The sequence below is a fragment of the Mycobacterium sp. pUA109 genome (assembly GCF_041287095.1).
In the GTDB taxonomy this organism is placed as follows: domain Bacteria; phylum Actinomycetota; class Actinomycetes; order Mycobacteriales; family Mycobacteriaceae; genus Mycobacterium.
This window is the reverse complement of sequence record NZ_JBGGKS010000003.1, coordinates 114,001-171,671: the sequence shown is the minus strand read 5'-3', so window position 1 is coordinate 171,671 and position 57,671 is coordinate 114,001. Positions and strand designations below refer to the sequence as shown.

Sequence of the window (57,671 nt, the reverse complement as noted above, 5' to 3'; positions counted from 1 at the left end):
AAAGGCACCGATGCATCGTCGCTTGTCAGAGTAATGAAACGTGTTCTAGCCTGGCCGCATGGGTAATCCTGTGATCGTCGAAGCCACCCGCAGCCCGATCGGCAAGCGTAACGGGTGGTTATCCGGCCTGCATGCCACCGAAGTGCTGGGCGCGGTGCAGAAAGCACTGGTCGAGAAGGCCGGCATCAACGCCGGGGACGTCGAGCAGATCATCGGCGGGTGCGTGACCCAGTACGGCGAGCAGTCCAACAACATCAGCCGGGTGGCCTGGCTGACCGCGGGCCTGCCCGAGCACGTCGGGGCCACCACCGTGGACTGCCAGTGCGGCAGCGGGCAGCAGGCCAACCACTTGGTCGCCGGGCTGATCGCGATCGGCGCGATCGACGTCGGGATCGCCTGCGGAATCGAGGCAATGAGCCGGGTGGGGCTGGGCGCCAACGCCGGCCCGGACCGGGCGGCGATCCGCGCCGCCTCCTGGGACATCGACATGCCCAACCAGTTCGAGGCCGCCGAGCGGATCGCCAAGCGGCGCGGCATCACCCGCGCCGACATCGACCAGTTCGGCTTGGCGTCGCAGCTCAAGGCCAAGCGGGCCTGGGAGGAAGGCCGGTTCGACCGGGAAATCTCCCCGATCACCGCGCCGGTGCTGGACGAGAACAAGCAGCCCACCGCCGAGCTGGCCCCGGTGAGCCGCGACCAGGGTCTGCGGGACACCACTTTGGAGGGTCTGGCGTCGCTGAACCCGGTCCTGGAGGGCGGCATTCACACCGCCGGCACCTCGTCGCAGATCTCCGACGGCGCCGCCGCCGTGCTGTGGATGGACGAGGACAAAGCCAAGGCCCTGGGGCTTAAGCCGCGGGCCCGGATCGTCAGCCAGGCCAACGTCGGCGCCGAACCGTACTACCACCTGGACGGGCCGGTGCAGTCGACGGCCAAGGTGCTGGAGAAGGCCGGCATGAAGATCGGCGACATCGACCTGGTGGAAATCAACGAGGCGTTCGCGTCGGTGGTGCTGTCCTGGGCGCGGGTGCACAACCCGGACATGGACCGGGTCAACGTCAACGGCGGCGCGATCGCGCTGGGGCATCCGGTGGGCTGCACCGGCAGCCGGCTGATCACCACCGCGCTGCACGAACTGGAGCGCGCCGACAAGTCCACCGCGCTGATCACCATGTGCGCCGGCGGGGCGCTGTCCACCGGCACCATCATCGAGCGGATCTAATGGCGTCGGACGCCGAACGGATCGCGGCCGCGCAGGCCTACATCGACGCGCTGGTCAGCCACCAGGCCGATGACGTGCCGTTCGCACCGGACTGCGTCCGCATCGAGATGGGGCTCAAGACCGGCTTCTCCGGAAACCACCTGCGCCGCAGCCTGAACCGCGGCCCCCAGTTCCGGTTGATCGCGGCGGCCACGGCGCCGGAGGTCAGCGTCGACGGCGACGAGGTGCGCACCGTCTACAACATCATCACCAAGCCGTCGCTGGCCGGGCGGCGGGTGGGGGCGCACGTGGACGAGACGTTCGTGATCCCGGCCGAAGATGGCAAGATCCACCACATCCGGGCGCAGATCCGGCCGTTCATTACACGTTAAGGATCATCGATGGCCACTCCCCCGCGCGCGCTCAACTCCGCTGGCACCGGCGTTTTCATCAAGTGGATGTCCCGGGTCAACACGTTGGCGTACAAGGTGTCCGGCGGCAAGCTGGGCGGCACCTTCCTGCAGGGGGCGCCGGTGGCGCTGCTGACCACCATCGGCCGCAAATCCGGGCAGCCGCGGGTGAGCCCGTTGCTGTATCTGCGCGACGGTGACCGGGTGGTGCTGGTGGCCTCCCAAGGCGGGCGGGCCAACAACCCCATGTGGTATCTGAACCTCAAGGCCAACCCGAAGGTGTCGGTGCAGATAAAAAAAGAGGTGCTGGCACTGACCGCCCGCGACGCCACCGAGGCCGAACGCGACCAGTACTGGCCGCGGCTGGTGGAGATGTACTCCTCGTTCGACGACTACCAGTCCTGGACCGACCGGGTGATCCCGGTGGTGATCTGCGAGCCGTAGCCGAACGTTTCTGATACGTTCACACCCCCGCCACCCGGCGGGGTGAAGCCCAGGGCTACGTTTCCAGTGGTTATCGCCGCGGCGTAGGCGGTTGCCCCGCTGCTCGCCGTCGCGCATATCCAAGGGAGAGATCGATGCTCCTGGAGTTCTGGGAGAACTTCCGCCACAACCTGTTCAAACCGCTCCTACTGTTTTTCTATCTCGGGTTCTTGGTCCCGATCCTCAAGGTGGAGTTCGAGTTCCCCTATGTGATCTATCAGGGGCTGACGCTGTACCTGCTGCTGGCGATCGGTTGGCACGGCGGCGAGGAACTCGCCACCGTCGACCCGTCCAGCATCGGCAGCGTCGCCGGGTTCATCGTGTTGGGTTTCGTGCTGAACTTCGTGATCGGCCTGCTCGCCTACCAGCTGCTGACCCGGCTGACCTCGATGCGGCGCATCGATAGGGCGACGGTTGCCGGCTACTACGGGTCGGACTCGGCGGGCACCTTCGCCACCTGCGTGGGTGTGTTGGCGACGGTGGGGATGACGTTCGACGGTTACATGCCGGTCATGCTCGCCGTCATGGAGACGCCCGGCTGCCTGGTCGCGCTGTATCTGGTGGCGCGGCTGCGGCACCGGGGCATGGACGCCTCGGGGTTCATGCCCGACGAGGCCGGCTACCGCGCAGCGGCGCGGACCGGGCCCGGCGCGGCCACCCAACCGGGCGTCGGAGGGCACCTCGAGGCCGAATCCGAGCCGGGGACCGACCTGGAGAACCCGGACCCTGCCGCCGGCGGCAAGCCGCGCCTGGCCACCGGGAAGCTCATGCGGGAGGTGCTACTCAACCCGGGCCTGTATCTGCTGTTCGGCGGCATCGCCATCGGTTTCATCGGAGGGTTGCAGGGCGAGAAGGTGATCCACGACGACGACAACGTTTTCGTGGCGGCCTTCCAGGGCGTGCTCTGCCTGTTCCTGCTCGAAATGGGCATGACGGCCTCCCGACACCTGAAGGATCTCAAGACGGCCGGCCGCGGTTTCATCGCCTTCGGGCTCCTGGCACCCAACCTGTTCGCGACGCTGGGGATCGTGGTCGCCCACACCTATGCGCACCTCACCCATACCCACTTCCAGCCGGGCAGCTACATCCTGTTCGCGGTGCTGTGCGGCGCGGCGTCCTACATCGCCGTGCCCGCGGTGCAGCGGCTGGCCATCCCCGAAGCCAGCCCGACCCTGCCGCTGGCCGCATCACTGGGTTTGACGTTTTCCTACAACGTCACGATCGGGATCCCGGTCTACATCGAGGTGGCGCGCGCCGTCACCGAACGGTTCCCGATCACCTGAAACGCCGAACGTGCGCCCACGGCGAGAAATTCGCGAAAATCTCGCCACCAGCGCACGTTCGGCGGTAAGAGGCTTCGGCGCCAAGGGCTCAGGCGCCGTAGACCGGGACCGCGGGCCGCGCCTTGGCCAGCAGATCGGTCACGACCGGGCCCAGCTCGGCGGGATCCCAGCGGGCACCCTTGTCGATCTGCGGGCCGTGCGCCCAGCCCTCGGCGACCCGAATCTTGCCGCCCTCCACCTCGAACACCTTGCCGGTGACCTCGCGGGACGCGGCGCTGCCCAGCCACACCACCAGCGGTGACACGTTTTCCGGCGCCATGGCGTCGAAGGCGTCGTCCTGGGTGGCCATCATCTCGGCGAACACCGTCTCGGTCATCCGGGTGCGCGCCGACGGGGCGATCGCGTTGACCGTCACCCCGTAGCGGCCCAGCTCGGCGGCGGCGACCAGGGTCAGCCCGGCGATGCCGGCCTTGGCGGCGCTATAGTTGCCCTGCCCGACGCTGCCCTGCAGACCGGCACCGGAGCTGGTGTTAATGATCCGGGCGTCAACGGTTTTGCCTTCCTTGGCCAGCCCCCGCCAATACGACGCGGCGTGCCGCATGGTGGCGAAGTGGCCCTTGAGGTGCACGGCGATGACGGCGTCGAACTCGGCCTCGCTGGTGTTGGCCAGCATCCGGTCCCGCACGATGCCGGCGTTGTTGACCAGCACGTCCAGCCCGCCGAACTTCTCGACCGCGGTCTGGATCAGCGCGGCCGCCTCGTCCCAGTCGGCGACGTTGGAGCCGTTGGCCACCGCTTCCCCGCCGGCCGCGACGATCTCGTCGACCACACCCTGCGCGGCGCTGCCGCCGCCGGCGGGCGAGCCGTCCAGGCCGACGCCGATGTCGTTGACCACCACCCGGGCGCCTTCGGCGGCAAACGCCAGCGCGTGCGCCCGCCCGATGCCGCCGCCCGCTCCGGTGACGATGACCACCCGGCCGTCGAGAAGTCCCATGCCCTGTTCTCCTTAGCTATTTGTTGGCGCTGGATGCTTCCAAATACGGTGGCGGCTCCCCGCCGCCGTGCACTTCGAGGCTGGCTCCGCTGATGTAGGACGCCACCTCGGACGTCAAAAACGCGGTCGCCCAACCGACATCGGCGGGCGTGGCCAGCCGGCCCAGCGGCACGGTGGCGGCCACCGCGGCGATCGATTCGGCGTCGCCGTAGAACAGCTCGGACTGTTCGGTCTCGACCATGCCGACCACGATGGTGTTCACCCGCACCTTGGGCGCCCATTCCACCGCCAGGGTGGCGGTCAGGTTCTCCACCCCGGCCTTGGCCGCGCCGTAGGCGGCCGTGCCCGGGGTGGGCCGGCGGCCGCTGACGCTGCAGATGTTGATGATCGCGCCGCCGCCCGGCTGGGTCTGCATGGCCGCGTTGGCGTGCTGGGACACCTGCAGCGGGCCGAGCAGGTTCAGCTCGATGATCTTGCGGCTGAAGTTGGCCGACGCCTCGGCGGCCGGCACGTACGGGGAGCCGCCGGCGTTGTTCACCACCGCGTCCAGCCGGCCATGCCGGGCCACCACGGCCTCGATCAGCGCCTTGACCGAGTCGTCGTCGCGCACATCGCAGGCATGGAACTCATACGGTGAACCCTCCACCGGGCGCCGCGCGCAGGTCACCACCGTCGCGCCCTGCGCGGCGAACACCGCGCTGATCCCGGCGCCGACGCCGCGGACGCCCCCGGTCACCAGGACCACTTTGCCGGCCAAGCCGAGGTTGATCGCGTCCGTCACTGTGCTAGCGTACCAAGCAAGTGCTTGCTCAGGTAAATGCGGCCAGGAAGTGACAGATAACCCCATGCCAATCACGTCCACCACCAGCGAACCGGGCATCGTCGCGGTCACCGTCGACTTCCCCCCGGTCAACGCCATCCCCTCGCGCGGTTGGTTCGACCTCGCCGAGATCATCACCGCCGCCGGCCACGATCCGACCACCCACGTGGTGATCCTGCGGGCCGAGGGCCGCGGCTTCAACGCCGGCGTCGACATCAAGGAGATGCAGCGCACCCAGGGGTTCACCGCCCTGATCGACGCCAACCGCGGCTGCTTCGCGGCGTTCCGCGCGGTCTACGAATGCGCGGTGCCGGTGGTGGCCGCGGTCAACGGCTTCTGCGTCGGCGGCGGCATCGGCCTGGTCGGCAACGCCGACGTCATCGTGGCCTCCGACGACGCCACCTTCGGGCTGCCCGAGGTGGAGCGCGGCGCGCTGGGGGCGGCCACCCACCTGTCCCGGCTGGTGCCCCAGCACCTGATGCGCCGACTGTTCTTCACCGCCGCCACCGTCGACGCCGCCACCTTGCACCACTTCGGCTCGGTGCACGAGGTGGTGCCGCGCGCCGAGCTGGACGAGGCCGCGCTGCGGGTGGCCCGCGACATCGCCGCCAAGGACACCCGGGTGATCCGGGCGGCCAAGGAGGCGCTGAACCTGATCGACGTGCAGAAGGTCAACGCCAGTTACCGCATGGAGCAAGGCTTTACCTTCGAACTCAATCTGGCCGGGGTGGCCGACGAGCACCGCGACGCGTTCGCCGGCACTGACAAGGGGAAGAAGCCATGAGCGACAAGCGGACAACGCTTGACGAAGCCGTCGGGCAGCTCGAAGACGGCATGACCATCGGCATCGGCGGCTGGGGGTCGCGGCGCAAACCGATGGCGTTCGTGCGGGCCCTGCTGCGCACCGACGTCAAGGACCTCACCGTGGTGACCTACGGCGGCCCGGACCTGGGGCTGCTATGTTCGGCCGGCAAGGTGGCCAAGGTCTACTACGGCTTCGTGTCGCTGGATTCCCCGCCGTTCTACGACCCGTGGTTCGCCAAAAAGCGCACCAGCGGCGAGATCGTGGCCCGCGAGATGGACGAGGGCATGCTGCGCTGCGGGCTGCAGGCCGCCGCCCAGCGGCTGCCGTTCCTGCCGATTCGGGCCGGGCTGGGCAGCTCGGTGCCCGACTTCTTCGACGGCGAGCTGCACACCGTCACCAGCCCCTACCCGGCGCCCGGCGGCGGCCACGAGACGTTGATCGCCATGCCGGCGCTGCGCCTGGACGCCGCCTTCGTCCACCTGAACCTCGGTGACGCCCAAGGCAACGCCGCCTACACCGGCGTCGACCCCTACTTCGACGACCTGTTCTTGATGGCCGCCGAGCGGCGCTACCTGTCGGTGGAGCGGGTGGTGGCCACCGAGGAGCTGGTCAAAGCGGTGCCGCACCAGGCCCTGCTGGTCAACCGGATGATGGTCGACGCGGTGGTGGAAGCCCCCAACGGTGCGCATTTCACCACGGCGGCACCCGATTACGGCCGCGACGAGAAATTTCAGCGGCACTACGCCGAGGCCGCCAAGTCCGAGGACACCTGGGCGCAGTTCGTGGCGACCTACCTGTCCGGCAGTGAAGACGACTACCAAGCAGCGGTACGGAAGTTCGGGGAGGACGCATGACGGATTCGCCCACTCGCGCCGAGGTGTGCGCGGTCGCCTGCGCCGAGTTGTTCCGCGACGCCGGCGAGATCATGGTCAGCCCGATGACCACCGTCGTCTCGATCGGTGCCCGCCTGGCCCGGTTGACGTTCTCCCCCGACATCCTGCTGACCGACGGTGAGGCGCTGCTGCTGGCCGACACCCCCGCGCTGGGCGCGTCGGGCGCCATCGAGGGGTGGATGCCGTTCGGCCGGGTCTTCGAAACCCTGGCCTGGGGACGCCGGCACGTGGTGATGGGCGCCAACCAGGTCGACCGTTACGGCAACCAGAACATCTCGGCATTCGGGGCGCTGCAGCAGCCGAGCCGGCAGATGTTCGGGGTGCGCGGCGCCCCCGGCAACACCATCAACCACGCCACCAGCTACTTCGTCGGCAACCACTCGACGCGGGTGTTCTGTGAGGCCGTCGACGTGGTCTCCGGGATCGGCTACGACAAGGTGGCGGCGGACAATCCGGCATTCCGGTTCGTCGACGTGCACCGGGTGGTGTCCAACCTGGGCGTGTTCGACTTCGGCGGCCCCAACCGGGAGATGCGGGCGGTGTCGCTGCACCCGGGGGTGTCCGCCGCGGAGGTGGCCGAGGCCACCTCGTTCGAGGTGCACGGGCTGGCCGACGCCGCGCCGACCCGGCTGCCCAGCGCAGAGGAACTGCGGCTGATCCGCGAGGTGATCGACCCGAAAGCGCTGCGCGACAAAGAGGTGCGCTCATGATCGTTCCGCCTCCTCCTCATCGCTCCGCTCTGCATCGTCGGCGGTGGCTGTGACCCGGTTACGCACCCCGCTGACCGAGTTGGTCGGCATCGACCATCCGGTGGTGCAGACCGGCATGGGGTGGGTGGCCGGCGCCCGGTTGGTGTCGGCGACCGCCAACGCCGGCGGGCTGGGCATTTTGGCGTCGGCCACCATGACCCTCGACGAGCTGGCCACCGCGATCGGCAAGGTGAAATCCGCCACCGACAAACCCTTCGGGGTCAACATCCGCGCCGACGCCACCGACGCCGGCGACCGGGTCGAGTTGATGATCCGCGAGGGCGTGAAGGTGGCGTCGTTCGCGCTGGCGCCCAAGCCGGAACTGATCGCGCGGCTCAAAGACGCCGGCGCGGTGGTGATCCCGTCGGTGGGCGCGGCCAAACACGCCCGCAAGGTGGCGTCCTGGGGCGCCGACGCGGTGATCGTGCAGGGCGGCGAGGGCGGCGGGCACACCGGCCCGGTGGCCACCACGCTGCTGTTGCCGTCGGTGCTGGACGCGGTCGCCGACACCGGCATGCCGGTGATCGCGGCCGGCGGTTTCTTCGACGGCCGCGGCCTGGCCGCCGCGTTATCGTACGGGGCGGCTGGCGTCGCGATGGGGACCCGGTTCCTGTTGACCTCGGACTCGACGGTGCCCGACGCGGTCAAACAGCGCTACCTGCAGGCCGGCCTCGACGGCACCGTGGTGTCCACCCGGGTCGACGGCATGCCGCACCGGGTGCTGCGCACCGAGCTGGTGGAGAAGCTGGAAAGCGGCTCGCGGGCACGCGGTTTCACCGCTGCGATCCGGAACGCCGCCAAGTTCAAGAAGATGTCCCAGATGACCTGGCCGACGATGGTCCGCGACGGGTTGGCGATGCGGCACGGCAAGGAACTCACCTGGTCGCAGGTGCTGATGGCGGCCAACACCCCGATGCTGCTCAAGGCCGGCCTGGTCGAGGGCAACACCGAGGCCGGGGTGCTGGCCTCCGGGCAGGTTGCCGGCATCCTGCAGGATCTGCCGTCGTGCGCGCAGCTGATCGAGGGCATCGTGCGCGAGGCGATCGAGCACCTGCAGTCCGCGGCGGCGCTGATCACGTGACGCCGAGTGGGAATCTCACGACGCGACGCGCCGGCGCCGGGTCGTAGATTCCCCACTCGCGACCCGGCCAGCCCAGCCGGCGGCATACATCGCATCCTCCACTCGGCCGACGAAGGTGGCCTGCCGATAGCGCAGCAGTTCGGCGCTGACCCGGATGATCACCCAGCCCAATGCGGCCAGCGCCACCTGCCGGTCGATGTCGCGCTGCCGCTGCTTCGGGTCGGTCCAGTGCTGCGGCCCGTCGTACTCGATGCCGACCCGAAGGTCCCGGTACCCGATGTCGACCCGAGCCACGAACTCGCCGTACTCGTCGTACACCATGATCTGGGTCTCCGGCTTGGGCAGCCCGGCGTCGATCAGGACCAGCCGGGTGCGGGTCTCCTGCGGGGATTCCGCACCGCCGTCGACGAGCGGCAGCACCTGGCGGAGCCGGGTGAGGCCCCGTGCCCCGGGATGTGCGGCAATGACGACCTCGACTTCGGCGATCCCGACTCCGGTCGCATTGGCCAGCGCATCAAGTCGCTGCAGGCCGGCCAGCCGCGACCGGGTTCGCCGGCCGATGTCGAAGGCGGTGCGCGCCGGGTCGGTGACCGCAATCCCGTCGACGCTCGTCATCTCGCCGGGCTTCAGAGTGTCGCGGTGCACGACGACCTTCGGCGGCGCCTTGTGGTTGTCGTGCACTAGCTCCGCGGGCAGGGCCGCCTCCACCCACTTCGCGCCCAGCAGCGCCGCCGCCGAGTTGCCGGCGACGACTGCCCTGCGCCGCGACCACAGCCAGGCCGCCGCCGCTCGCTGCCGCGCGGTCAGTTCGATGCCCCATGGCGCGTAGACGCCCGGATAGACCGGTTCGTACAGCGTGCGCATAGCCCGCTCGGGGATCGCGTTGTCGGCCAACGCCTCGGCGCCCAGGAACGGCCAGGCCAATTCGTGCACAGCCGAAGCGTGCCCCAGTGCGCCGAATACTGCCTACGCCTGTCCACAGGCCCGCCGAGTGGGAATCTGACGACGCGACACGCGGTGGCGGCGTCGCCAGATTCCCACTCGGCGCGGCGGTCAGCCGCGACAGGTCAGGTTTCCACGACCATTAGGGTGTGCCCGGTCGGGTCGCGGAACCAGAACATCGGCGGGACCGGCTCACCCATGCGCGACACCTGCGCGTCGACGTCGACGCCGAGCTCCTTCATCGCCGCGTGGGTGGCGTCGATGTCGCTGGTGGTCAACGTGATTCCGGTGACGGCGGGCTGCACCGGCCCGCCCTGCGGCGGCGGCGGCGCCAGCGCGATCCCGGTCGTGCCCTCGGGCGGGTACACCTCGATCCAGCGGTAGCCGCCGCCGAACGGCTGATCGGTGCGCTTCTCGAAGCCGAGCGATTCGTAGAACGCGACCGCCTTGTCCTGCTCGGGGGTCGGCACGCACACCAGGCTGATCGTGGTCAGGCCGGTCGTCGGGGTGGTCATCGGATACCTCCTGGGATGGGTTCGGGGTGCTCGGCACCGTAGGCACGGGCGATATCTTGTGAACTCGCCCAGCGGCTGTAGGTCGGGTACTGCGGCCAGCCGTCCGGCGAGTCCTGCCACACCTCTTGGCGCCCGTAGGGCAGGACGTCGATCAGCGCGAACATGTGACTGAGCTGTTCGGCCCCGCGCCGATTGCTGTGCCAGGTGCGATACACCTGATCGTTGTGGCGCAGAAAGACATTCAGCGCGAACTGCCCGCCCGCCGGGGCGCCGACGTCGGCGCCGAACGGGCTGTTCGCGGTGGAATACCAGGTCATCTGATTCCCGACGCGGCGCTTGTATTCCAGTGCCTCGTCGATGGGGCCCTGGGTGACGACGACGAATCGGGCGTCGTAGTTGTCCAGGAACTCCAGCCGGGTGAACTGTGCGGTGAACCCGGTGCAGCCCGGGCATTGCCACTGCTCGCCCGGGAACCACATGTGGTGGTACACGATGAGCTGGGACTTGCCCGCGAACACGTCGACCAACCGCACCGGGCCGGTCTCACCGTCCAGCACATAGTCTCCCATGGCCACCATCGGCAGTCGGCGTCGCTGCGCGGCGATCGCGTCGAGTTCGCGGGTGGCCGCCTTCTCCCGGACCCGCAGCGCATCCAATTCCCGCTGCCAGGTGTCCCGATCCACGATCGGCGGCAATGCTGGGGCCGTCATGATGTCCCTCCTGGTGTTCACGCTGTCAACATTTGATAATGTGGACACCGTACACTTTCTCCCGAGGGAGTCAAGAGGTGACCGACACCAAGACCTATCACCACGGGGACCTGCGCACCGCCCTGATCGACGCCGGCCTGGAACTCACCCGCGTGGGCGGGCCGGACGCGCTGACCATCCGGGAAGCGACCCGGCGGGCCGGGGTGTCCCCCAACGCCGCATACCGTCACTTCACCGACCGGGAAGCGCTGGTGGCCGCCGTCGCGGTCGCCATCCAGCATCGGATGGCGGCGCGGATGCAGGGTGCGACGCGTCGACGCGGCTCGGCGGCGGCAAACGCCCGCGACCGGTTGCGCGCGGTCGGTCTGGGCTACATCAAGTTCGCACTCGACGAGCCGGGCTGGTTCAGCGTGGCGTTTTTCGGTGCCGGACTGGCCGCGACCCCCGACGAGCCCGCCGGCGCGCCGCCGTACCGCGCGTTGGTCGAGGCGCTCGACGCGATGGGGGATGCGGGGGTGCTGACCGCCCGACAGCGCGACGGCGCCGAGTGGCCCTGCTGGTCGGCGGTGCACGGCTTCGCCGAACTGGTGCTGCACGGACCGCTGCGCGGCGCGCGTCGTCGCGAGGTGGAGTCGCTGGCTCAGCGCACGGTCGACGACATCATTGCCGGGCTGTCCCGCTGAACGCACACGCCGATCAGCTGAGCACCGCCGCACCGAACCACTCGCACAGCAGCAGCGCCACCTCCACGTCGAGCCGGTCGTCGCTGATCGGCCGGCCGCGGCGTTCCACCGCACGCTGCACCCGGTACTTCACCGAGTTGTGGTGCAGGTGCAGTTCCTCGGCCGCGGCGGTGTAGCTGGAGCCGTTGCGCAGGAACACCCGCAGCGTTTCGCGCAGCCGTTCATCGCCGTCGGTGGCGGCGGCCAACGGCCCCAACACCTCCGCCACCAACGCCGACGCGGCCGCGACGTTGCGGCCCAGCAGCGCCGCCACCGCCAAACCGGGGTCGCTGGCGGTGGTCATCCGCCGGGCGGCGGACCCGGCGGCGATCGCCACGGTCCGGGCGTCCTGAGCCTGCTGATGCGAACGGCGGAACCCCGCCACCCCCGGCAGCGGATTACCCGCCGCGACCCAGGGCGCATCGGTGGATTTCTCGAGGGCGGCCCGCAGCCGCGTCAGCGCGGTCGGCGCAGCGTTGCCCGACAGCGGAATCCAGCCCCAGCCGGTGACCCGATCGACCGGGACAAACAGCGAAAGATCGCGGGCACCAAGCGTTTCGCCGAGCTTCTGCACGAAACGTTCCAGCGACACCGGCTCGCCGCGCTCGTAGGATTCCGGACACCAGATCACCACCGCCAGGTGATGGCGTTGCAGCGGGTAGCGCAGCGCGGTCGTCATCGCGTCGGCGTCGATGTCGCCGCCGGCCAGCAGCTCACGCACCTGCAGGACCCGCATATTGTTGCGGTTCGCCAACCACCGGTCCCGCTCATCTTGATAGCTGGCCACCACCTGCTGGGAGATCTGGTCGACGTATTCGAACGACACACCTTCCATCAGGTCGTAGACCGCCAACCCCAGCGCCGGGTCCAACTCCGCGGCACGGATCTCGTCGATGACGATGCGCAGCGTCGCCCGGTGCCCCAGCCGGTAGGCGCGCGTCAACGCGTTGACCGACACCTCGCGCTGCGCCAGGCGCCGGGCGTACTCCAGCGCCGGGGTCGGCGGCTCGAGGTGCTTGACCGGAATGCCATGGCGAATCGAGGAGAAGAACGCCTCGACGCTGGCGGCCGCGGTGTCGGCCAGTAGCTGCAGCAGCTGCGCATCACCGCGCAGTTCGGAGATTTCGGTGACCACCAACTGCTGGATGTCGGCGGTGATGTCGCCGAGCTTGTCGTAGAGGCGGCCGACGACCGTCGCCGCGGCCTCGGCAACCACCGCGTCGTCCGCACCGCCGGTGTCCCCCATGAGCAGACCGTAGTTTGGGACCCGCGGTTTTGTCCCCGAAAAGAGCGCGCGGCTACAGGCGCTCGATGATGGTGACGTTGGCGGTGCCGCCGCCCTCGCACATGGTCTGCAGGCCGTAGCGCCCGCCGGTGCGCTCCAACGTGTTGAGCATGGTGGCGAACAGCTTGGCCCCGGTGGCCCCCAGCGGGTGCCCCAGCGCGATGGCACCGCCGCTGGGGTTGACCGTGGCCGGGTCGGCCTTGATCTCCTTGAGCCAGGCCATCACGACCGGGGCGAAGGCTTCGTTGATCTCGACGGTGTCGATGTCGTCGATGGACAGCCCGGTCTTGTCCAGCGCGTACCGGGTCGCCGGGATCGGGCCGGTCAGCATGAACACCGGGTCGGCGCCGCGGGCGCTGATGTGGTGGATGCGGGCCCGCGGGGTGAGCTTGTGCTCGGCGACCGCCCGCTCGGAGGCCAGCAGCACCGCCGACGCGCCGTCGGAGATCTGGCTGGCCATGGCGGCGGTCAGCCGGCCGCCGTCGATCAGCGTCTTGAGCCCGGCCATCTTCTCCAGCGAGGACTCGCGCGGGCCCTCGTCGACCCGGAACGGCCCGGATTCAGTGTCCACGGTGATGATTTCGTTGTCGAAGTGGCCCGCCCGGATCGCCGCGAACGCGCGCTCGTGGCTGGTCAGCGCGTAGCGCTCCATCTCTTCGCGGGACAGGTTCCATTTCTCCGCGATCAGCTCCGAGCCACGGAACTGCGAGATCTCCTGGTCGCCGTAGCGATGCAGCCACTGCTGGGACTCGTTGGTCGGCGAGGTGAAGCCGAACTGCTCGCCGACCGTCATCGCCGACGAGATCGGGACCTGGCTCATGTTCTGCATGCCGCCGGCCACAATCAGGTCCGCGGTGCCGGACATGATCGCCTGCGCACCGAAGGAGATCGCCTGTTGGCTGGAGCCGCACTGCCGGTCCACGGTGACGCCGGGGACGTCTTCGGGGTAGCCGGCGGCCAGCCAGGACAGCCGGGCGATGTTGCCGGCCTGCCCGCCGATGGCGTCCACGCAGCCGGCGATCACGTCGTCCACGGCGGCCGGGTCGACGTCGACCCGGTCCAGCAGTCCGCGCCACGCCAGGGCGCCCAGGTCGACCGGGTGCACCCCGGCCAGCGACCCGCCCCGTTTGCCGACCGCGGTGCGCACCGCGTCGATGACGTAGGCCTGCGAGATTTCCGCCATGTCAGACTCCTTTGTTTCCGGCCGCCGGGGCGGTGATGCCGCCCAGGACGATGTCGAGATACTGGCGGCCGACCTGTTCGGCGCTCAGCGGCCCGCCGGGCTGATACCAGCGCACCGACACCCAGGTGGTGTCGCGGATGAAGCGGTAGACCAGATCGACGTCGAGGTCGGGCCGAAAACAGCCCTCGGCGACGCCTTGGCGCAGCACCTCAACCCACATCTTGCGCTGTTCTTTATTGCGCTCGTCGACGTAGCCGAACCGCGGCTGCAGCGACAACCGCTTGGCCTCGTCCTGGTAGATCACCACCTGCGCGTGCCGGTGCTCGATCGCCTCAAACGACGCCATGAACAGGCCCTTGAGCCGCTCCAGCGGGTTGGGCTGGCTGGCCACGATCTCCTGGTAGCGGGTGAACAGCCAGTCCAGGAAGCCGCGCAGCACCTCGTCGACCATTTCCTCCTTGGAGGAGAAGTGGTGATACAGGCTGCCCGACAAAATGCCGGCGCTGTCGGCGATATCGCGCACCGTGGTGGCACGCAAACCGCGTTCGGCGAACATCTCGGCGGCCAGCTCCAGCAGTTCGTCGCGCCGGCTGTTCGCGTGACTGGCCTCTCGGTCCACCCCGCCAGAGTATCAACCAAGCGCTTGCTCGGGCTAGGGCAGGGTGGTGTTCGGCGAGTCGTTGGGGGAAGCGGACTACAGCGCGCCGTAGCTGGCGGTGACCCAGCGCAGCGGGTCGGCGCAGCGGAACGGGGCGATGCCGCGCGGGTTGAGCCGATTGCCGACCGGCGGCTGGCCCAGCGCGGACACCACGAAATACCGGTACGGCAGCAGCACCCCCGACGACGGGTTCTCCACCGCCGCCACGATCGAGCCGCCGTGCAGGCGCAGCAGCAGGCTGCGCACCTCCTCGTGCAGCAGCCGTCCGTCCATCTCGTCGTACTGGCGCGCCGAGGAGCTGTCCCGCATGAACGCCGCCCCCGGATTGGACATCACGTGGCTCCACGCCGACCCCTCGACCTCGGTCAGCACCCGCAACGCGTCGAACTTCGACAGGATCACCGCCAGCCGGGGCCGGCCCGCCCCCACCGCCAGCAGCAGGTTGCTCAACACCGAGCGCGGGTCCCCGCCGCTCCACGACTGCGGCGGCAGCAGATCGTGCAGCTGGTCGCGGATCACCTGCACCCGCAGCGGGTCGAACATGAAAAACACCGCGTCGGCCTGGCCGAAGAACCGGAAGTGGGTGGCGTGCAGGTTGCCCGACTCCAGGTCCTCCCCGGCCACATCGCGCAGCACCACGTAGCGGCGGATGCCCTGCCAGGCGCCGATGGAAAAGACCAGTGGCTCACGCTGATACGACGCCTGGGTGTGCGCCGCCGGGGTCGGCGGAATCAGCCCGCGCTGCACGAACAACGGCCGCTCATAGTTGTTGCTGTAGGCGGTCGCGGTGGCCGGGGTCGCCGGCTCCATCGACACCCCCAGCTGCTCGCACAGCAGCTCGAGCTGTTTGATCAGCACCGCGATGTACAGGCTTTTGCCGGTGGCCCGGGCCCCGGCCATCGCGATGCAGATGGCCTGGCCCTGCCGCCACCCGTTGGGCAGCATGAAATGGCACACCGGGCAGATCTCCACCACCGGCGCGTTCAGCGCCCGCCCGGCGTACTCGGCGGCCGGCGGCATCGGTCCGGCATAGCCGGGCGGGCGGTTGATCACGTGGATTGGCCCGCTTTGCACCTCGGCGCCGAAGTACGCCGAGCCGACCGAATCGCGGTAGCGCGGCGCGGATACTTGCGGCGGCACGGTCCAGGCCGAGGTGTTGTCGTCGAGGATCGAGAAGCATCTCGGGCATTTAGTTATCAGCGCCGCTCCTCCTCATCACTTCGTTGTGCATCGTCACCGGCGCGTAGTTATCAACGCCGGGCCCTCATTTCAGCACCGGCAGCAGTGCGGCGGCCAGTTCGTCGACCAGCGCCGGGTTGGCGGCCAGGTGCCGTTCGGCGGGGGTGCCCGCCGGGGGCGGACCCAGCACCGGGCCCGCGGCCCGCAGCCGCTGGTCGGCCGAGATCCGCAGCGCCGGAAACGGCTGCTGGGTCAACAGTTTCACCGAATCGGTGAGCACCAGGGTGCGCTCGGTGGGCGGCAGCTGGGACCACCGCGCCCCGGCCGACCACCGCACCGGCGCCCGCGTCACCGCCTGAGCCAGGTCGGCGACCGGGGCCTGCACCGGGGTGCAGCGCGCCCCCACCAGGGTCGCCGTCACCTGCTGGACGCCCACCACGTCGGCGACCCCCACCACCACATCGACCGCGGCGCCCACGCTTCCGTCGCCAAACGCCCACCGCATCGACGCCGAGGTGTCCACCGCAATCGACAAAGCACCGCCGCGGGACTGGCGCCGGTTGCCGGTGGCGCGGCGCGCCGCGGTGCGGGCCATACTGGCCAGCGGGCTCAGCGGCACATCGGCCACCGCGCGCACCATCACCTCCACGCGCGGACCCCGCGGCCGCAGCATGGCGAGTTCGATCGCGCCGGCACCGGACACGTTGACCGGATCGAACCCCACCTGCACCGGGTCGACCTCCCCCGGAGAATCCGGCCCGATCGCCAGGTGCACGACGTTGTCGTGCCCGAAGGTGGCCGCCCCCACCGGTTCCACCCCGACGGTCACCGTCTCGGTGAACGCCGGCACGATCACGGTGTGCGCGTCGACCCGCACCACATTCTGCGCGGGGGACGCCTCCACGTAGAGGGCGGCGCCGCTGACCGATCCGCTGATCGTGATCGACACCGGCTGGTTGGGGATCTCCACGCTGGGGGTGCGGGACCCGAGTAGATAAAAGGGCATCATCGGCTCCGATGCGTCCGGGAGGTGCGCACGCCGTTGGCGTCGACCTGCCATTCCGATAACAGCTTGGTCGCGGTCTTACGCAGCCGCCGCAGGTCGCCGTCGGAGCCGGCCCCGGTCAGCTGCGCCATCTTGTCCACCACCCCATCCAGGCCGGCGGCCTCGCGCAGCGCGGCCTGCCGGGCGGCCAACGGCTGCAGCACCCGGTGGGTCCCGGACGCGCCGTCGGAGGTCACCAGCGCGGCGGCGATCAGCGCGTCGACGTCGACCGCCCCCGAGGACACCAACGACTCCAGGTGATAACTCATTTCGGCGGCCAGGTTCGGGTCGGTGAGCAGCGCGGCGCACGCTTCGGGTTCGCCCGCACCGGTCACCACACCCAGCGCGGCGAGCACCACGAAGCGGACCGCGAAATCGTGGTGCACGCCGGTCGGGCCCAGCTCCGCGAGCAACGCATCCCAGTAGGGGGTGTAGGCCCGGTAGTGGGACTGCAGGTAGCCGGTGGTGATCCATTCGCCGGGTTCATAGACCCGGACCGCGGCGCAGGCCACCGCGGTGTCGTCGGTGTTGGCGCCCAGCACCCGGTCGGCCAGCGCGCGCAGCTCAGCCGAGTCGGCGGCACCGACCAGCGTGTCCGCGGACGGCCGCGCCGGCAGCGGCCCGTCGCCGGTGGCGACCAGCAGCTCGGCGGGATCCCAAGGGCCGCTGCCGAAGACGTACTCGCATTGCGGCAGCGGGACGTCATGCATCCGCAACCACCACAGCGCCAGGTAGCGGTCCTGCGGCTGGGGCGCACCGGACTCGGCGGCCAGCAACCCGCGCACCGCGGCCGCGGTCCACACCGGGTCCCCCGGGTGGGCCCTGCTCAGCTGGTCGGCGCTGGGCGCGCCGACGTCCTCGGCCAGCCACCCCAGCAGCGGCGGGTCCAGCCGGCGGTGTTGGCTGCCGTCATAGGTCAGGATCGCGGCGGCCACCAGCAGCCGGGTGTCGCGGCTGATCCGGCCGTGCAGGTCGGCGATCAGCCACCGCCCGTGCCCGGGATCCAGCAGCGCGGGAACGATCTTCTGCTCGACGGGCTGGGCGACGGCGTCGCCCAACCCCACCCCGGCCAGCAGGTCGACCGTCCGCAGCAGCAGCGCGGGATCGCGTGCGTCGACATCGCTCAACACCGCAGCGACATCGGCGGCGACGTCGTCAGGCACGGCGCCGGGTGAAAAGCGTTGCACCGGAGTCGGGATGGGCCCGGGCTGGGAAAGCCACTGATCATCGCGGATGGCGCGGGACAGATAGACCGCGCGCGCGGCATCGCTCACCAGGGCAGCGGAGTTCGTCAAACTGTCAACCGCCCGCCACGCGTCGGCGGTGGTGGCGCCGACCAGGCGCTGGGTTTCACTGTCCACGATGCGGGCCACCGCCGGATCGGCGGCGCAGCCGCGGGTGGCGTGGGCGGCGACGGTCAGCCGCGCTTCCGGCACGGCGTCGCCCCACTGGTCGCGGTTGAGCACCGCGATCGCCATCGGCAGCGCCGGGGCCAGCCCGACATCGTCGACCCGGGCGGCGAATTCGTCGATGTCGGTCAACAGCTGCGCGGCGGACTCCGGTTCGATCAGCGCCACCTGCGCCATCGCCGACCAAGCGGTGACGGCGATGTCTTGCCCGCCGCCGGTGCGGTGGTGCTGCCCGCCCAGCTCCCCCAGCGACAGGGTCTCGGTTTCGTCGATGACCAGCACCCCGTGCGGGACGTGCCCCAGATCGGTGCGGGGCATCGCGATCAGGTGCAGACCGGCCCGCAGCGAATGCTCCAGGTCGGTGCTGCGGTCAAAGGTGGAAAAGTTGAGCCGCCGGGCGGTGCCCGGGGACATCAGAAAGCTCACCGCGCCGATCCATTGCGCGGCGGTGTCGATGGAGTCCACCCCGAGCACCACCGGCGGCCCCCCGTCGAACGCCGCGGCGACCCCGTCCAGCAGGCCGCAGAGCGTGCTGAGCCGCCAGGTGGTGGTGTCGCAAGCGAATTCGACCACGCTGTGCGCGGTGACCGCGCCCCCGGGCGCCGGGACGTCGTCGGGCAACACCGCGTCGCGGACGGCCTGCCCGCCGTAGGGGGTCAGCCAGCCCGCCGAGCGCCACAGTTCGATCGGGCGGGACCCGGCGCGGGACGCATTCCGGTCCAGCAGCACGTGCGCGAAGATGTTGCCCGGCCGCCCGGTGCTGTCCAGTCCGGCGGGAACGGTGTGCCAGCAGGCGGCGGCGTCATCGTCGATCCGCCGGTACGCCAGCCGGCGCGGCAACGCCTTGACCTGGTCGGGCGTCGGGTAGGCCGGCAGCGGCTGCACCGGTTCCAGCGCGGTGTGGATGCCGGAGACCAGCAGGTGGGATTCGTCGGGGGTGATGTCGCCGGCGGTCTGCTTGACCTGCCATCCGCCGGCGGTCCCCACGGTGTCGAACGAGGTGTAGCTGAGCTGTCCGTACCGGGTCGTCATCGCGGCGCCAGCCCGGGCGTCAGGCGCAGCGCGTCCACCGGCGGGTCCAACAACGCCAGCAGCCGCAACCGCTCCGGCGGCAGGTTGGCGAACAGCCGGATCCAGCCCTGCATGCCGCGCACGTCGCCGGCCCAGACCTCGCTGCCCATGGTGGTGATCGCCGACCACTGAAACTCCTTGGAGCGCCCGGAGATCGGCCGCCCGCTGGGGTCGACCCGGAACATGTCGACCGCCGACCCGTCGTTGACGCTGAGCGGGATCCGATCGGGGTTGTGCACCAACACGAACGGCGGCGAACCGGTGGCGTCGGCGTCCGCGCGGGCCCGCACCGCGGCGGTCAGCGGCATGCCGGTCGGGTCCCGCAGGATCCGGACGTCGTACCAGATTCGCAGCAGGCCACGGTATTCGATCGAGGCTGGCGCGCCGAGCACCCGCCTTCCACCGGTGAACGCCACCGGCACCAGGTGCAGCGAGCAGCCCCGGTTGGGGAGTTCGCCGACGAACTGTTTGCCGCCGTACTTCTCGTACTCGCCCTGCGCGATCTCGTAGCTGCGCCCGGTCAGGCCCCGACTCGGGTCGTGGCCCTTGGGCGCGATGTACACCAGCACCGCCGCCGCGCCGTCCGGCCAGTCGAAGGTGAGGACCTGCTTATTGCAGTACTCGGCCAGTGCGATGTCGGTGATCTGCCCGGTGCGCACCGCCGACACCGGCTTGCCGAGCCGGGCGCGACCGTCCAACACGGTCACCGGGGTGAAGTAGGCCCGGTTCCAGTCCCCGGGCCACGGCACCCCCGCCATCACCGACTTACGCACCCCCTGCGGGTCGACGCGGTCGGCGATGGGATGGGTCAGCCGCAGATCGCGGTTCAACCCGACCTGGTCCAGCACGGATTCGTCGAGTTCGGTGGCCTGCGCGTCCGCGCTGGGCGGATCCAGGCTGCGGAACACCAGCACCTGCCCGAACCGCGGCGTCGTCCACTCCAGGTCGAATTCCACGCCGTCGCGCTGGTTGCGCATGGTCAGCTGCAGGTCGGTGACCGGTTCCCGTACCGCCGAGACGGCCACCTCGGTGTGCACCGCCGCCGACAGCTGGACCACGCCGTCGACCTCGACCTCGCAACGCATCCGGTACAGGTAGCGGCGGCCGCGTTCGGCGTCCGGGTCGACGAAACCGGTCAGGTTGGGTCCGGCGGCCGCGATACGGAACGCCGGGCCGTCGCGGTCGGCGAGCTCGACCGGGACCCGGTAGACGTGCACCGCGGTCACCCCCGGCGGCGCGTTCCACTGGCCGATGACCCGCCCGGAGTCCTCCCGGATCTCGAAGTCGCGCAGCGTGCCCACCACCGCGCCGGCGGCGTGCAGGATCGGCTGCGCGGCCAGCGCCGCGATCATCGACGCGCCGGCGTTGACCCACACCTGCAGGTGGCGCACCGCGCCGAGCAGCGGACGGTCGTCGGTCGCCGAGGTCGCGGCGGTGGCGGTGACCAGATCGGCTTTGTCGGGCGAATATCCGCGGCCGCCTTCGGTGCTGACCAGGCGGTAGATGACGGTGCGGGGGGCGGGACCGCGCCCGCCGAACCGCGGCCACGACACTTCCAGGCCGCCGTGCTGCGGGTCGTCGCCGGCCCGGCGCAACGACACCGGGGCGACCGGGTGCGGGGCGGCGGGGGTGCCGACCTTGTAGGGCGCGAAGCCGGTTTGCGGCACCACGGCGGCGGCCTTCTTCACCAGCATGGTGGGTTCGTCGGCGTCGCTGGGTGCGGCGTCGGCGGCGGGGGCGGCCGGGACCGGGCCGCTGGCCTCGTCGGGGTCGTTGGCCTGCGCGCCGGGCGGGCCCGCCTTGGCGGCGGGTTTGTGGTGGCGGCCACCGGGTTTGGCCGCGTCCCGCAGCACCCGGGCCATCTCCTCGGCGTGCTCGGCCACCGCGCCGGGCAGCATCGCCCGGATCTGCTCGACCTCAGTGCGCCCGGATCGCAGCACCAGCCGGATGTGGGCCTCCTTAAACGAGGCCGCCGAGACCGCACCGCTGTCGATCAGCTCTTCGCGCCACTCCAGCAGCGCCGCCAAGCGGGGATCGTCGTCGACCGGTCGCGCGTCGGTCACTAGAACACCAGCGATCCGGATTCGGGGGGCGTGTCGTCGTCGACGGCGCCGGGCAGGCGGATCTTCGTGGTCGCCTCGAACTGCACGGAATCCTCACCCGGGGCGAACATCGCAAAATCGTAGGTGGGCAGGCCATCCCCGACCTGCACCACCACCGCCCGGTAGTCCAGGCCGCGCCGGTCCACCGCGGCGTCGTCGATGGCCACCATGGACCGGCCGGCGGTGACCGCGGTGTCGGTGAACAGCGACGCGTGGAACGGGGCGGCCGGCCCGGTGCGCTTCTGCAGCATCCCGCCGTTGAACTGGTCCGGGGACACCCGCTGCCCGGTCGCCGGGATCAGCACACCGCCGGTCAACGCCTCGGCCACCCCGCTGGCGGGATCATCGAACATCGCCTGGACCTGCGCCCACAGCGCGTTGGCGCCTTCGGAGCGCACCGCCCCGGCGGCGACGGCCTTCGACCAGCCGTCCAGCGGCGAACCCGAACCGGCACCGGGCATCCGGAACAACGTCACCGGCTCGTCGCGGAGCTGGCGGCCGGCCGACTCCAGCATCCGCTCCCACGGACCCGACAGCCACCCGATGCCGTACAGCCGCTGCTCCAAGGTGCGCGCGGTCGATTCGGCGTCTTGTCCCGACGGCGCGGCCACCCCGATCTGCATGGCCCGGGGCAGCCCGTCGGTCAGATGCAGCCGCGCCGGCCGGGCCGGCGCCACCGGACCGAACGGGGTGCGCAGCACCTCGCCGAGTACCCGATTCCAGGCCAGCAGCTGACCGTAGGCGGCCGACAACCGGCTGACATCCTGCAGCGCGGCACGCAGATTGTGGTGCATCGCTTCCAGTTCGGACATCTGCGACTTGCGCAGGTTCAGTTCGGCGAACAGGTGGCGTTGCCCGATGATGAACAGGATCAGGGCCGCGATGAAGTAGATGGCGATCACCACGGCGCTGACGATCAGCGCGAACGGCCACTCGGCCCAGCCGATTGCGGCGATGATCAACAGCAGCAGCACCGCCGCGAACACGGTCCAGCCGGCGGTGAGGGTGATGGTGGAGATCACCCGCTGGCGCCGGCGCAGCGTCTCGTCCACCGCGTCGCGGTTCGCGGTCTGTTGAATCCGCTGCACCAACCCGCTGACCTCGCCGCGGGCCCGGCCCAGGAAGTCGGCCAGCACCGAACCCACTTGGGCGGCGTAGCTGCGGCCGGCCCGGCCCTCCCACTCGGTCAGGTCGGAGAAGGCGCGGCGCGCCTCGACACCGGCGGCCGGGTCGGCGAAGGTGCGTTCCAGCCGGCCCTTGAGGTCCGCGGTGCCCAACACGTCGCCGCCGGCGACCGCCGGGATGCCGATGACGGCGGCCAGCGAGGCCGGGATCGCGGTGAACGCGTCGGCCGCGCTGGGCACCACGTCGGCGCTGTCGTGGACGACGCCGACCGCGACGCCGACGCTGACCGGGTCGATCCCGGCGGTGCGCCGCCCGCCGTCGGCCAACGTCAAAGCGGCGTTGACGTAGTCGACCCACAGCGAGGTGAGATCGGCTTGCACCAGGTGCGCGGCCCCGGGCTGTTCACCCAGCGCGCTGCTCATCTGGTCGGCGCCGCGGCCGATGTCTTGCCAACTGCCCAGTTCGCCGCCGGCCACCACCGCGTACGCCGAATTCGACCCGCCGAACACGGTGTGCTGCACCGTGGTTGCCAGCACCGACTGCACCCCGCCCAGCATCCCGGACAGCCACGCCGACGGCGCGTTGCGCAGCGCGGCCCACAGGAAGGACAGAAACGTCTTCAGCGCGTCGCCGATCGCGATCTGTTCGGTCTCTTTGCTGCCGATCTCCACCCGGCCGCTGCGCAGCACGTCGCGATGTTTGGTCCACAACGCCCGCGACACCGCCTGCGCGGCCAGCGGCACGTCCTGGATGTAGACCACCGGGGTCTGGCCGCTGCGCGGCAACGGCAGCCGGCCGGCGGCGCTGAACAACTGCAGCCGCAGCTGATCCTCCACCCCGGCGGCGTCGAGTTGCCGGTAGAAGGCGCGCACCGCGCGCAGCGTCTGACCGGGCAGGATCGCCAGATCGTCGAACACCGATCGGTCGATCCCGGTCCACAGCCCGGCGACCGCCGCCACCACCGGGGCGACGTATTGGGCCACGTCCAGCGGTTCGGTCAGCTGCTCCAACACCACCGACCCCAGCCCGGGCCCGGCGGAATCCTCCGGGGCGATGAGCAGGTTGTGCCAGCCCTCCAGCACCAACGCCGGGTCGTAGCCGTGCGGGCCGGCCGAGCCGCGGGTGAACAGCAAGCGCAACAAGGTGATCGGCGCGCCGACGGCGCTGGCGCGGACCACCTGCTCGAGCAGTTGCTCGACGGCGCGGGGAACCCGGCGGTCGGCCGCCGCGTCGGCGGGGACCAAGACCGCGACCCGCAGCCGCTCGTAGCGGTGGCCGGTCAGTACCTGCTGCAGCACCACCGCCGACGCCCGCCCGTCGGCGACCAGGGTCGCCGGGACCGAAGTCTTTCCGACGTCGGCGGCGTCGACCCACACGAACGGGGCGACCAGCCCGACCGCGGCGTAGTCGATGAGCAGCGCGCCGATGTCGTCGGCCTCCCCGCGGGGGGCGAGAACGACGGTCAGCGCGGCGGGGCCGGGGCGCTCGGTCATCGTCAGAACGTCCCCCCTTCCGGGATCACGATCTCTTCGGGACCCGCGGCAGGCAGGTCGCTCAGCGTCGAACCCTGCTGCGCCGCAGGCTGTTTGATCTGCTCCTCGGCTTCCCGGACCAGCCCGATGAGCTGCCCGGTGGCCCAGTACACGTCGGGGGCGAGGTCACGGAAGATCGGTGTCTTGCCGGCCTTGGCGCGGGTCGCGATCGTGGTGTAGTGCCCGTTTTCGGCCGCGCCGGGGCTGCCGGCCGGCAGATACTGGGCGGCCAGGTCGCGCACCGTGGTCAACCAGCGGACGGTCGCCTCGGCCCGCTCGGCCGGGGTGGTCGCCGCGGCGACCTCGGGCACCCGGGACACCAGTTGCCCGGTGCCGCCGCGCAGAAACTCGGCCAGCCGGCCGGCCGCGGACAGTTGCACGATCCCGCTGGCCGGGTCTTGCGAGTTCGCGTCGTACAGCTCCCGCAGCACCCGGTAGGGCCGCAGCGACCGCATCACCGGCGGTTCCTGCGACTGCGCGATCGCCAGCAGGATGGCCTCCAGCACCGCCGGTAACCAGTCGTAGGACGCGGTGAACTGGGACGGCGGGGTCAGCAGCGGGTTCGGGAAGTCCAGCCACTGCTGGTTGTCGCCGTCGTAGATCCGCACCGGCTCGCTGTACGGCGACGCGGGGATCTGGATGCGTCCGGTCACCTGGCCCAGGAACCAGCCGGCCGTCATCGCGCGGCGCTCGGCGTCCCCCATCGGCAGCGACGCCTGCAGCGGCCGGGTGCGCCGCAGCCGCCAAAACGCGGTGCGGCCGGGGCCGGCCGTCGACGTCCACTGCTGGGCGGCGGGTTTGAGCACCGAATCGAACGCCAACGGCGAATAGTTCGGGTACGACCCGAAAATGTCGACGCGGGTGACGGAGTCCTCGTCGGACAGCGACCGGGAGAAGTTGTCCTTGGTGGCCTGATCGATGCGGGGGTTGGCGCGCAACACCTCGGCCAGCGCGTCGGCGACCGGTTGGCCCAAAAACGGCACGTCGGAGAATTTGTACCGGTACTCCAGTTGCTGGCCCGGATGCACCACCTGCAGCGACTGGTCGTTGACGCTGGCCAGCGGCCGAGCCAGCGACAGCGCCTCGTTGAACTTGGTGACGATGTCGCGGCGACGCGCCGCCAGCTCGGATTCCGCGGCGCCGGCGCCCTGGATGAAGTCGCGCAGCGACACCTTGCAGAACTCGGAGAACGCCTCGCCGGGACGCGCCACGTACAGCCGGGCCCGGTCCAGCAGCTCGGCGGGCCGGGTGTGGATGTCGTAGCGGGCCAGCGACGGCACCAGCGAGTTCTGCGTCTCCGGGTCGACGCCGAACGCCCGGGTCACCCAGTTCGCGGTGCGCTCCAGCAGTCCGCCCGGCGCCGCGACCCCGCCGGTGGTCTGCCATTGCCCCGAGATCACCCGTGCGGTGCTCTCGGCGACCGCGGCGTAAAACGGCGGCGACCCGTGACCGCTGGCCAGCGCCTTGGGCAGGTCGAGTTCGTAACGTGCCTTGAACGCCGTCGAGTTGATCAGCAGCACTTCGTTGTTCGCTTCGGCGAACCGGCTGGGCACCAGTTCGTCGGCATCCGACGGCCAGGCCGCGTACTGGTCGGTGGCCAGCCGGGCCAGCCCGACGTCGGCCGGCGGCTCCGAGCGGGCGTTCTCCAGCACCACCTGGGCTTCGCCCAGCGCCGCGGACAGCGGCGCCAGCAGTTCGGCGCCGATGACCTTCAGCACGTCGGCGATCTTGGCGGATGCGCTGGCGTACACCGCGCGGCGCAGGTTGCCGTGGAACCCGTCCAGCGCGGTGTGCAACACCTGGTCGGCGTTGGTCATCACGCCCCGCAGCGAGGCCAGCGTGGTTTCCACGTTCGGCGCCAGCGCCACCACGTCGGCGGGGCCCATCGCGCCCAGATCGTCCATGGCCGTGGCGAGTTCGTCGTCGATGTAGCGGCGCAGCAGGTCCACCACGCCGCGGGCGTAGGGCAGGCTGAAATTGGCGATGGAGTAGGTGACCGCGGTGTCGATGCGGTCGGCGAATTCCCGGTGCCAGCCGAAGGCCAGCGCGTAGCCGGCGTCGTGCACCGCCTGGGTCAGCGGGCCGCGGCGGTTGGCGACCGCCTGCCGGAAGATCGGCACCCACTGTTCGGCCGTCATCCCCTGCGGGCTGGGCAGGTAGCCGCGCAGCTGGCGTTCGATGAGCATGCCGGTGGTGGCGGCCACCGAGCGAGCCGGCAGCGCCATGTTGGTGATCCAGCCGCCCAGCAGCTGGATGCGGTTGCCCTCGTCGCCCGAGGTGGGCGGCAGGCCCAGGCCGTTGCAGATGGCCGGCCACTGGCTGTCCAGCAGCGAGTCCAGCTGCTCGGTGGCCGACGCGGGGTTGCCCGGCTGCAGGTGGCCGAACAGCAGCTTGTCCGCGCAGCTGCGGGCCAGTCGCTGGGCGGCGTATTCGGCGTAGCGGTCGCGGCCCATGGACAGGCTGGAGAACCCGTAGGTGCCCCACGGCAACGGATCCCACACCTCGTTGCCCCAGCCGAGCAGGTCGCGGTCACCGGCCGGGGAGGCGGTGTTGCCCAGGTCGTAGGAGACGAACTGGTCGCTGGCCTTGCCGCTCATCATCAGCCCGGCCAGCCCGCGGCCCAACCCGCGGTAGACCGCGTTTTGCGAGCCGTCCCCGAACAGGGTGCGGTCGGCGCCGACGTACCGGCCGACCGGGAACACCCGGGCGAACGGGATCGGCTCGCCCTCCCCCTGCTGCTGGCCCAGCGCCCGCAGGATCCGCACGTCGTGTTCCCGGGCCGCACCGGACTGGCTGGCCACGATCTCCCCGAGCATCGCCAACGCGTTGGCGCGCACCCCGATTCGGGCGCTTTCGGGCAGCGAATCGAAGATGTCGGGGGTCACCATGAACACCCCCATCAGCTTGGGGTCCAGGCCCGACACCAGCGTCAGCAGCCGGCAGATGTCCAGTGCCATCGACGCGCCGGCGCCGCCGGCCATCGACGACACCACCAACACCAGCGGCGGCTCGTTGGGGTCGAAGCGGCCCATGCCGGGCACCTGCAGCTGCGCCATTTCCGAGATCGCCTCGACCCGGAACAGCTGATCCCAGGCGTTCTGCAGCCGTTGGCGGATCTCGCCGGCCTTGCTCAACGTGATCATCCGGCCGATCGCGCGGTACTGCCCGGCGCCCGCCGAAATCGGGTTGGTCACCCCCTCGGGTTGCCGCGGCGCCCAGGTGGCGATGGTGTCCAGCGCGGATCCGGCCGCCAACCGCTGGGCCAGCGCCCCGTCGAGGGTGGCGTAGCTGCTGCCCTGCGGCCCGCTGCCGATGTAGCTGCCGCCCTGCGCGGGCACATTGGCCAACCCGTCGGGTCCGGTCTCGGCGCCGCTGGGCACGTCGATGTGCACGAACTGCCACCCCGCCGGCAGCGCCGAGACGCCGGCGGTGTGCAGCTCCGAGCGCAGTTGATCCATCATGTACGCCAGCGTGGCGCCCCCGGATCCGCCGCAGCCGACCACCAAGAACCGGCGCATCAGGCTCCTCCTCCAAATGGGTCAAACGGTTGGTCGCGGCCCGGCCGCTGGTCGTCGGGGCGCGGTGGGTAGTCGGGCCCGGGCATCGTCTGGGCCTGCTGGGTGTTCGCGTACGGGTCGATGCTGCCCCGCGGTGTCGGCTGCGGCGGTGTCGGCGCGATCCCGGTTTGCCCGTACGGGTCGACGCCGGCCGACGGCGCCGGCGAACGCGGCGCCCCGGTCAGACCCGTTTGGGCGTACGGGTCGACGCTCGGCGGCGCCGGCCCCCGGCCGGCGCCGGCGAACGGGTCCGTCGGGCCCGCCGCTCCGGCGGCCGCGAACGGGTCGGCGCCCGGTGGCCCCGCGGCGGCGGCGCCGAACGGGGACGGCGGCGGACCGCCACCGGTCACCAGGTTGGCTGAGGCCGCGCGCTGCCGCAGCCCGCTGAGCAGGTCGGGGAGCCGACGTTCGATGTCCTCGTACAGTTTCTGGCGCTCCGGAACGTCGGACTGGCCGCGCACCATCAGCAGCACCTCGGCGCGGTTTTCCGCACCGCCGGGATTGTGCAGCAGCACCCATTTGCCGTGCACCGCCAGCGGCAGCACCGCGTGCACGCCGCTGGCGTCGGTGGCCGGGATGTCGGAGCCGGCGCTCAGGTAGCCGGGGGCGGTCACCTTGACGTGCGCGGTGCCGAACGGGCTGCGGCCGTTGACCGTCGAGAACTGCACGCCGTGCACGGTGAGCTGGCGCGCGCCGCCGGCCAGGCCGGGAACCGGGGTGACCAGGTCGGTGTCGGCCATCGCGAACGGTTCGCCGTTGCGCCGCACCGCACCGGAATCGACCTCGACCGGGATCCGCTCGGCCAGCATCGGCACCCCGGGGATCTTGCCGGTGTACCACTTGGCGGCGTACAGCAACGCCAACGGGATGCCCGGGCCCAGCAGCAGCGCCGCGATGAACACCAGCACGAAGTTGGTGGTGCTCAGCGGTTTGGTCATCGACGCGGAGAATGTGACGTCGACGGTCTGGGCGTCGTCGGGTTTGTCTTGCGGCGCAATGTGAACCGGCACGCTGCCGTTGAGGCCGCCGTGACCGTCGCGCTCGGTGTGCAGCGTGACCGGCAGGCTGGCCTTCTGGTCCTTGTCGACCTTGAGGCAGTTGCCCGGGCCCGACGACGACGACGTCACGCTGACGGTGCCGATCCCTTCCGGTCCGGCCACCACCTTGCTCGCTTCCCCGTCGGCGATCCACACACAGCCCGGGCCGGTGACCTCCAACTGCGCCGTGGTCCCCTTGGTGCCCTGCACATCCCCGAAGTCGATGTGCTGGCCGGGCACCGGCAGGCCGACCTTGGGCAGGATCTGCATCGGCGAATCCACCTGTTGCGGCGACAGTTTGGTGCCCGGCGCGATCTGCGCGCCCTGCGGGTCGACGGCGGGCGCGGTGGTGATCACCAACGACATCCGCAGCGTGGCCGCGCCGGGCTTCACCTTGGTGAGGTCCACGTCGATGGGGTTGCCGATCGCGGTCTTGGGCACCGAGGTCAACACCTCGACCGGCGCCCCGCCGTCGACCGCCAACGACGCCGACATCATCGCGTCGCCGGCCAGGGTGGCCGGGTCGATCGGGGTGCCGGCGCCGTCGACCAGCCCGAACTTCACGCCCTTCATCACCTGGCCGGCGCGCCACGGCGAATCGGGGTCGGCCTGCAGCGCCGGGAAGATGTCGGTGGAGATGTGAATGTTGACCCGCGACACCGCGTCGCCGTGTTGGCCGGTGGTGTCGACGTAGACGATCGCCCACTGCCCCGGCCAGGCCGGACTGTCCGCGCTTTGAATCGACACGGTCTGCGCCGAATCCGACTGCCATTCGAACTGCACCGGCATCCCGTCGAGGGTGGCCTGCTTTTTGCCCTCTTCCTTGGGCAGCTGCAGTTGCTGACCGGACGGGGCGATCAGATACGGCACGATGCCGGGCACGCCGCCCGAGCCGAGGATGTTGACCGCCTTGACCGAGCGGTCCAGCACGAAGTTGTGCCGTGCCTCCTGGCACACCTGGCCCTGCTGACAGACCGGTTTGGTGTCGTCGATGTGCGGGTCGGGGTTCAGCGCGTCGAACGCGAACAGCATCTGGTCGATGTTGGACACCGGGTAGAAGTCGCCGGGTTTCGGGGTTTTGATGCTGCCGCAGCTCTTCCCGTTCAACCCGGTTCCGGTGGCGATCGCCGACATCACGTCGAAGTCGGCGTTCGAGGCCGCCTGGTCGCCCAGTCCGACGCCCAGCATCACGATGCCGTCGGAGCGCAGCTGGTCGGCCACCCCGCCGTCGCGACAAATGCCCTCGGTGGCACGGTTGATCATTTCGTCGACGCCGGCTTGGGTGCCCAGGTCGACGTCGGGGGCGTATGGCTTGGAACCGGCCCGCGGCGAGTAGTCGATCTTGCCGTCGGAGAACCACGAGATCGCTTGGCACCGGTTGGGGTCGCCTTGGGCGTGCGACGCCAGCGTCTGCCGCGCTCCGTCCAGCGCCAGCCAGTAGTCGGTGTCCAGCCCGTCGTTGCGGCGGGCCAGGGTGTCCAGGTTGTTTTTGACCGAATCCGCGGTCCCTTCCGACAGCGGGGCCCAGTCCGCTTGCACCGCGTAGCTGTCGGAGAAACCGGCGATGGCCACGTCGAGCTTGGAGTGGCTGCGGTCGGCGTACCGGCCCAGGGTGTCGACCAGATACTTGGCCGCCTGCACCCGGGCCGCCTGCGCGTCGGTGCTTTTCAGGCTGCCCGACTCATCCACCAGGATCAGCAGGTCGCCCGCCTTCTGCGAGGCCAGGCAGGCGCCGAAGCGGTCGGCGCCGGCGGTGTCGCCCTCCGCGTGCGCGGTTCCGGTGGCCCAGCCGGTGAACGCGAAGCCGAACGCCAGCATCGCGGCGGCCACCAACCGCAGCACCGCACCGCACCGAACCAGCCGTGAACCCATCGTTATGCCCCTACTGCCTGCCGGCCCATAAGGCGATCTGCCAGGCGCCGATGCCGATCCCTACCGCGCACGCGGCCAGCACCACCCAGTAGGCGGTGGATAGCCAGGTCGGCGCCGAGTACACCGAGCTGAGCCGGCGCCGGGTGTCGGCGGCGTTGAACCAGGCCAGCACGCCGATCGCGGCGGGCCCGGCCAGCAGCCAGCCGGCGAAGGCCAACACCACCGCGGATCCGGTCACCGTGGCCACCACGCCAAAGATGATGCCCACCAACGCGACCGCCAGCGCCGCCGCCACCAACTGCAGCGGCGGGCCCGCCACCGCGAGCGACCCCATCGTGGCGCTCCGCGCCGGCCCGCCGAAGGCCTCGGCCGCGGCCGGCGCCGGGGGCTGACCGGCGAACGGGTCAAAGCCGCCGGCCGGTGGCATGGTCGGCGGCGGCGCGCCCATCGGCGGGGGTGCACCCAGCGGCGGCGCCACCCCGGGCGGCGGACCCGGCGGCGGGCCCGGCGGTCGGCCACCGAAGTCACTGAAGTCGAACGGATTGGACGGCGGCATATCAGGCCCCCGCCACCGCACCCGGCCGAACACGCAGCTCGGCCGGTGTAACGACGGTGTTGGTGCTATCCATCAATGCTCCCAGGCTGTGGCAGGTGGTCTCAGTGTTTCATGGGCGGAAGGCGTTCACTGGCCGTACTTCGTCATGCACGCGAATATGGTTTCGTCGCCGTTGTACAGGACCGATTTCGTGGTGGCCGGGCACTGATCCTGGTTCGGCACCACTTGCAGGACCTGATAAACGCCGTCACCGGCCTGGCAGGACGCCCGATAGATCGTCACGTTGGTGGCGCCGGGTTTGTTCGGATCGGTGCCGCCCTCCTGGATCTCGATGCAGTCGCCGGCGTGCAGCTCCTCCACGGTGGTGGTCGGGCGCCCCGACGGCGGCGGGGCGGGCGTGCTGGGCCGGGTCCGCGGGGCGCTCGGGGTGGGCCGGGGGGACTTGGGGGTGGGCAGGGCGCGGGTGCCGGCCTTGGACGTCGGGGTGCTCGTCGACGTCGATCCGCCGCCGTCACTCGGCGCCACCACCAGCCACACCACCAGGGCCAGGACCCCGAACACGATGAATAGGTAGGACAGCACGATGCCCAGGACCGCGCGGCTGCGGCCGGGTTGGGGCCGACGCTTGATCTGGGACAGCGCCAGGTGGCCCAGCACCGCCCCGGCGGGCGCGAAGACGAACGCGAACACCACCGACAGCGTCGCCAGCGTGTTGACCGGGCCGCTGGGCGGGCCGGGTGGATTCGGCGGGGGTAGGCCGTAACCCGGGGGCTGCGCACCGTAGCCGGGCGCCGGCTGGCCGTACGCCGCCGGCGGTGGGCCATAGCCCGGCTGGCCGTAGCCGGATGGCGGCGCGCCATAGGCGGGCCGCGGTTGCCCGTACCCGGGTTGGGGTGCACCGTAGCCGCCGTAGCCGGGCGGCTTGGAGCCGTAGGGGTTGGAGCCGTAGGGGTCGCTGGGACCCGGCCCGTAGCCGTACCCGCCGTAACTCACCGAAAACCCCCTACTCGGTTGTCCGGCGGTTTCCCGGACGACTGCGTCGTGAGCAAAGCAGATCCAGCATAGGCACGTCGGTCGCTTCTGACCGACGGCTATTGGCGGTGACCGCGGCGCCGGCCGGGCCGGCGAACTGGGTGAACCGCCTGCTGGTGGGGGGTCTGCCGCCGGTCAGGGGTGCTGGCTAGATACCGAGATCACTTCCCCGGTCAGGTAGCTGGAGTAGTCGCTGGCCAAAAAGGCGATGGTGGCCGCCACCTCCCACGGCTCGGCGGCCCGGCCGAACGCCTCCCCTTGCGACAGCCGGTCCAACAGGTCGGCCGAGCTGGTCTTCTCCAGGAATTTGTGTCGGGCGATGGACGGTGAGACGGCGTTGATCCGCACCCCGTAATCGACGGCTTCGATCGCGCTGCAGCGGGTCAGGGCCATCACCCCGGCCTTCGCCGCCGCGTAATGCGCCTGCGAATGCTGCGCACGCCAGCCCAGCACGCTGGCGTTGTTGACGATCACCCCGCCGCGGTCGGCGTCGCGGAAGTAGCGCAGCGCCGCGCGGGTAGCCCGCATCACCGACGTTAAAGTCACGTTGAGCACCCGGTCCCATTCCTCGTCGGTCATGTCGACGACCGGGGTTTGCCCGCCCAGCCCGGCGTTGTTGACCAGCACGTCCAGCCGGCCCATCCGCGCGGTGGTGGAGGCGATCAGCGCGTCGATCTGCGCGGTCGACGTCACGTCGCACACCACGCTTTCCACCCGGCCCAAGCCCAGTGCCGCCAGTTGGTCGCGGGTCTCGCCGAGCCGCCGCTCGTGGTGGTCGGACACCATCACGTCGGCGCCTTCGGCCAACGCCCGGCGCGCGGTCGCCGCCCCGATCCCGGTGCCGGCGGCGGCCGTGACCACCACCACCTTGCCGTTGAGCAGCCCGTGTCCGGCGATTTCGTCCGGCACCGCAGTCAGGCTCATCCCTTCGCCTCCCGGGGTAGGCCGAGCACCCGCTCGGCGATGATGTTGCGCTGAATCTCGTTGGATCCGCCGTAGATGGTGTCCGAGCGGGTGAACAGGTACAGCCGCTGCCACTCGTCGAACTCGCCGCCGGGCAGCTCCACCCCCGCCGGCCCGATCACGTCCATCGCCAGCTCACCGAGCCCACGGTGCCAGTTGGCCCACAGCAGCTTGGACACGTTGTCTTGACCGGGCTGCTCGACGTCCATGGTGGCCATCGCGTAGGACCGCATCGCCCGCAACCCGACCCAGGCCCGGGTCAACCGCTCCCGGATCAACGGATCCTCGGCGGCCCCGTTGCGTTCGGCCAGCGTCACCAGCGCGGAAAGCTCACGCGCGTACCGGATCTGCTGCCCCAGCGTCGACACGCCGCGTTCGAAGGTCAGCGTGCCCATCGCCACCCGCCAGCCATCCCCGGGCTCCCCCACCACCAGGTCGGCGTCGGTGCGGGCGTCGTCGAAGAACACCTCGTTGAACTCCGAGGTTCCGGTGAGCTGCACGATCGGGCGGATCTGCACGCCGGGCTGATCCAGCGGCACCAACAGATAGGACAACCCGGCGTGGCGTTTGGAGCCCTTCTCGGTGCGGGCCACCACGAAACACCACTGCGACAGGTGCGCCAGCGACGTCCACACCTTCTGTCCATTGATGACCCACTGGTCGCCGTCGAGCACCGCGGTCGTCGACACGTTGGCCAGGTCGCTGCCCGCGCCGGGCTCCGAATAGCCCTGGCACCACAGTTCGGTGACGTTGCGGATCCCGGGCAAAAACCGTTGCTGCTGTTCGGGGGTGCCGAACGCGATCAGCGTCGGGCCCAGCAACTCCTCGCCGAGATGGTTCACCTTGTCCGGCGCGTCGGCGCGGGCGTACTCCTCGTAGAACGCCACCCGGTGCGCGACCGACAGGCCCCGCCCGCCGTGCTCGACCGGCCAGCCCAGGCAGGTCAGCCCGGCGGCGGCGAGATGACGGTTCCAGGCCATCCGCTCGTCGAACGCTTCATGCTCGCGACCCGGGCCGCCGAGGCCCTTGAGCTTGCCGAATTCACCGACCAGGTTGTCGGCGAGCCACGCGCGGACCTCAGCCCGGAACTCCTCGACTGCTTGCACCCCTGTAGGCTAACCTACCAAGCACTTGCTTTGTTAGCCCGAGTCTGGAGCGTCAATGACCGCCGATCCGCGGACCACGCCTGCGGTCCTGGACCGGATTGCCCGGGATCTTCCCGACCAGGCCGCGCTGATCTGCGACGATCGGCGGCTGTCCTACGCCGAGCTGCGCGGCGAGGTGCGGCGCGCGGCCGCGGCGCTGATCGCGCACGGCGTGGCCCCCGGTGACCGGGTGGCAATCTGGTCGCCGAACACCTGGCACTGGGTGGTGGCCTGCCTGGCCATCCACTATGCCGGCGGGGTGCTGGTGCCGCTGAACACCCGCTACACCGCCGCCGAGGCCGCCGACATCCTGGCCCGCAGCGGCGCACCGGTGCTGGTGGGGATGGGCGAGTTCTTGGGTGCCGACAAGGTCGCCGAACTCGATCGCGACGCGCTGCCGGCGCTGCGGCACGTGGTGCGGGTTCCGGTTGACCGCGGCGACGGCAGCTGGGATGCGTTCGTCGCCGCCGGGGCGCAGGTGCCCGACGCCGACGTCGATGCCCGCGCCGCCGCGGTCGGCCCCGACGACGTGTCCGACATCCTGTTCACCTCCGGCACCACCGGGCGCAGCAAAGGCGTGCTGTGCGCGCACCGGCAATCGCTGTCCGGCGCGGCAGCGTGGGCGGCGTGCGGCAAGGTCAGCGCCGACGACCGCTACCTGTGCATCAACCCGTTCTTCCACAACTTCGGCTACAAGGCCGGGATCCTGGCCTGCCTGCAGACCGGCGCCACCCTGATCCCGCAGCTGACCTTCGATCCGGCGCGCGCGCTGGCCGCCATCGCCGCGCACCGCATCACCGTGCTGCCCGGGCCGCCCACCATCTATCAGACGCTGCTGGATCATCCCGACCGGGCCGAGTACGACCTGAGCTCGCTGCGGTTCGCGGTCACCGGCGCGGCGACGGTGCCGGTGGTGCTGATCGAGCGGATGCAGGCCGAACTCGACATCGACATCGTGCTGACCGCCTACGGGCTGACCGAGTCCGCCGGATTCGCCACCATGTGCCGCCCCGACGACGACGCGGTCACGGTGGCCACCACCTGCGGGCGCCCGATCGCCGACTATGAACTGCGCATCGGTGAGCACGGCGAGGTGCTGCTGCGCGGCGCCAACATCATGCTCGGCTACCTCGACGACCCCGACGCCACCGCCGCGGCGCTCGACGCCGACGGGTGGTTGCACACCGGCGACGTCGGGCAGCTCGACGACGCCGGGAACCTGCGCATCACCGACCGGCTCAAGGACATGTACATCTGCGGCGGGTTCAACGTCTACCCCGCCGAGATCGAGCAGGTGCTGGCCCGCCTGGACGGGGTGGCCGATGCGGCGGTGATCGGCGTGCCCGACGAGCGGCTCGGCGAGGTGGGCAAGGCGTTTTTGGTGCGCCGTCCCGGATTCGGGCTCGACGAGGCGGCCGTGATCACCTACGCCCGCGAACATTTGGCGAACTTCAAGGCACCGCGATCGGTGGCCTTTGTGGATGCTTTGCCGCGCAACCCCGGCGGCAAGGTGGTCAAACCACTATTACGAGAGTGGGCGTGATGGACCTAAACATTGACGACGAGGTTGCGGAGTTTCGCGCCGAAGTCCGCGACTTCCTGGCCGCCAACAAGGCGTCGTTCCCGACGAAGTCCTACGACACCGCCGAAGGGTTCGAACAGCACCGCCGGTGGGACAAGGTGCTTTTCGACGCCGGGCTGTCGGTGATTGCCTGGCCGAAGAAATACGGCGGCCGCGACGCCACCCTGCTGCAGTGGGTGGTGTTCGAAGAGGAGTACTTCCGCGCCGGGGCACCCGGGCGGGCCAGCGCCAACGGCACCTCGATGCTGGCGCCGACCCTGTTCGCGCACGGCACCGAAGAACAACTGGATCGCATCCTGCCGAAGATGGCCAGCGGCGAGGAGATCTGGGCGCAGGCCTGGTCGGAGCCCGAGTCCGGCAGCGACCTGGCGTCGCTGCGGTCGACGGCCACCCAGGTCGACGGCGGCTGGAAGCTCAACGGCCAGAAGATCTGGAGTTCGCGGGCGGTGTTCGGGGAGAAGGCGTTCGGGCTGTTCCGCTCGGACCCGACCGCCGAACGGCACCGCGGCCTGACCTACTTCATGTTCGACCTGAAAGCCGACGGCGTCACGGTGCGCCCGATCGCCCAGCTGGGCGGGGACACCGGGTTCGGGGAGATCTTCCTCGACGACGTGTTCGTGCCCGACGCCGACGTGATCGGCACCCCGCATGAGGGGTGGCGCGCGGCGATGAGCACCTCGAGCAACGAGCGCGGCATGTCGCTGCGCAGCCCGGCCCGGTTCCTGGTCGGGGCCGAGAAGCTGGCGCAGTCATGGAAAACGCGGCAGGCCGATCCGGCCTTCGGTGACCGGGTCGCCGATGCCTGGATCCAGGCGCAGGCCTACCGGCTGCACACGTTCGGCACCGTCACCCGGCTGGCCGCCGGCGGCGAGCTAGGTGCGGAATCCTCGGTGACCAAGGTGTTCTGGTCGGACCTCGACGTCGCGCTGCACCAGACGGCGCTGGACCTGCGCGGTGCGGACGGCGAGCTGGCCGATTCCTGGACCGACGGCTACCTGTTCGCGCTGGGTGGCCCGATCTACGCCGGCACCAACGAGATCCAACGCAACATCATCGCCGAGCGGCTGCTGGGCCTGCCCCGGGAGAAGAAGTGAAATTCGATCTAGACCAAGAGCAGCGGGATTTCGCGGCCAGCATCGACGCCGCGCTGGCCGCCGCCGACGTGCCGTCCGCGGTGCGGGCCTGGGCCGGCGGCGACACCGCGCCGGGCCGCAAAGTGTGGGTGCAGCTGGCCGAGCTGGGCGTCACCGCCCTGGTGGTGCCGGAACGCTTCGACGGGTTGGCCGCGCACCCGGTGGACCTGGTGGTGGCCGCCGAACGGTTGGGCCGCTGGTGTGTGCCCGGCCCAGTCACCGAATCCATTGCGGTGGCGCCGGTTCTGCTCGCCGACGACCAGCGCGCCGCGGCCCTGGCCGCCGGTGAGCTGATCGCCACCGTCGCGTTGCCGCCGCGGGTGCCGCGGGCGGTGGACGCCGACACCGCCGGGCTGGTGCTGCTGGCCGGCGACGGCCGGGTCAGCGACGCGCAGGCCGGGGCCCGCCACGACTCCGTCGACCCCGCCCGCCGGCTGTTCGAGGTCACCGCATCGGGTGACGGGCAGGCCGCCGATACCGAGCGGGCCTACGAGTTCGGTGCGCTGGCCACCGCCGCGCAACTGGTCGGCGCCGGGCAGGCGCTGCTGGACGCCGCGGTCGACTACGCCAAACAGCGCACCCAGTTCGGCCGGGTGATCGGCTCGTATCAAGCGATCAAACACAAGCTGGCCGATGTGCACATCGCGCTCGAGTTGGCCCGCCCGCTGGTGTACGGGGCCGCGCTATCGCTGGCCGACGAGTCCGCCGACACCGCCCGCGACGTCAGCGCCGCCAAGGTGGCGGCCGCCGAAGCCGGGCTGCTGGCCGCCCGCTCGGCGTTGCAGACCCACGGCGCCATCGGTTTCACCGCCGAACACGACCTGTCGCTGTGGCTGCTGCGGGTGCAGGCGCTGCGGGCGGCGTGGGGTGACCCGGCCGCACACCGTCGTCGCGTACTGGAGGCGCTGTAGATGAGCGACGAACGGGATCTGCTGCGCCAGACCGTCGCCGCGCTGGTCGACAAGCACGCCGGCCCGGAGGCGGTGCGGGCGGCGATGGAATCGTCGCGCGGCTATGACGAGTCGCTGTGGCAGCTGCTGTGTGAGCAGGTCGGGGCCGCCGCGCTGGTGGTGCCCGAGCAGTTCGGCGGCGCCGGTGGCGAGTTGGCCGACGCCGCGGTGGTGCTCGAGGAGCTGGGCAAGGCGCTGGTGCCCACCCCGCTGCTGGGCACCACGCTGGCCGAGCTGGCCCTGCTGGCCGCGGCCGAACCGGACACCGAGGCCCTGCAGCGGCTGGCCGAGGGCGCCGCGCTCGGTGCGGTGGTCGTTGACCCCGAGTATGTGATCAACGGCGACGTCGCCGACATCGTCGTGCACGCCGACGGCACCCAGCTCACCCGCTGGTCGACGTTCACCGCCACCCCGCTCACCACCATGGACCCCACCCGCCGGCTGGGCCGCCTCACCGCCGGGGACACCGAGCCGATCGGATCCGATCCCGGCATCGCCGACTACGCGGCGATCCTGCTGGCCGCCGAGCAGATCGGGGCGGCGGCGCGCTGCCTGGAGCTGACCGTCGACTACACCAAGAGCCGGGTGCAGTTCGGCCGGCCGATCGGCAGCTTCCAGGCGCTCAAACACCGGATGGCCGATTTGCATGTGGCCGTGCACGCCGCCCGCGCCGTCGTCAACGACGCGGTGGCCGAGCCGACCCCGACGTCGGCGGCGCTGGCCCGGGTCACCGCCAGCGAAGCCTTCTCGACGGTGGCCGCCGAAGCCATCCAGCTGCACGGCGGCATCGCCATCACCTGGGAAAGCGATATCCAGCTGTATTTCAAACGCGCGCACGGCAGTTCGCAGCTGCTCGGCCCGCCGCGGGAACACTTGCGCCGGCTGGAAGCCGAGGTGTTCTCCAACGCCGCCCGGTAGCGGCCTAGGGTTGACCAGGTGAACGATCGTGTCGCGCTGCGTGCCGGCGTCCCACCGTTTTATGTGATGGACGTGTGGCTGGCGGCCGCCGAGCGGCAACGCAGCCACGGTGACCTGGTGAACCTGTCCGCGGGCCAACCCAGCGTGGGCGCCCCCGAGCCGGTGCGGGCCGCCGCCGCGTCGGCCCTGCACCTCAACGAGCTGGGTTACACGGTGGCGCTGGGCATCCCGGAGCTGCGCGGCGCCATCGCGGCGTCCTACCGAGACCGCTACGGCCTCGACGTCAGCGCCGAGGAGGTGGTGGTGACCACCGGCTCCTCGGGCGGGTTCCTGCTCACCTTCCTGGCCTGCTTCGACGTCGGTGATCGGGTGGCGGTCAGCAGCCCCGGCTACCCGTGCTACCGCAACATCCTGTCCGCGCTCGGCTGCGAGGTGGTCGAGATCGCGTGCGGCCCACAGACCCGTTTCCAGCCGACCGCGGCGATGCTGGCCGACCTCGACCCGCCGCTGGCCGGGGTGGTGGTGGCCAGCCCGGCGAACCCGACCGGGACGGTGATCCCGCCGGCCGAGCTGGCCGCGATCGCCTCCTGGTGCGACGCCACCGGGGTGCGGCTGATCAGCGACGAGGTCTACCACGGCCTGATCTACCAGGGCGCGCCGCAGACCAGCTGCGCCTGGCAGACGTCACGACAGGCGGTGGTGGTCAACAGTTTCTCGAAGTATTTCGCGATGACCGGCTGGCGGCTGGGCTGGCTGCTGGTGCCGCCGGAGCTGCGCCGCGCGGTGGACTGCTTGACCGGCAACTTCACCATCTGCCCGCCGGTGTTGTCGCAGATCGCGGCGGTGCAGGCGTTCACCCCCGAGGCGATCGCCGAAGCCGACGGCCATCTGCGGCACTACAGCGCCAACCGCGCGTTGTTGCTCGACGGGCTGCGCGCCCTCGGGATCGACCGGCTGGCCCCCACCGACGGCGCGTTCTACGTGTACGCCGACGTCTCGGACTTCACCAGCGACTCGCTGGGCTTTTGCTCGAAACTGCTGGCCGACACCGGTGTTGCGATCGCGCCGGGCATCGACTTCGACACCGCCCGCGGCGGCGCGTTCGTCCGGCTGTCTTTTGCCGGGCCCACCTCCGACATCGAGGAGGCGCTACGCCGGATCGGTGCCTGGCTGCAGCATTAACAAAGCCCGGCCCGCAGTTGCCTGCAAGCCGGGCTTCGTTGTTACGCGGTCAGGGCTGGGGTGTCGTCCCCGCGTTGCCAGCCGGCGCCGTTCCCGGGTTCGCCGGAGCCGGCGCCGCCGGGGCGGCAGCCGGAGCGCCCTGGGTGCCCGCCGGGGCCCCCTGAGCGCCACCGGACGGGGCCTGCGTGCTCGGGGTGCTGGCCGGAACCTCCTGGGTGCCCTGGGTGCCCGGCGTGCCGGCCGGAGCCGGGGTGCTCGGCGTGGCGGCCGGAACCTCCTGGGTGCCCTGGGTGCCCGGCGTGCCGGCCGGAGCCGGGGTGCTCGGCGTGCCGGCCGGGGTTTGTTCCGAGCCGGCGGGCAGCGGCGTGCCCTGGCTGCCCTCGGGGATCGGGGTGCCCTGGCTACCCGCCGGAGCGGCGCCGCCCGGGGTACCGGCCGGGGTTTGCTGGTTGCCGGCGGGAGCCGGGGTGCCGGCCGGGGTGGACGACGACTGGTTGCCCGACGGGGTCGACGAGCGCGAGCCAGCCGCCGGAGCCGAGCCCGCGGGGCCACTGCTGGGAGCGGCCTGCACCCAGGTGGCCAGGTCCTTGCCGCCGGCGTTGTACACAACGCTGGTGGGGTTGTCGCCGGTCACGTCGAAGTACACCTTGCCGGTGGTCTTTTGACCCTGGCTAATCGTGCCCGGGTTGACACCCTGCGGGGTAGCGACCCCGTACAGGACGCGGTAGGTCTGGCCACTCGCGCTGCGGGCGTTCAGGTTCGACACGATCGGGGTGACCGAGCCCTGCAGGGCCTCGTCGGTGGCGTTGGCCTCCCACAGGGTGCCCTGCGGGGTGTACGGGATGGTGTCGCTGCTCTGTTTGAGATCGCTGATGGTCCAGCCCTGCACCACGTCGCCGTTGGTCAAGGTCGCCTGGCTACCGAGCGGGTGCGACGCGGTGGTGTCGCTGGCTTCGTCGGCAGCGGCGATGGATGCGCTGGCGATGCCGAGGGCTCCGGCGGTGACGAAGGTGGCTGCTGCCGCCATTGCGGCGGTGCTGATCTTCACGGTTTTCACTCCTGTTTCGTCCGAGCGGCGATTCCGCTGCGGTGGGGTGGTGACTGCACCTAACGGCGGTTAGTCCGTCTTTGTCAGTCTCAAAGCTGATGCATAGCGATACTTCATCACGGTAGTTTTACCATCCGCTACTCGGGTCCGCATCAAATTAGCTCGCGATGCGCATAGCCATCACGAGTGCGACGTCCACCAGGTGTAGACCTGTTCCAGGCCGGTGCCTTGTGGTTCTGCCTGAGCAACGCCAAGCAAACATTCCGCGTCATTGGTCCAAGCGACCGTCGGGACCGCTTTCTGGGTCGCGCATAACAGCATGCCGCTGGTCTTGTCCGGGGTGGCGTTGCGGTGCCACGGTCCCGGCGACTGTATTCGGCCGGGGCAGTCAACCACCGCCGAGTTCTGGACAATTCCGTTAAACCCGAAGTGCAGGGCCGCGGTATCCGGGAACAACGTGAACGTCGCCGACGACGGGCCGTCCGGGTCGGAGTTCTTGCTGCACGACACGTTGGCCAATGCGTCTTTGGGCAATGTGGTCGGCTTGCAGGTACCCGGCGGATAGCCGGCCGGAAGCAGGCTCAACAGGCGGGCTTGGGCGGCGGTGTCCGGCGGTTTGGGTGCCGCGGTGGTGGATGTTGTGCCGGTGGTCTCGGCGGCCTCCGAATCGTCGTGCGAGGGGCGCAGCAGCCAGAAGGCCCCGCCGGCGAGCACGATCACCGCCGCCACGGCGGCGAGGGCCAGCAGCAGTTTCGGCTTGCGGGAGCGGCGCAGCGATCCCGGCAGCGGAGTCCCGAATTCGCCAGGCCAGGCGTGACCAGTGGGTGCTTGCGGGGGGACGGCGGGCCAGCCGCCGGCGGACGGCTGCTGGGTGCGGCCGTTGGCCGGGGGCGGACCTGGCTCGAACGGTCGGGTCGGTTCCGGAGCGTTGGCGACCTGGGCAGGCTCATACGGTCGGGTTGGTTCCGGACCGCCCCCGTGACCCGGGCCGGGTTCGAAGGGGCGGGTAGATTCCGGAGCGTTGGGGACCTGGCCGGGTTCGTACGGCCGGGTTGGTTCCGGCCCGCTTCCGCGCCCCGGATAGGACGGGCCGGACGGCACGGGCGGCGCGGGCGGCCGGCGCGACTGCTGCTGCTCGAAACCGCCGGTCGGCGGGGTGACCACCTGCGTGTGTTCGGTCGTGTCGTCAGCCAGGTCCTGATCCGACCCGCTCAACGCCTGGTAGGCGGCCCGGGCAAGCTCGCCCGCGCTGCTGTAGCGCTCGTGCGGCTCTTTCGCCATGCCCCGCGCGATCACGTCGTCGAAGGATTCCGGGACGATGCCCAGCCGCAATTGGCTGGGGCGCGGGATCGGCCGCATCAGGTGCGAGGTGATCAGCATCCGGGCGTTGTCACCCCGATACGGTGACCATCCGGTCAAGCATTCGTACAGCACGCAGGCCAACGAATAAACGTCGACCCTGTGGTCCTGCGTGGCGTCCCCGAACCGCTCCGGTGCGGAATATTTAAAAGAGGCCGCCGCGTCGCCCACCTGGGTTGCACCGTCCAAAGTGGCGGCATCGGCAATACCAAAATCGACCAAGTACGCGAAATCGTCGCGGGTGATCAGAATATTTTCCGGTTTGACGTCGCGATGGATTACCCCGGCGGTGTGCGCCGCATCCAGCGCCAATGCCACTTGGCGCACAATGCCCACCGCCCGAGTCGGCGGCAATGGACCCAACTCTTTCAACATGGCGGACAAGTCGGTGCCGTCGATTAGGCGCATATCCAAAAACAGCTGCCCATCGATCTCGCCGTAGTCGTGGATCGGCACCACATGCGGGTCTTGCAGGCGCCCGGCGGTGCGCGCTTCGCGCTGCAGCCGCTCGCGGAACGCCGGATCGTGGCTCAACACCGGTGACAGGAGCTTCAAGGCCACAACCCGCTGCTTAACCGTGTCCTGGGCCTCATATACCTCGCCCATTCCGCCACGGCCGATCAACCGGGTGAGGGTGTAGTGCCCAAACTGTGACCCCACCCGTGAACCGCGTGCGGTGTCGCTCATCGCCGACTCCTTAAGCCAACCCCACGTCCGCGCCGACGGCGGCGAGCCCACCCCACTCGCCCGCCATCGCCGCAATACTCCGGCAAATTATGACGGCAGAACCCCGGCACGTTCGTCAGACGGTAACGGTAGCAGCCGAGGGTTCCGCCCCGCCGATTACGGTGACTGCCAACGCGGTGGGTCTGACCGGGCGCTCTACCTGTGTGGACCGCCGCGAGTGACGGCCAGTACGGCTGGATCCATGAGCAGGGTGGGAGTGAACGCAATGAGCCTGGTCATCTCCGATCACGAGCGGGCGGCGCTGGCCGCGGTGACGCAGTTCCCGCTGTTGGCCGCGATCACCGGGCGGCGATCACGCCGGTTCCCGGTCGGCGGGCGGATTCCCGCCGGCGCGCTGGCGTTCACCAGCCGACGCCCGGTCCAGCCGTTATCGGAGGTCGAGCGGGCGCTGGTGCTGTCGGTGACCGGCGGCGTCACCGGGTGGCATTACGGCATCACCCACCACCCCGGCTACGCGCCGGCGCTGCCCAACTACTCCGGCAGCGCAACCGGCCGCACCTTTCCGTCGGCGGCGGGTTTCCACACCAGTCAGCTGTTCTTCACCGACGACACCGGAACCTATCTGCTACCCACCCGCGACCAGGCCCCGCGCGCATTCGGCGGCATCGAGGAATGGATCGGCCACACCGCCGAATCGTATGTTCGCATTTCGGATTCGCGGCTGGAACTTCCGCGCGAAGAGCCCTATATGGAGGGCCACAACACCTGGATCGGCAACCATCCGGGCAGCCTGCTGGCGTTTCCGGTGGCCGACCTCGCCGAGCATCTGATGGAAAATCTGTGGTTCTTCGCCGCCAACGGCTACCGCATTTTCGACGACATCAACCATCGCCCGATCGGCGGCACCGAACGCTTTGCCGGATTGCGCCACGCCGACGACCCGATCCCGCTGTCGTTTGTGGAGCAGTACACGCTGACCGAAGCCAGCGCGGAACTCGCCATCGCCGCGAACAACGGGATGCTGGCGCTGCAGGCGATCGGGCTGGGCGGCTGGATCTACGACGGGCTGGACCGGCTGTCGGTGTTGGGTGGCTCCGGTGACCCGAAGGCGCCCGGGTTAGGTTTTGTCTCCGACAGCGACGATCGGTGGCCGTTCCCGAACGCCACCGGTCTGCCCGGATACTTCGAGACACTGAGCCCACCCCATGTGCCGTCGGTGGCGGCGGGCGTCGAGAAGCTCGTCGCGCGCAAGTTCGGTCCCGGCGGCCCATTTCACTCCGACACCGCCGGGCCCTGGTCGGAGACGGCGCGGGTGCGGGCGTCCGCGCTGCCGCCCGACGCCATTCAGGAACTGGTCACGCTGGAGGCGACCTACATCTACGACACGTTCGGCAAGCTGCCCGGCACGGTGCCGACCGTGCACGTCCTGATGTATCTGCAGGCCCAACATCTCGACCTCGACTTCTACGACGAGCTGTTCGCTCCCGGCGCGTACTTGCCGACACACGCCGAACACCAGGCCCGCTGGCATCGGTCGTGATGCCCTGGCAACAGGTTGTGGCCCGCCGCCGAACGACTCCTCACGACGTCTCAGTCGGTGGTGTGGACGATCAGCACGTCGGTCTTGGCCCTGCGGGAGACTTCGGATGGAACCGATCCCAGCAGCCGCCCGGCGACGCTGCCGAGTCCGACATTGCCGACGACCAGCAGGTCGGCATGGACGTCCTCGGCGAGTTGCACCAGCGCGTTGATGGGGGCGCCGACGATCGACTTCTCCTCCACGTTCTTGGCCCCGGCCTTGTGCGCCCGCTCCCTGGCGTCCCGCAGCAGCGCGTAGATGGGGGCGTCGCCCACCAGTCGGTAGTCCTCGCCGTGTGTGCTGCCCGGCGGCACGCTCCAACCGCCGCGTTCCTCGGGGGCGGGGGGATGCGCCGTCGCAACGATCAATTTCGCGCCATGATCCGAAGCGATCGCGCCTGCGCGGTCCACCGCACGCAGCGACGAGTCCGAGCCATCGGTGCCGACCACGACGGTCTGATAGGCGCTCATTTCCCCCACAGTGTAAACGCCGCCGCCGGGCAACCGCCGAAGTTGCCGTTCCCGTGCCGTCGACGGTTCGGTTCGCTTAGCGTGAGCTATGACAACAGCCGACCCGGCCTCGGTCCTCCCCACTTCGCGCAAGATCCTCTGCCTCGGCTACGGCGTTATCGCCGTCGCCGCGCTCGTCGCCACCTGGAGTCAGAATGCGGCCTACCTCGACCAGTCCGCCCGGTTCCTGCTCGAATTCATTAACGACTCCAAGGTCACACCGGCATCGCGTTCGATGAGTGCCGACGCTCTGCTGGTCGCCCTCTCTGCAGTCATCCTGATGGTGATCGAGGCCAGAAGGCATGGCGTTAAGTACGTTTGGCTCTACATTGCAGGCGCATTTGTCACCGCGATCAGTGTTACGTTTCCGCTGTTTCTGATCGCGCGCGAATTACGCATGGGCACCTCCGACGCGCCCCGCCTTAGCGCGACAGACACGATCCTGCTGGCAGTCGTCGCCGTGGCGACCGTGGCGTGGACTGTCTGGGTAGACGTGGGGTGACTCTCCACAGTCTGTGCCGTGGTATCCAGCAAGGTTTTCCATCAGCGTGAACGCAAACCAACGCGATGCACAGCGGTGACCTGCCGGTTAGGCTCGCCCAGGTGACATCCCGCAGGTCGGCTTACTTGGTGCTCGCATCGCAACGCAGCGGCAGCACATTGCTGGTGGAGTCGTTGCGCGCCACCGGCGTGGCTGGGGAACCGCAGGAGTTCTTCCAGTACTTACCGAGCACCAGTCAAGCCCCGCAGCCACGTGAGTGGTTCGCCGGCGTGGACGATGAATCCATCCTGCGACTGCTCGATCCGCTCGACGCGGGCACCCCCGACCTCGCGCCCGCCGAAGTGTGGCGGGACTACATCAGGACGGTCGGCCGTACCCCCAACGGCGTGTGGGGTGGCAAGCTGATGTGGAACCAGACCCCGTTGCTGTTACACCGAGCCAAGAACCTGCCGAACCGCTCCGGCGACGGACTGCTGGCGGCCATCCGTGACGTCATCGGCACCGACCCGGTTCTCGTGCATGTCTACCGCCCAGATGTGGTGTCCCAAGCGGTGTCGTTTTGGCGTGCGGTGCAGACCCGCGTCTGGCGGGGGCGCCCACACCCGGAGCGTGATGCCCGCGCCGAATACCACGCCGGCGCAATAGCGCACGTCGTCACCATGCTGCGCGAGCAGGAACAGGGCTGGCGGACGTGGTTCGACGAAGAAGGCGTCTCTCCCATCGACGTGCCCTACCCAGTGCTGTGGCGCAACCTCACCCAGATTGTCGGCACGGTGCTCGAGGCGCTCGGCGAGGATCCCCGGCTGGCGCCCGCCCCCGTGCTCGAACGCCAAGCCGATCAGCGATCCGACGAGTGGGTGGAACGATACCGCGCCGACGCCGAGAAAGCGGGGCTCCCAACATGACCGACACCATTCACGTCGACGAACTGCGCTTGCTGGAAGCCGAAGCGGTGCACATCATCCGCGAAGTGGTCGCCGAGCTGACCAAACCGGTGCTGCTGTTTTCCGCGGGCAAGGATTCGATCGTGCTACTCCGGTTGGCGGAGAAGGCGTTTCGGCCGGCACCCCTGCCGTTCCCGGTGCTGCATGTCGACACCGGCCACAACTTCGGTGAAGTGATCGAATTCCGGGACCGCCGGCTGGCCGAGCACGGCCACAAGCTCATCGTCGGCTCGGTTCAGGAGTCTATCGACCGCGGTCGCGTTCCCGACCCGGGTTTCGGGGGCTCCCGCAACCGGCAGCAGACCCGCACCCTGCTCGACACCCTGGAAGCACACGGATTCGACGCGGCCTTCGGCGGAGCCCGCCGCGACGAGGAACGCGCCCGGGCCAAGGAGCGCATCCTTAGCTTCCGCGACGAATTCGGCCAGTGGGATCCGCGCGCGCAACGGCCCGAGCCGTGGTCGCTGTACAACGGCCGCATCAAAAAGGGTGAGCAGGTACGCGTCTTCCCGCTGAGCAACTGGACCGAACTGGACATCTGGCGCTACATCGAGTTGGAAAACCTCGAGCTGCCGTCCATCTACTTCGCGCACCAGCGCGAGGTGTTCGAACGCGACGGCATCCTGCTCGCGGTATCGGAATATGCGCAGCCGGCGAACGGCGAAGCATCGGCGGTGGAGTGGGTGCGCTACCGCACCGTCGGCGATCTGACGATCACCGGCGCGGTGCGGTCAACAGCCGTCGACATCGCCGGGGTGATCGCCGAAATCTCGGCGGCCACGGTGTCCGAGCGGGGCGAGACTCGCGCCGACGACCGGACGTCGGTCGCCGCGATGGAAGACCGCAAACGCGAAGGGTACTTCTGATGACGCGTCAGCTGCTTCGACTCGCCACAGCGGGATCGGTCGACGACGGCAAGAGCACCCTGATCGGGCGGCTGCTGCACGACACCGACAGCCTGCCCCTGGATCACCTGAAAGCCGTCACCGACGAGGCCGGCGTCGCCGACCTGGCGGCGCTGTCCGACGGCCTGCGCGCCGAACGGGAGCAGGGCATTACGATTGATGTCGCCTACCGGTTCTTTTCCACCGACACCCGCAGCTACATCCTGGCCGACACCCCGGGCCACGAGCGCTACACCCGCAACATGTTCACCGGGGCGTCCAACGCCCATGTCGCGATCCTGCTGGTCGACGCCCGAGCCGGGGTGCTTCGTCAAACCAACCGGCACGCCCGCATCGCGAAACTACTGGGCATCAAACACTTCGTCGCCACGGTGAACAAGATCGACCTGCTCGACTTCGACGAACAACGGTTCAACGAGGTGGCCGACGAGCTGCAGCAGCTGGCGGCTCGGCTCGGCGGCGCCGAGATCACCGTCATCCCGATCGCGGCCAAGTTCGGGGACAATGTGGTGCACCGCTCGAAGCGCACCCCCTGGTACACCGGCCCTCCGCTGCTGGAGTACCTGGAGAATGTGGAACTTTCTGCGCCGCAACCCCAAGCCGCCAAACTCCGGCTGCCCGTGCAATGGGTGTCCCGTCCGACGGCCGAGCAACGCCGCCGTTACACCGGTCGTTTAGCGTCCGGCACACTGAGCGTCGGCGATCCGGTGATCAGCCTGCCGGCCGGTACCCGCTCAACCGTGACAGCGGTCGACACGCTCGACGACGACCGAGCAACCGCGGTCGCGCCGCTGTCCGTTTCGATCGAGTTGGCCGACGACATCGACGTCGGCCGCGGCGACGTGCTGGTCAGCGGCGCCGACGACGCGGCCTTGCCGGTGCTGGCCCGTGAGCTCGATGCGACGGTGTGCTGGTTTAGCGACACGCCGCTGCGGGCCGGGGATCGGTTGGCGCTCAAACAGGCCGCCAATACGGTTCGGGCCACGGTGCAGGCGTTACACAGCCGGCTCGACCCCGAGACGCTCGACGACCAGGACGATCCGGTCGAACTGGTGCTCAACGACATCGGCTCGATCACGTTGCGTACCAGTTCGGTGGTGATCGCCGACCCGTACGCCGAGAATCGGGACAGCGGCGCATTCATCCTGATCGACGAACATTCCAACGACACCGTCGGCGCGGGCACCATCACCGAGCCGCGCGAAGTCAAACCCGGTGCGCAGACCCGTAACGACATCCGGTGGCACCCGTCGTCATTGAACCGCGACTTCCGTTGGACGGCGACCGGGCAACGCGGTGCGACGGTGTGGTTTACCGGGTTGCCCGCGTCGGGCAAATCGACGATTGCGGTGGCCGTCGAACGGGCACTGGTCGAATCCGGCCGAGTCGCCTATCTGCTGGATGGCGACAACATCCGGCATGGCCTGTCCGACGATCTCGGCTTCTCCGCGGGCGATCGCGCCGAGAATATCCGTCGTGTCGGGCATCTGACCCGTCTGCTGGCCGACGCCGGCGTGGTGGCCTTGGCCTCGCTGGTATCGCCGCTGAGATCCGACCGGGAGATAGCGCGCACGCTCAACGATGCCGCGAAGCTGCCGTTCGTCGAGGTGTACGTGGCCACGCCGCTGGCTGAATGCGAAAAGCGCGATCCTAAAGGGCTCTACGCCCGCGCCAGGGCAGGCGAGCTCAAAGGCCTCACCGGCGTCGAGGCGCCATACGAGGAGCCGGAAAACCCCGATCTGGTTCTCGACACCACCGGCGTCGACATCGAGACGTTGGTCGCCAAGGTGCTCGAGGCGCTTGACCGGGTCAGCTAACCGACCGTAAAGCGTTGGGTTGATCCAACTCGGAGACGGCCGCACGATGAACCGGTGGCCGTGGCGCGGACGGGGCGAGTGAACAGACCGAGCTGCCGTTCGACGGCCTCAAATACCCGGAGGGGGTGGCGGTGGATTCGGCGGGAAACATCTACGTCGCCGACGCCGGCACCAACCGGGTGGTGAAGCTGCTAACGGGGTGTCACCCGCCGAGGTCTCCACGGACCCCATCATGGCAGCACCAGCGGACGGCAGCTCGGGCTTTCCGCGACGCATCGGTCGCGCCGGCCAGCCCGATGCCGGACGGCAAGGCCCGCGGGCATGCGTCCTCGGGCTGACGCTGCTGGTCAGAAGGGAGGCGGTTCGTTGTTGCGGGCCAATTCGGCCAAGCGTTTTCGGTGTTCTTCGGCGAGCCGGGTTTCGTTGATCCGGCGTTCGCAGGTGATGCGGTAGCGACGTGCTTGGGCGCGGGTGCGGCTACGTCGCGGCATCATCACCCCGCGCCCGGTGTGGGGTAGCTGGGTTGCGGTGGGCAGCACCAGTTTGCCGGTGGGGGCAGCCAATACCGGGAAGAAGATCGCCCCGCCGGGGCTGGTGGTGTAGATGCGCCCGCTGGGCGACGTCCAGATCACAGTCCCGTCGGGCAATTGGCGGTCCGCCCAACCGCCCAGCCCGGTGTAGAAAGTTTTGAGCAAATGGTGAAATCTACAGAGCAGCTTGAGGTTTGACGGGTGGGTGGGGCCAAGCGGATGCGGGACGGTGTGGTCGATGTCGCAGCGGATCGCCGGCTCATCGCAGCCCGGGAACCTACACGTTAGATCACGCAGTCGGACGAACTCGGCCAGCGCCGTCGACGGCCGATACCCTGCCTCCGGCGCCGTCGACGGCCACACCAGCGGCTTGAGTTTGGCGGTGCGCGCCATCTCACTCAGCACGCTGGCCGGTATTGGGCCAAACCCGGGCAGATATCCCGGCGCGTGGCCGTCCCCGTCCAAGGTGGCCTGCTCCGCCAGGACATGGACCATCACGTCGGTGCCCGCTCGCCGGCCTGCTGCCGGGCACTGCGGGGAGCCGCATTCACAGCGCAGTGCGTCCAGGCCGGCGGCCAACGCGCCGAACGCGTCCGCCCGCCGTTGTTTCTTGGTGCGCGGGTCATCCGGGCACACCGTGGCCGCCAACGCATCGAGCCGCTGATCCAAGGCGGCTCCGTCGGTGGCGTGCACCTGCGCCCAGATCCCGGCCAGCCCGGAATCGGTGGGTCCGATCTCGACATAGCGGTCCTGGTTGCGCTGGCCGGGCACCCGCCGCCCGGCAGGATCAAACCGGGCGATCCACATGTCAATGCGCTCAAATAGTTTGGGTTTGGAAAACCGCATCCACTTGGGCGCATGCTTGGCCACGGCGGCATCGAGCTTGGCGACCAGCACCGGGTCTTGGACTAACTCGCTGCGATACACCACCGCGGCCATCACCCGAAAATCAATGTCCCCGCGCGCGAACGCCTCAGCAACCCGAGGCAGCCGCTCCCGCAACTCGATCGCATACCGCAGCCGGCCCCGTGCCCGGCCCCGACTGATCCCCAGCGCTGCAGACACTTCGGCGACCAGATTGTCATAGCCATCCACCGCCCAGTTCGCCCGCTCGATTTCGCCCTCGGGCGCCCGGCGCACATACAGCTCGCCGATGGCGGCCAACTCCCGCGCGCACATTGCGTTCTGCGCACGTGAAGCCGCGGCAATAGCATCGATCACCCCAGCGTCATCGACACCGACAAAAGGCTCGGTGACCTGCGACGATGGTGTGTTATCGAACATAGTCCCGACGCTACACCCACCCCCCGACAAGCCTTGGGCAGCGCCGCGGCGGCTAGTTCAGCAGGCGAACTGCGCCAAGTCGCGAACGGGGGGTCTGCCCGGCGCCACGGACCGATGCGGCCGCTTACAGCCAGGTGTCCTCGGTGGTGGCGGTCAAAAACGCCTCCAGATCGTCACGCCACTGCGCCGGGGTGGTCTTGTCCGGCTCGATACCGGTGTAGTCGCCGCGGTAGAACAGCAGCGGCCGCGGTTTGATCGCCGGCGGCTCCGACAGTGACTGCACCGCCCCGAACACCACGAAGTGATCGCCCCCGTCGTGCACGTCGGCGACCGTGCAGTCGATGTGCGCCAACGACCCCGCGATAATCGGAGACCCCAACGCCGAAGGCTCCCAGTCGATCCCGGCGAACTTGTCGGGCTCCTTGGAGCCGAACCGCGCCGAGACGTGCTTCTGCGACTCGGTGAGCACGTTCACGCAGAACCGCCCGCTGGCCTCGATGGCCTGCCAGGACCGGGACACCTTGGTGGGGCAGAACAACACCAGCGGCGGGTCCAGCGACAACGCCGCGAACGACTGGCAGGCAAACCCGATCGGGACATCCTCGTGCACGGTGGTGATGATGGTGATCCCGGTGCAGAACTGGCCCAGCACGTTACGGAACGCGCGCGGGTCGAGCGGTGCTGCAGACATTACTGCCCGCGCGCGCCGACGGTGAAGTCGTGACCCCACAGGCTCACCGCGGTGCTCTCTCGGGCGATCCAGTCGTGGTCATCGACTTGCAGTCCCTCGCAACCGAATTCGATGTCGAACCCACCCGGGGTCTTCATGTAGAAGGACAGCATCTTGTCGTTGACATGCCGGCCCAGCGTCGCCGACATCGGCACCTTGCGCCGCAGCGCCCGATCCAGGCACAAGCCCACATCGTCGGACTCGCCGACTTCGATCATCAGGTGCACGATCCCGCTCGGGGTGGGCATCGGCAGAAACGCCAGGCTGTGATGGCGCGGGTTGCAGCCGAAGAAACGCAGCCAGGCCGGGGCGCCGTCGGCCGGGCGGCCGACGAACTGCGGCGGCAGCCGCATCGAGTCGCGCAGCCGGAATCCGAGCACATCGCGGTAGAAGTGCAGCGCCTCGGCGTCGTCGCGGGTAGACAGCACCACGTGACCCAGGCCCTGCTCCCCGGTGACGAACCTATGCCCGTACGGGCTGACCACCCTGCGGTGTTCGAGCGCGGCGCCGTGGAACACCTCCAAGTTATTGCCCGACGGGTCCTGGAAGACGATCATCTCGTCGACCCGGCGATCGGCCAGCTCCGCGGCGGTGGCCTCCTTGTAGGGTGTGCCCTCCAGCTCCAGCCGTTTCCGGATGTCCTGCAGGCCGGCGGCGTCGGCGCATTCCCAACCGGCCACCGAGAGCCGATCGTGGTCGCCGGGCACGATCACCAGCCGGGCCGGAAAGTCGTCCATCCGCAGATACAGCGCACCTTCGGTGGCACCGGCGCCCTCGACCATGCCGAGCACCTTTAAACCGTACTCGCGCCAGGCCGCCACGTCGGTGGCCTCGATGCGCAGATACCCCAGTGACCGGATGCTCATCACGCACCTCCCAGAAAATCTGCGGTCAGCTTATTGAACTCGTCGAACTTCTCTACCTGTACCCAATGTCCGCACTGCCCAAAGACGTGCAACTGCACGCGCGGAATCGTCTTCACCGCGACCAGCGCACCGTCCAGCGGGTTCACCCGGTCCTCGCGGCCCCACATCAGCAGCACCGGCTGCCGCAGCCGATACACCTCGCGCCACATCATGCCGAGCTCGAAGTCGGCTCCGGAGAACGACATTCCCATCGCGCGGGCCGCCGCCAGCGATTCCGGTGTGCTGGCCAGCGCGAACCGCTGCTCCACCAGCTCGGGGGTGATCAGCTTCTTGTCGTAGACCATCACCTTGAGGAACGCTTCCAGGTTCTCCCGGGTGGGTTCCATGGAGAACGCGCTGAGCTTCTTGACGCCTTCGGTGGGGTCGGGGGCGAACAGGTTCACGCTCAGGCCCCCCGGCCCCATCAGCACCAACCGGCCGGCCAGTTCGGGGTAGTCCAGCGCGAAGCGGACCGCGGTGCCACCGCCCAGCGAATTGCCGACCAGCGGGGTGCGCCCCAGGCCGAGCTGGTCGAACAGCCCCTTGAGCGCCGTTGCGGCGTACCGGTTGAACTGCGGATGCTCGGCGCGCTTGTCCGACAGGCCGTAGCCGGGCTGGTCGACGGCCAGCACGTGGAAGCGCTGCGCCAGCACCCCGATGTTGCGGGACCAGTTGGTCCAGCTGGCCGCGCCCGGCCCGCCGCCGTGCAGCAGCACGATGGTCTGGTCGTTGCCGATACCGGCCTCGTGGTAGTGCAGCCTCAGCGGGCCGTCCACGTCGACTTCGGCGAAACGCGAAGTGGATTCGAAAGTCAGCTCGTCAGTCGCGGTCACGGGCTAGACCATGGTGTCGCCGGGCGGCAGCCCGAACTCGTGGTTGCCGAAGATCACGTAGGCCCGCTCCGGGTCGTTGGCGGCGTGCACCCGACCGGCGTGCGCATCGCGCCAGAACCGCTGCACCGGCGCGTCATTGGCCAACGCGGTGGCGCCGGACGCCTCGAACAGCCGGTCGACCGAGGCGATCGCCCGACCGGTGGCGCGCACCTGGTCGCGGCGGGCCCGGGCCCGCAGCTCGAACGGGATCTCCTTGCCGGCCGACAGCAGCGCGTACTCGTCGGACACGTTGCCGATCAGCTGCCGCCAGGCGGCGTCGATGTCGCTGGCCGCCTCGGCGATGCGGACCTTGGCGAACGGGTCGTCCTTGGCCTTCTCCCCGGCGAACGCCGCGCGCACCCGCTTGCCCTGATGCTCGACGTGGGCGTCGTACGCACCGTAGGCCATCCCGACGATCGGGGCCGAAATGGTGGTGGGATGCACGGTGCCCCACGGCATCTTGTACACCGGCGCGGTGTTGGTTTCATATCCGCCGGCGCTGTGGTCGTTCATCGCCTTGTAGGACAAGAAGCGGTGCCGCGGCACGAACACGTCCTTGACCACGACGGTGTTGCTGCCGGTGCCGCGCAACCCGACCACGTTCCACACGTCGTCGATGCGGTACTCGCTGCGCGGGATCAGGAAGCTGCCGAAGTCGACCGGGCGGCCGTCCTTGATGACCGGGCCGCCCAGGAACGCCCAGGTGGCGTGGTCACAACCCGAGGACCAGTTCCAGGAGCCGCTGACCAGGTAGCCGCCGTCGACCACGGTGCCCGCACCCATCGGCGCGTACGAGGAGGAAACCCGCACGCTGGGGTCCTCGCCCCAGACCTCCTCCTGAGCCTGTTGGTCGAACAGCGCCAGGTGCCAGTTGTGCACCCCGATGATGGAGGCCACCCAGCCGGTCGAACCGCAGGCGCTGGCCAGCCGGCGGACCGCCTCGTAGAACACCGCCGGGTCGCACTGCAGGCCGCCCCACTGCTCGGGCTGCAGCAGCTTGAAGAAACCGACGTCGTCAAGGGCCTTGACGGTTTCGTCGGGCAGCCGACGCAGGTCTTCGGTCGCCTGAGCACGCTCACGCAGCTGCGGCAGCAGCTCGTCGATGCCGGCTAGGACCGACTGCACGTCACGCTGTTCAATGGACGTCACTGGATGCCTCCCGGGAGTACGGGCCGAGGTACCGACCTAGACAGAGATTAGAACACGTTCCGATTCGTGTCGAGCACGGTATTCCTGCGGCTGGTAGCGCTAGGTAACCAGTTTTTTGTAACCTGTTCTAGTTATGACGAACGATGAGGGGCAGGCGTTGACCGAGGACGTTCTGGACGAGCCGCTCGGCAGCCACGTCCTGGAGTTGCAGATTGCCGACGTCGTCGCCGAAACCGACGACGCCCGGTCGCTGGTGTTTGCCGTGCCCGAGGGCGCCGACATCCCGGCCGAGCGGCTGCGCTACGCACCGGGCCAGTTCCTGACCCTGCGCATACCCAGCGACCGCACCGGCTCGGTGGCCCGCTGCTATTCGCTGTGCAGTTCCCCGTTCACCGACGACGCGCTCACCGTCACGGTCAAGCGGACCGTCGACGGCTACGCCTCCAACTGGCTGTGCGATCACGCCCACCCCGGTATGCGCATCCACGTGCTGGCCCCGTCGGGCACCTTCGTGCCCAAGACGCTGGACGCCGACCTGCTGCTGGTGGCCGCCGGCAGCGGCATCACCCCGATGATGGCCATTTGTAAGTCGGCGCTGGTGCAGGGCAGCGGCCAGGTGACCCTGCTCTACGCCAACCGCGACGAGCGGTCGGTGATCTTCTCCCGTGCGCTGCGCGAGCTGGCCGACAAGTACCCGGACCGGCTGACGGTGGTGCACTGGCTGGAGTCGGTGCAGGGGTTGCCGAGCGCGGCCGCGCTGGGCCGACTGGCCGCGCCGTACACCGGCGGGGACGTGTTCATCTGCGGTCCGGGACCGTTTATGCAGGCCGCCCGGGATGCGCTCGAGGCGCTGAACGTCCCCGCCAACCAGATCCACATCGAGGTGTTCAAGTCGCTGGACAGCGATCCGTTCGCCGCGGTCAAGGTGGAAGGCTCCGGTGATGAGCCGCCGGCCACCGCGGTGGTGGAGTTGGACGGCGAGACCCACACCGTGTCCTGGCCGCGCGGCGCCAAGCTGCTCGACGTGCTGCTCGACGCCGGCCTGGACGCACCGTTTTCCTGCCGGGAGGGGCACTGCGGCGCCTGCGCCTGCACGCTGCGCAACGGCAAGGTGAACATGGAAGTCAACGACGTGCTGGAACAGCAAGACCTCGATGACGGACTGATCCTGGCCTGCCAGTCCCACCCGGAAACCGATTCGGTCGAAGTGACCTACGACGATTAACGCGGCGCTAAGTTCTGACTCGGCGGCTCCGGAAGGGAAGCATTCATGAGGCGGCTGGTGACGGCAATGGCGGCGGTCGGGTTGGCCTTAGCGGTGACGCCCCCGGCGACCGCGGCGGCGGCCAGCGACACCGCGACCACGTTGTTCCCGGTCAACGATTCCGCCGATCAGCTGGAGACGCATAGCTGGGTGGACTGCAAGGTCGCCGCGGCGCACTGCGACTTCATCGCCGGGGTGCAGTTGCGCACCCCCGACGGGGTGGCCGGATTCCCGCCGGATCTGTGGGCGCGCCAAAGCACCGAGATCCGGTCGAATAAGCGCTCGGCGTACCTGGATGTGCATACGGCCGGCGGCGAAGGCCCGTGGGCCGACCGCGGGGGGCCGGGAACGAAGGTGTTCAAAGAGGGTGGATCGGCGACGGTCACCTCGCTGTACAACGGTGCGGGCCCGCCGGATAAGTACCAGACCGTCGGCACCATCGACTCCAACGACTGGGCCACCGGGCGGCCGGCGACCGACGCGAAAGTGATCGTGTGCGCGAACGTGCAGGTGGTCTACGCGGGGGTCAACCTCACCACCCCGAGCACCTGCGCGCAGGCCAGCTTCTCCTGAGCGCGGCCCGCGTAGCGCGTCGCCGGATGCTGAGATTGCGTCGAGGGTCGTGCATTTCGAAAATCCACGACCCCCACTGCAATCTCGAGACGCGCGATGGATGAGAATCGGCAATGGGAATCGGTGCGACTACCGATCCTGCACCGTCGGTAACGTACGACGTTGTGCGGGCAAGCCAGAGCCGACGACGCGACAGCGATCCGGAGTTGCTGGCGCGCATCCACGCCGCGGCGGCGCAGGCCGGCCTCGGCGCACATCAAGCCCGCTACTGGTGGGCGCCGTCGTTCAATGTCCCGCGCGGCATGGCCCTGCTCATCCTTGCCTCGCTGTGGGTGCCGACATTGACCAGGTCTCCGGTGCAAGCCGTCGAGGTTATCGGGTGGGCCATTCCGCTGGTCGTGATCGGGGGCGCAATCGTCGGTGAGCTGCTCTACGGGGCAATCCAGCGAAGCCGCCGACTGGACCTGTTCGAGCACGGTTTGACGGTGGCGCGACGAGGCCGGTTGCAGGTGGTGCGCTATGCCGATACGTCGGTGGTCGAGCGCATTATCAAACACGGCGGCACGAAGGCCTACTACACCAGCTACCGCTACACCCTCGTCGATACGACCGGTGCGGAATTCCGGATCACCAGTCGCACCGAGCGGCCCACCGAGTGGGGCCAGACAATCCAGAATGCGGTCGCTCTGGCCCAGTTGGCCCGCGCGGTGGCGGCGGTTGATGGCGGGCAGCGACTCGACTTCGGCGTGTTCTGGATCACCGCAGGGCAGTTGGGCCGCGGAGCGGATGCGTGGTCGTGGTCGGAGATCCTCGATCTTTCCGTGCACCAGCTTTCTGTGCGGCTGGTGTTGAAGGACCGCTTTCGACCGGTGACCGTCGACATTCGACGG

General features: G+C 69.6%; 49 protein-coding genes and 1 pseudogene (1 of these 50 running past the window's edge). 23 read left to right on the top strand and 27 right to left on the bottom strand.

What is annotated here, in order from left to right:
* Positions 1 to 58: 58 nt before the first annotated feature.
* From ACAG26_RS04770 to ACAG26_RS04755, 4 genes are all read left to right on the top strand, one after another.
* Positions 59 to 1,222 (top strand): steroid 3-ketoacyl-CoA thiolase, encoded by a 1,164-nt coding sequence (locus ACAG26_RS04770; protein WP_370480007.1) that lies wholly within the window; start codon positions 59 to 61, stop codon positions 1,220 to 1,222.
* A complete protein-coding gene (locus ACAG26_RS04765; RefSeq protein ID WP_370480004.1) occupies positions 1,222 to 1,593 on the top strand; it encodes a hypothetical protein in 372 nt (123 codons plus the stop codon). The genes ACAG26_RS04770 and ACAG26_RS04765 overlap by 1 nt, the downstream gene beginning before the upstream one ends.
* 9 nt (positions 1,594 to 1,602) lie before the next feature.
* Positions 1,603 to 2,055 carry a nitroreductase family deazaflavin-dependent oxidoreductase gene (locus ACAG26_RS04760; protein ID WP_370480002.1) on the top strand — a complete coding sequence of 151 codons (453 nt, stop codon included), beginning with the start codon at positions 1,603 to 1,605 and terminating at the stop codon, positions 2,053 to 2,055.
* 134 nt (positions 2,056 to 2,189) lie between these two features.
* Positions 2,190 to 3,377: a sodium-dependent bicarbonate transport family permease gene (locus tag ACAG26_RS04755; protein ID WP_370479999.1), complete on the top strand. Its 1,188-nt coding sequence runs from the start codon at positions 2,190 to 2,192 to the stop codon at positions 3,375 to 3,377.
* Positions 3,378 to 3,465: 88 nt separating this feature from the next.
* On the opposite strand, the gene ACAG26_RS04750 is transcribed toward ACAG26_RS04755, so the two are convergent.
* Entirely contained in the window at positions 3,466 to 4,371 is a 906-nt protein-coding gene (locus ACAG26_RS04750) for an SDR family oxidoreductase (RefSeq protein ID WP_370479997.1), read from the bottom strand.
* A gap of 16 nt (positions 4,372 to 4,387) precedes the next feature.
* The gene (locus ACAG26_RS04745) at positions 4,388 to 5,152 is read right to left on the bottom strand and encodes an SDR family oxidoreductase (RefSeq protein ID WP_370479994.1); all 765 of its coding nucleotides are present in this window, start codon (positions 5,150 to 5,152) and stop codon (positions 4,388 to 4,390) included.
* Between the two features lie 64 nt (positions 5,153 to 5,216).
* Here ACAG26_RS04745 and echA20 point away from each other — a divergent pair, with 64 nt between their 5' ends.
* The 4 genes from echA20 to ipdC are packed head-to-tail and all read left to right on the top strand — an operon-like array spanning position 5,217 to position 8,719.
* A complete protein-coding gene (gene echA20, locus ACAG26_RS04740; RefSeq protein ID WP_370479992.1) occupies positions 5,217 to 5,975 on the top strand; it encodes a (7aS)-7a-methyl-1,5-dioxo-2,3,5,6,7,7a-hexahydro-1H-indene-carboxyl-CoA hydrolase in 759 nt (252 codons plus the stop codon).
* A complete protein-coding gene (ipdA, locus tag ACAG26_RS04735) occupies positions 5,972 to 6,850 on the top strand; it encodes a cholesterol ring-cleaving hydrolase subunit IpdA (RefSeq protein ID WP_370479989.1) in 879 nt (292 codons plus the stop codon). The genes echA20 and ipdA overlap by 4 nt, the downstream gene beginning before the upstream one ends.
* Positions 6,847 to 7,599: a cholesterol ring-cleaving hydrolase subunit IpdB gene (ipdB, locus tag ACAG26_RS04730; protein WP_370479987.1), complete on the top strand. Its 753-nt coding sequence runs from the start codon at positions 6,847 to 6,849 to the stop codon at positions 7,597 to 7,599. The genes ipdA and ipdB overlap by 4 nt, the downstream gene beginning before the upstream one ends.
* A 49-nt stretch (positions 7,600 to 7,648) precedes the next feature.
* Entirely contained in the window at positions 7,649 to 8,719 is a 1,071-nt protein-coding gene (gene ipdC, locus ACAG26_RS04725) for a (3aS,4S,5R,7aS)-5-hydroxy-7a-methyl-1-oxo-octahydro-1H-indene-4-carboxyl-CoA dehydrogenase (protein ID WP_370479984.1), read from the top strand.
* 15 nt (positions 8,720 to 8,734) lie between these two features.
* Here the strand turns inward: ipdC and ACAG26_RS04720 are convergent, their stop codons facing one another.
* The 3 genes from ACAG26_RS04720 to ACAG26_RS04710 all read right to left on the bottom strand — a co-directional run bounded on the left by ACAG26_RS04720 (position 8,735) and on the right by ACAG26_RS04710 (position 10,886).
* A complete protein-coding gene (locus ACAG26_RS04720; RefSeq protein WP_370479982.1) occupies positions 8,735 to 9,652 on the bottom strand; it encodes a DUF559 domain-containing protein in 918 nt (305 codons plus the stop codon).
* Positions 9,653 to 9,786: 134 nt separating this feature from the next.
* The gene (locus tag ACAG26_RS04715) at positions 9,787 to 10,176 is read right to left on the bottom strand and encodes a VOC family protein (RefSeq protein ID WP_370479979.1); all 390 of its coding nucleotides are present in this window, start codon (positions 10,174 to 10,176) and stop codon (positions 9,787 to 9,789) included.
* A complete protein-coding gene (locus ACAG26_RS04710) occupies positions 10,173 to 10,886 on the bottom strand; it encodes a DUF899 domain-containing protein (RefSeq protein ID WP_370479977.1) in 714 nt (237 codons plus the stop codon). Before ACAG26_RS04710 ends, ACAG26_RS04715 begins: the two co-directional genes overlap by 4 nt.
* Before the next feature lie 77 nt (positions 10,887 to 10,963).
* Between ACAG26_RS04710 and ACAG26_RS04705 the strand changes: the two genes are divergently transcribed.
* Positions 10,964 to 11,569 carry a TetR/AcrR family transcriptional regulator gene (locus tag ACAG26_RS04705; protein WP_370479974.1) on the top strand — a complete coding sequence of 202 codons (606 nt, stop codon included), beginning with the start codon at positions 10,964 to 10,966 and terminating at the stop codon, positions 11,567 to 11,569.
* A 13-nt stretch (positions 11,570 to 11,582) separates the two neighbouring features.
* Here ACAG26_RS04705 and ACAG26_RS04700 read toward each other — a convergent pair whose 3' ends face one another.
* The 14 genes from ACAG26_RS04700 to ipdE1 all read right to left on the bottom strand — a co-directional run bounded on the left by ACAG26_RS04700 (position 11,583) and on the right by ipdE1 (position 34,320).
* Complete coding sequence (locus ACAG26_RS04700) at positions 11,583 to 12,854, bottom strand: PucR family transcriptional regulator (RefSeq protein WP_370479972.1); 1,272 nt, start codon at positions 12,852 to 12,854, stop codon at positions 11,583 to 11,585.
* 52 nt (positions 12,855 to 12,906) lie between these two features.
* On the bottom strand, positions 12,907 to 14,067 hold the full coding sequence (gene fadA6, locus ACAG26_RS04695) for a steroid 3-ketoacyl-CoA thiolase FadA6 (protein WP_370480389.1): 1,161 nt from the start codon (positions 14,065 to 14,067) through the stop codon (positions 12,907 to 12,909).
* A gap of 10 nt (positions 14,068 to 14,077) precedes the next feature.
* Positions 14,078 to 14,695 carry a TetR family transcriptional regulator KstR2 gene (kstR2, locus tag ACAG26_RS04690; protein WP_370479969.1) on the bottom strand — a complete coding sequence of 206 codons (618 nt, stop codon included), beginning with the start codon at positions 14,693 to 14,695 and terminating at the stop codon, positions 14,078 to 14,080.
* A gap of 75 nt (positions 14,696 to 14,770) precedes the next feature.
* The gene (locus tag ACAG26_RS04685; RefSeq protein ID WP_370480388.1) at positions 14,771 to 15,931 is read right to left on the bottom strand and encodes a hypothetical protein; all 1,161 of its coding nucleotides are present in this window, start codon (positions 15,929 to 15,931) and stop codon (positions 14,771 to 14,773) included.
* Positions 15,932 to 15,998: 67 nt separating this feature from the next.
* On the bottom strand, positions 15,999 to 16,919 hold the full coding sequence (locus ACAG26_RS04680; protein WP_370479967.1) for a hypothetical protein: 921 nt from the start codon (positions 16,917 to 16,919) through the stop codon (positions 15,999 to 16,001).
* On the bottom strand, positions 16,919 to 19,399 hold the full coding sequence (locus ACAG26_RS04675; RefSeq protein ID WP_370479964.1) for a hypothetical protein: 2,481 nt from the start codon (positions 19,397 to 19,399) through the stop codon (positions 16,919 to 16,921). Before ACAG26_RS04675 ends, ACAG26_RS04680 begins: the two co-directional genes overlap by 1 nt.
* Complete coding sequence (locus ACAG26_RS04670; RefSeq protein ID WP_370479962.1) at positions 19,396 to 21,501, bottom strand: hypothetical protein; 2,106 nt, start codon at positions 21,499 to 21,501, stop codon at positions 19,396 to 19,398. Before ACAG26_RS04670 ends, ACAG26_RS04675 begins: the two co-directional genes overlap by 4 nt.
* Positions 21,501 to 24,158: a hypothetical protein gene (locus tag ACAG26_RS04665; protein WP_370479960.1), complete on the bottom strand. Its 2,658-nt coding sequence runs from the start codon at positions 24,156 to 24,158 to the stop codon at positions 21,501 to 21,503. Before ACAG26_RS04665 ends, ACAG26_RS04670 begins: the two co-directional genes overlap by 1 nt.
* Before the next feature lie 2 nt (positions 24,159 to 24,160).
* Complete coding sequence (locus ACAG26_RS04660) at positions 24,161 to 27,715, bottom strand: tubulin-like doman-containing protein (protein WP_370479955.1); 3,555 nt, start codon at positions 27,713 to 27,715, stop codon at positions 24,161 to 24,163.
* Positions 27,715 to 30,663 carry a VWA domain-containing protein gene (locus tag ACAG26_RS04655; RefSeq protein WP_370479953.1) on the bottom strand — a complete coding sequence of 983 codons (2,949 nt, stop codon included), beginning with the start codon at positions 30,661 to 30,663 and terminating at the stop codon, positions 27,715 to 27,717. Before ACAG26_RS04655 ends, ACAG26_RS04660 begins: the two co-directional genes overlap by 1 nt.
* 10 nt (positions 30,664 to 30,673) lie before the next feature.
* A complete protein-coding gene (locus ACAG26_RS04650) occupies positions 30,674 to 31,219 on the bottom strand; it encodes a hypothetical protein (RefSeq protein ID WP_370479951.1) in 546 nt (181 codons plus the stop codon).
* A 126-nt stretch (positions 31,220 to 31,345) separates the two neighbouring features.
* On the bottom strand, positions 31,346 to 32,212 hold the full coding sequence (locus ACAG26_RS04645) for a DUF4190 domain-containing protein (protein ID WP_370479947.1): 867 nt from the start codon (positions 32,210 to 32,212) through the stop codon (positions 31,346 to 31,348).
* Positions 32,213 to 32,386: 174 nt separating this feature from the next.
* Entirely contained in the window at positions 32,387 to 33,175 is a 789-nt protein-coding gene (ipdF, locus tag ACAG26_RS04640; protein ID WP_370479946.1) for a (5R,7aS)-5-hydroxy-7a-methyl-1-oxo-2,3,5,6,7,7a-hexahydro-1H-indene-carboxyl-CoA reductase, read from the bottom strand.
* The gene (gene ipdE1 / locus ACAG26_RS04635) at positions 33,172 to 34,320 is read right to left on the bottom strand and encodes an acyl-CoA dehydrogenase IpdE1 (RefSeq protein ID WP_370479943.1); all 1,149 of its coding nucleotides are present in this window, start codon (positions 34,318 to 34,320) and stop codon (positions 33,172 to 33,174) included. Before ipdE1 ends, ipdF begins: the two co-directional genes overlap by 4 nt.
* Positions 34,321 to 34,375: 55 nt before the next feature.
* On the opposite strand from ipdE1, the gene fadD3 reads away from it, so the two are divergent.
* Genes fadD3 through ACAG26_RS04610 form a run of 5 tightly spaced genes read left to right on the top strand, consistent with a single transcriptional unit; the run spans position 34,376 to position 40,124 of the window.
* On the top strand, positions 34,376 to 35,902 hold the full coding sequence (gene fadD3, locus ACAG26_RS04630; protein ID WP_370479941.1) for a 3-((3aS,4S,7aS)-7a-methyl-1,5-dioxo-octahydro-1H-inden-4-yl)propanoate--CoA ligase FadD3: 1,527 nt from the start codon (positions 34,376 to 34,378) through the stop codon (positions 35,900 to 35,902).
* A complete protein-coding gene (locus ACAG26_RS04625) occupies positions 35,902 to 37,035 on the top strand; it encodes an acyl-CoA dehydrogenase family protein (RefSeq protein ID WP_370479938.1) in 1,134 nt (377 codons plus the stop codon). Before fadD3 ends, ACAG26_RS04625 begins: the two co-directional genes overlap by 1 nt.
* Positions 37,032 to 37,985: an acyl-CoA dehydrogenase family protein gene (locus ACAG26_RS04620; protein ID WP_370479936.1), complete on the top strand. Its 954-nt coding sequence runs from the start codon at positions 37,032 to 37,034 to the stop codon at positions 37,983 to 37,985. The genes ACAG26_RS04625 and ACAG26_RS04620 overlap by 4 nt, the downstream gene beginning before the upstream one ends.
* Positions 37,986 to 38,942, top strand: a complete 957-nt coding sequence (locus tag ACAG26_RS04615) for an acyl-CoA dehydrogenase family protein (RefSeq protein WP_370479934.1) — start codon at positions 37,986 to 37,988, stop codon at positions 38,940 to 38,942.
* Positions 38,943 to 38,960: 18 nt separating this feature from the next.
* Positions 38,961 to 40,124, top strand: coding sequence for a pyridoxal phosphate-dependent aminotransferase (locus tag ACAG26_RS04610; RefSeq protein ID WP_370479931.1), 1,164 nt, complete (start codon positions 38,961 to 38,963; stop codon positions 40,122 to 40,124).
* 49 nt (positions 40,125 to 40,173) lie between these two features.
* On the opposite strand, the gene ACAG26_RS04605 is transcribed toward ACAG26_RS04610, so the two are convergent.
* A complete protein-coding gene (locus tag ACAG26_RS04605) occupies positions 40,174 to 41,172 on the bottom strand; it encodes a DUF1942 domain-containing protein (protein ID WP_370479928.1) in 999 nt (332 codons plus the stop codon).
* A 180-nt stretch (positions 41,173 to 41,352) separates the two neighbouring features.
* Positions 41,353 to 43,218: a protein kinase gene (locus ACAG26_RS04600; protein WP_370479925.1), complete on the bottom strand. Its 1,866-nt coding sequence runs from the start codon at positions 43,216 to 43,218 to the stop codon at positions 41,353 to 41,355.
* A gap of 265 nt (positions 43,219 to 43,483) precedes the next feature.
* Between ACAG26_RS04600 and ACAG26_RS04595 the strand changes: the two genes are divergently transcribed.
* A complete protein-coding gene (locus tag ACAG26_RS04595) occupies positions 43,484 to 44,758 on the top strand; it encodes a hypothetical protein (RefSeq protein ID WP_370480387.1) in 1,275 nt (424 codons plus the stop codon).
* A gap of 50 nt (positions 44,759 to 44,808) precedes the next feature.
* On the opposite strand, the gene ACAG26_RS04590 is transcribed toward ACAG26_RS04595, so the two are convergent.
* Positions 44,809 to 45,267, bottom strand: coding sequence for a universal stress protein (locus tag ACAG26_RS04590; RefSeq protein ID WP_370479923.1), 459 nt, complete (start codon positions 45,265 to 45,267; stop codon positions 44,809 to 44,811).
* Between the two features lie 88 nt (positions 45,268 to 45,355).
* On the opposite strand from ACAG26_RS04590, the gene ACAG26_RS04585 reads away from it, so the two are divergent.
* From ACAG26_RS04585 to ACAG26_RS04565, 5 genes and pseudogenes are all read left to right on the top strand, one after another.
* Complete coding sequence (locus ACAG26_RS04585; RefSeq protein WP_370479920.1) at positions 45,356 to 45,808, top strand: DUF2834 domain-containing protein; 453 nt, start codon at positions 45,356 to 45,358, stop codon at positions 45,806 to 45,808.
* Between the two features lie 101 nt (positions 45,809 to 45,909).
* A complete protein-coding gene (locus ACAG26_RS04580) occupies positions 45,910 to 46,713 on the top strand; it encodes a Stf0 family sulfotransferase (protein WP_370479918.1) in 804 nt (267 codons plus the stop codon).
* A complete protein-coding gene (gene cysD / locus ACAG26_RS04575) occupies positions 46,710 to 47,618 on the top strand; it encodes a sulfate adenylyltransferase subunit CysD (protein ID WP_370479915.1) in 909 nt (302 codons plus the stop codon). The genes ACAG26_RS04580 and cysD overlap by 4 nt, the downstream gene beginning before the upstream one ends.
* A complete protein-coding gene (cysC, locus tag ACAG26_RS04570) occupies positions 47,618 to 49,474 on the top strand; it encodes an adenylyl-sulfate kinase (RefSeq protein ID WP_370479913.1) in 1,857 nt (618 codons plus the stop codon). Before cysD ends, cysC begins: the two co-directional genes overlap by 1 nt.
* 65 nt (positions 49,475 to 49,539) lie before the next feature.
* A pseudogene (locus ACAG26_RS04565) lies at positions 49,540 to 49,674 on the top strand (SBBP repeat-containing protein); the annotation flags it as partial.
* Positions 49,675 to 49,821: 147 nt separating this feature from the next.
* On the opposite strand, the gene ACAG26_RS04560 reads toward ACAG26_RS04565, so the two are convergent.
* The 5 genes from ACAG26_RS04560 to hsaA form a co-directional block, all read right to left on the bottom strand.
* Complete coding sequence (locus ACAG26_RS04560; RefSeq protein ID WP_370479910.1) at positions 49,822 to 51,288, bottom strand: HNH endonuclease signature motif containing protein; 1,467 nt, start codon at positions 51,286 to 51,288, stop codon at positions 49,822 to 49,824.
* Positions 51,289 to 51,412: 124 nt separating this feature from the next.
* A complete protein-coding gene (hsaB, locus tag ACAG26_RS04555) occupies positions 51,413 to 51,979 on the bottom strand; it encodes a 3-hydroxy-9,10-secoandrosta-1,3,5(10)-triene-9,17-dione monooxygenase reductase subunit (RefSeq protein ID WP_370479908.1) in 567 nt (188 codons plus the stop codon).
* Positions 51,979 to 52,884, bottom strand: a complete 906-nt coding sequence (gene hsaC, locus ACAG26_RS04550; RefSeq protein WP_370479905.1) for an iron-dependent extradiol dioxygenase HsaC — start codon at positions 52,882 to 52,884, stop codon at positions 51,979 to 51,981. Before hsaC ends, hsaB begins: the two co-directional genes overlap by 1 nt.
* Positions 52,884 to 53,756, bottom strand: a complete 873-nt coding sequence (gene hsaD, locus ACAG26_RS04545; RefSeq protein ID WP_370479900.1) for a 4,5:9,10-diseco-3-hydroxy-5,9,17-trioxoandrosta-1(10),2-diene-4-oate hydrolase — start codon at positions 53,754 to 53,756, stop codon at positions 52,884 to 52,886. The genes hsaC and hsaD overlap by 1 nt, the downstream gene beginning before the upstream one ends.
* A gap of 3 nt (positions 53,757 to 53,759) precedes the next feature.
* Positions 53,760 to 54,944, bottom strand: coding sequence for a 3-hydroxy-9,10-secoandrosta-1,3,5(10)-triene-9,17-dione monooxygenase oxygenase subunit (gene hsaA, locus ACAG26_RS04540; RefSeq protein WP_370479897.1), 1,185 nt, complete (start codon positions 54,942 to 54,944; stop codon positions 53,760 to 53,762).
* 157 nt (positions 54,945 to 55,101) lie between these two features.
* Between hsaA and ACAG26_RS04535 the strand changes: the two genes are divergently transcribed.
* From ACAG26_RS04535 to ACAG26_RS04525, 3 genes are all read left to right on the top strand, one after another.
* Entirely contained in the window at positions 55,102 to 56,169 is a 1,068-nt protein-coding gene (locus ACAG26_RS04535) for a 2Fe-2S iron-sulfur cluster-binding protein (RefSeq protein ID WP_370480386.1), read from the top strand.
* Positions 56,170 to 56,214: 45 nt separating this feature from the next.
* Entirely contained in the window at positions 56,215 to 56,781 is a 567-nt protein-coding gene (locus ACAG26_RS04530) for a hypothetical protein (RefSeq protein WP_370479895.1), read from the top strand.
* A 113-nt stretch (positions 56,782 to 56,894) separates the two neighbouring features.
* A protein-coding gene (locus tag ACAG26_RS04525) for a DUF6585 family protein (RefSeq protein ID WP_370479893.1) crosses the window boundary here: on the top strand, positions 56,895 to 57,671 show its 5' portion. The gene runs 81 nt beyond the window's last position; 777 of the gene's 858 nt are visible here — the first part of the coding sequence; its start codon is at positions 56,895 to 56,897; its stop codon lies off the right edge, out of view.

Bases quoted from the DNA above. Each gene is read 5' to 3' on its own strand.
- ACAG26_RS04770 (WP_370480007.1), top strand. From the start codon at position 59: ATGGGTAATCCTGTGATCGTCGAAGCCACCCGCAGCCCGATCGGCAAG.
- ACAG26_RS04765 (WP_370480004.1), top strand. From the start codon at position 1,222: ATGGCGTCGGACGCCGAACGGATCGCGGCCGCGCAGGCCTACATCGAC.
- ACAG26_RS04760 (WP_370480002.1), top strand. From the start codon at position 1,603: ATGGCCACTCCCCCGCGCGCGCTCAACTCCGCTGGCACCGGCGTTTTC.
- ACAG26_RS04755 (WP_370479999.1), top strand. From the start codon at position 2,190: ATGCTCCTGGAGTTCTGGGAGAACTTCCGCCACAACCTGTTCAAACCG.
- ACAG26_RS04750 (WP_370479997.1), bottom strand. From the start codon at position 4,371: ATGGGACTTCTCGACGGCCGGGTGGTCATCGTCACCGGAGCGGGCGGC.
- echA20 (WP_370479992.1), top strand. From the start codon at position 5,217: ATGCCAATCACGTCCACCACCAGCGAACCGGGCATCGTCGCGGTCACC.
- ipdA (WP_370479989.1), top strand. From the start codon at position 5,972: ATGAGCGACAAGCGGACAACGCTTGACGAAGCCGTCGGGCAGCTCGAA.
- ipdB (WP_370479987.1), top strand. From the start codon at position 6,847: ATGACGGATTCGCCCACTCGCGCCGAGGTGTGCGCGGTCGCCTGCGCC.
- ACAG26_RS04715 (WP_370479979.1), bottom strand. From the start codon at position 10,176: ATGACCACCCCGACGACCGGCCTGACCACGATCAGCCTGGTGTGCGTG.
- ACAG26_RS04710 (WP_370479977.1), bottom strand. From the start codon at position 10,886: ATGACGGCCCCAGCATTGCCGCCGATCGTGGATCGGGACACCTGGCAG.
- ACAG26_RS04700 (WP_370479972.1), bottom strand. From the start codon at position 12,854: ATGGGGGACACCGGCGGTGCGGACGACGCGGTGGTTGCCGAGGCCGCG.
- ACAG26_RS04680 (WP_370479967.1), bottom strand. From the start codon at position 16,919: ATGCCCTTTTATCTACTCGGGTCCCGCACCCCCAGCGTGGAGATCCCC.
- ACAG26_RS04675 (WP_370479964.1), bottom strand. From the start codon at position 19,399: ATGACGACCCGGTACGGACAGCTCAGCTACACCTCGTTCGACACCGTG.
- ACAG26_RS04665 (WP_370479960.1), bottom strand. From the start codon at position 24,158: ATGACCGAGCGCCCCGGCCCCGCCGCGCTGACCGTCGTTCTCGCCCCC.
- ACAG26_RS04660 (WP_370479955.1), bottom strand. From the start codon at position 27,715: ATGCGCCGGTTCTTGGTGGTCGGCTGCGGCGGATCCGGGGGCGCCACG.
- ACAG26_RS04655 (WP_370479953.1), bottom strand. From the start codon at position 30,663: ATGGGTTCACGGCTGGTTCGGTGCGGTGCGGTGCTGCGGTTGGTGGCC.
- ACAG26_RS04650 (WP_370479951.1), bottom strand. From the start codon at position 31,219: ATGCCGCCGTCCAATCCGTTCGACTTCAGTGACTTCGGTGGCCGACCG.
- ipdF (WP_370479946.1), bottom strand. From the start codon at position 33,175: ATGAGCCTGACTGCGGTGCCGGACGAAATCGCCGGACACGGGCTGCTC.
- fadD3 (WP_370479941.1), top strand. From the start codon at position 34,376: ATGACCGCCGATCCGCGGACCACGCCTGCGGTCCTGGACCGGATTGCC.
- ACAG26_RS04625 (WP_370479938.1), top strand. From the start codon at position 35,902: ATGGACCTAAACATTGACGACGAGGTTGCGGAGTTTCGCGCCGAAGTC.
- ACAG26_RS04615 (WP_370479934.1), top strand. From the start codon at position 37,986: ATGAGCGACGAACGGGATCTGCTGCGCCAGACCGTCGCCGCGCTGGTC.
- ACAG26_RS04600 (WP_370479925.1), bottom strand. From the start codon at position 43,218: ATGAGCGACACCGCACGCGGTTCACGGGTGGGGTCACAGTTTGGGCAC.
- ACAG26_RS04595 (WP_370480387.1), top strand. From the start codon at position 43,484: ATGAGCCTGGTCATCTCCGATCACGAGCGGGCGGCGCTGGCCGCGGTG.
- ACAG26_RS04590 (WP_370479923.1), bottom strand. From the start codon at position 45,267: ATGAGCGCCTATCAGACCGTCGTGGTCGGCACCGATGGCTCGGACTCG.
- ACAG26_RS04585 (WP_370479920.1), top strand. From the start codon at position 45,356: ATGACAACAGCCGACCCGGCCTCGGTCCTCCCCACTTCGCGCAAGATC.
- cysD (WP_370479915.1), top strand. From the start codon at position 46,710: ATGACCGACACCATTCACGTCGACGAACTGCGCTTGCTGGAAGCCGAA.
- cysC (WP_370479913.1), top strand. From the start codon at position 47,618: ATGACGCGTCAGCTGCTTCGACTCGCCACAGCGGGATCGGTCGACGAC.
- ACAG26_RS04560 (WP_370479910.1), bottom strand. From the start codon at position 51,288: ATGTTCGATAACACACCATCGTCGCAGGTCACCGAGCCTTTTGTCGGT.
- hsaB (WP_370479908.1), bottom strand. From the start codon at position 51,979: ATGTCTGCAGCACCGCTCGACCCGCGCGCGTTCCGTAACGTGCTGGGC.
- hsaC (WP_370479905.1), bottom strand. From the start codon at position 52,884: ATGAGCATCCGGTCACTGGGGTATCTGCGCATCGAGGCCACCGACGTG.
- ACAG26_RS04530 (WP_370479895.1), top strand. From the start codon at position 56,215: ATGAGGCGGCTGGTGACGGCAATGGCGGCGGTCGGGTTGGCCTTAGCG.